The 56809-nt window shown below is 64.2% G+C and carries 48 protein-coding genes and 1 pseudogene (2 of these 49 only partly in view); 23 read left to right on the top strand and 26 right to left on the bottom strand.

The window, feature by feature from the left end:
• Both dnaE and accA read left to right on the top strand, forming a co-directional pair.
• Positions 1-3417: the 3' portion of a DNA polymerase III subunit alpha gene (dnaE, locus tag AB5Y59_RS12395; RefSeq protein ID WP_042015569.1), read on the top strand. 63 nt of this gene lie to the left of the window's left edge; the window shows 3417 of its 3480 coding nt (coding positions 64-3480); the start codon falls outside the window, past its left edge; it ends in the stop codon at positions 3415-3417.
• A gap of 16 nt (positions 3418-3433) precedes the next feature.
• Entirely contained in the window at positions 3434-4384 is a 951-nt protein-coding gene (gene accA, locus AB5Y59_RS12390) for an acetyl-CoA carboxylase carboxyl transferase subunit alpha (RefSeq protein ID WP_010673419.1), read from the top strand.
• An 80-nt stretch (positions 4385-4464) separates the two neighbouring features.
• Here accA and AB5Y59_RS12385 read toward each other — a convergent pair whose 3' ends face one another.
• Positions 4465-5856: an MATE family efflux transporter gene (locus AB5Y59_RS12385; protein ID WP_368212057.1), complete on the bottom strand. Its 1392-nt coding sequence runs from the start codon at positions 5854-5856 to the stop codon at positions 4465-4467.
• Positions 5857-5962: 106 nt separating this feature from the next.
• Positions 5963-6868, bottom strand: a complete 906-nt coding sequence (locus tag AB5Y59_RS12380; RefSeq protein ID WP_039039436.1) for a LysR family transcriptional regulator — start codon at positions 6866-6868, stop codon at positions 5963-5965.
• A 496-nt stretch (positions 6869-7364) separates the two neighbouring features.
• Between AB5Y59_RS12380 and AB5Y59_RS12375 the strand changes: the two genes are divergently transcribed.
• Together AB5Y59_RS12375 and yjeH are read left to right on the top strand one after the other, a co-directional pair.
• A complete protein-coding gene (locus tag AB5Y59_RS12375) occupies positions 7365-8657 on the top strand; it encodes an HAAAP family serine/threonine permease (protein WP_039039437.1) in 1293 nt (430 codons plus the stop codon).
• Between the two features lie 125 nt (positions 8658-8782).
• Complete coding sequence (yjeH, locus tag AB5Y59_RS12370) at positions 8783-10063, top strand: L-methionine/branched-chain amino acid transporter (protein ID WP_368212055.1); 1281 nt, start codon at positions 8783-8785, stop codon at positions 10061-10063.
• Positions 10064-10106: 43 nt separating this feature from the next.
• On the opposite strand, the gene AB5Y59_RS12365 is transcribed toward yjeH, so the two are convergent.
• The 4 genes from AB5Y59_RS12365 to AB5Y59_RS12350 all read right to left on the bottom strand — a co-directional run bounded on the left by AB5Y59_RS12365 (position 10107) and on the right by AB5Y59_RS12350 (position 15375).
• On the bottom strand, positions 10107-10643 hold the full coding sequence (locus AB5Y59_RS12365; protein WP_216944526.1) for a GNAT family N-acetyltransferase: 537 nt from the start codon (positions 10641-10643) through the stop codon (positions 10107-10109).
• Positions 10644-10715: 72 nt separating this feature from the next.
• On the bottom strand, positions 10716-12443 hold the full coding sequence (locus AB5Y59_RS12360) for an ABC-F family ATP-binding cassette domain-containing protein (protein WP_368212053.1): 1728 nt from the start codon (positions 12441-12443) through the stop codon (positions 10716-10718).
• A 351-nt stretch (positions 12444-12794) separates the two neighbouring features.
• A complete protein-coding gene (locus AB5Y59_RS12355; RefSeq protein WP_010673427.1) occupies positions 12795-13232 on the bottom strand; it encodes a PliI family lysozyme inhibitor of I-type lysozyme in 438 nt (145 codons plus the stop codon).
• 112 nt (positions 13233-13344) lie between these two features.
• Entirely contained in the window at positions 13345-15375 is a 2031-nt protein-coding gene (locus tag AB5Y59_RS12350) for a M13 family metallopeptidase (protein ID WP_368212052.1), read from the bottom strand.
• Between the two features lie 129 nt (positions 15376-15504).
• On the opposite strand from AB5Y59_RS12350, the gene tilS reads away from it, so the two are divergent.
• A complete protein-coding gene (gene tilS, locus AB5Y59_RS12345) occupies positions 15505-16839 on the top strand; it encodes a tRNA lysidine(34) synthetase TilS (protein WP_368212050.1) in 1335 nt (444 codons plus the stop codon).
• Positions 16840-16882: 43 nt separating this feature from the next.
• On the opposite strand, the gene AB5Y59_RS12340 is transcribed toward tilS, so the two are convergent.
• Entirely contained in the window at positions 16883-17809 is a 927-nt protein-coding gene (locus AB5Y59_RS12340) for a GGDEF domain-containing protein (RefSeq protein ID WP_160839279.1), read from the bottom strand.
• 193 nt (positions 17810-18002) lie between these two features.
• On the opposite strand from AB5Y59_RS12340, the gene AB5Y59_RS12335 reads away from it, so the two are divergent.
• Positions 18003-19955 (top strand): cation:proton antiporter, encoded by a 1953-nt coding sequence (locus tag AB5Y59_RS12335; protein WP_368212048.1) that lies wholly within the window; start codon positions 18003-18005, stop codon positions 19953-19955.
• Between the two features lie 27 nt (positions 19956-19982).
• Here the strand turns inward: AB5Y59_RS12335 and AB5Y59_RS12330 are convergent, their stop codons facing one another.
• From AB5Y59_RS12330 to AB5Y59_RS12310, 5 genes and pseudogenes are all read right to left on the bottom strand, one after another.
• Positions 19983-21143: a patatin-like phospholipase family protein gene (locus tag AB5Y59_RS12330; protein ID WP_214005280.1), complete on the bottom strand. Its 1161-nt coding sequence runs from the start codon at positions 21141-21143 to the stop codon at positions 19983-19985.
• A 117-nt stretch (positions 21144-21260) separates the two neighbouring features.
• Positions 21261-22118 (bottom strand): alpha/beta hydrolase, encoded by an 858-nt coding sequence (locus AB5Y59_RS12325; RefSeq protein WP_201888667.1) that lies wholly within the window; start codon positions 22116-22118, stop codon positions 21261-21263.
• 72 nt (positions 22119-22190) lie between these two features.
• Positions 22191-22772 carry a TetR/AcrR family transcriptional regulator gene (locus AB5Y59_RS12320; RefSeq protein WP_201888666.1) on the bottom strand — a complete coding sequence of 194 codons (582 nt, stop codon included), beginning with the start codon at positions 22770-22772 and terminating at the stop codon, positions 22191-22193.
• Positions 22773-22931: 159 nt separating this feature from the next.
• A pseudogene (locus AB5Y59_RS12315) lies at positions 22932-23012 on the bottom strand (DNA-binding response regulator); the annotation flags it as partial.
• 30 nt (positions 23013-23042) lie between these two features.
• Positions 23043-23687, bottom strand: coding sequence for a response regulator transcription factor (locus tag AB5Y59_RS12310; RefSeq protein ID WP_010673435.1), 645 nt, complete (start codon positions 23685-23687; stop codon positions 23043-23045).
• Positions 23688-23845: 158 nt separating this feature from the next.
• Here AB5Y59_RS12310 and AB5Y59_RS12305 point away from each other — a divergent pair, with 158 nt between their 5' ends.
• A complete protein-coding gene (locus tag AB5Y59_RS12305) occupies positions 23846-24472 on the top strand; it encodes a glutathione S-transferase (RefSeq protein WP_139700598.1) in 627 nt (208 codons plus the stop codon).
• Positions 24473-24535: 63 nt separating this feature from the next.
• Here the strand turns inward: AB5Y59_RS12305 and AB5Y59_RS12300 are convergent, their stop codons facing one another.
• The 5 genes from AB5Y59_RS12300 to AB5Y59_RS12280 form a co-directional block, all read right to left on the bottom strand.
• Entirely contained in the window at positions 24536-26659 is a 2124-nt protein-coding gene (locus AB5Y59_RS12300; protein WP_319894218.1) for an alpha-amylase, read from the bottom strand.
• 207 nt (positions 26660-26866) lie between these two features.
• Positions 26867-28033 (bottom strand): membrane protein, encoded by a 1167-nt coding sequence (locus tag AB5Y59_RS12295; RefSeq protein WP_029313951.1) that lies wholly within the window; start codon positions 28031-28033, stop codon positions 26867-26869.
• Positions 28033-28404, bottom strand: a complete 372-nt coding sequence (locus AB5Y59_RS12290; protein ID WP_010673439.1) for a GtrA family protein — start codon at positions 28402-28404, stop codon at positions 28033-28035. Before AB5Y59_RS12290 ends, AB5Y59_RS12295 begins: the two co-directional genes overlap by 1 nt.
• Positions 28401-29459 carry a glycosyltransferase family 2 protein gene (locus AB5Y59_RS12285; protein WP_113069832.1) on the bottom strand — a complete coding sequence of 353 codons (1059 nt, stop codon included), beginning with the start codon at positions 29457-29459 and terminating at the stop codon, positions 28401-28403. The genes AB5Y59_RS12290 and AB5Y59_RS12285 overlap by 4 nt, the downstream gene beginning before the upstream one ends.
• Positions 29460-29516: 57 nt before the next feature.
• Complete coding sequence (locus AB5Y59_RS12280) at positions 29517-30062, bottom strand: hypothetical protein (protein ID WP_010673441.1); 546 nt, start codon at positions 30060-30062, stop codon at positions 29517-29519.
• A 309-nt stretch (positions 30063-30371) separates the two neighbouring features.
• Between AB5Y59_RS12280 and AB5Y59_RS12275 the strand changes: the two genes are divergently transcribed.
• The 4 genes from AB5Y59_RS12275 to AB5Y59_RS12260 all read left to right on the top strand — a co-directional run bounded on the left by AB5Y59_RS12275 (position 30372) and on the right by AB5Y59_RS12260 (position 33761).
• The gene (locus AB5Y59_RS12275) at positions 30372-31139 is read left to right on the top strand and encodes an ABC transporter substrate-binding protein (protein WP_113069834.1); all 768 of its coding nucleotides are present in this window, start codon (positions 30372-30374) and stop codon (positions 31137-31139) included.
• Between the two features lie 91 nt (positions 31140-31230).
• A complete protein-coding gene (locus AB5Y59_RS12270; RefSeq protein ID WP_045523555.1) occupies positions 31231-32712 on the top strand; it encodes a murein L,D-transpeptidase in 1482 nt (493 codons plus the stop codon).
• 148 nt (positions 32713-32860) lie between these two features.
• Complete coding sequence (locus AB5Y59_RS12265; protein ID WP_039039271.1) at positions 32861-33406, top strand: DUF882 domain-containing protein; 546 nt, start codon at positions 32861-32863, stop codon at positions 33404-33406.
• A 103-nt stretch (positions 33407-33509) separates the two neighbouring features.
• On the top strand, positions 33510-33761 hold the full coding sequence (locus tag AB5Y59_RS12260) for a hypothetical protein (protein ID WP_010673445.1): 252 nt from the start codon (positions 33510-33512) through the stop codon (positions 33759-33761).
• A 94-nt stretch (positions 33762-33855) separates the two neighbouring features.
• Here AB5Y59_RS12260 and AB5Y59_RS12255 read toward each other — a convergent pair whose 3' ends face one another.
• Positions 33856-34470, bottom strand: coding sequence for a trimeric intracellular cation channel family protein (locus AB5Y59_RS12255; RefSeq protein ID WP_010673446.1), 615 nt, complete (start codon positions 34468-34470; stop codon positions 33856-33858).
• 134 nt (positions 34471-34604) lie between these two features.
• Positions 34605-35369, bottom strand: coding sequence for a sulfate transporter CysZ (gene cysZ, locus AB5Y59_RS12250; RefSeq protein WP_010673447.1), 765 nt, complete (start codon positions 35367-35369; stop codon positions 34605-34607).
• A 110-nt stretch (positions 35370-35479) separates the two neighbouring features.
• Here cysZ and AB5Y59_RS12245 point away from each other — a divergent pair, with 110 nt between their 5' ends.
• The 3 genes from AB5Y59_RS12245 to ligA all read left to right on the top strand — a co-directional run bounded on the left by AB5Y59_RS12245 (position 35480) and on the right by ligA (position 42106).
• Positions 35480-38854 (top strand): AAA family ATPase, encoded by a 3375-nt coding sequence (locus AB5Y59_RS12245; protein ID WP_368212043.1) that lies wholly within the window; start codon positions 35480-35482, stop codon positions 38852-38854.
• 15 nt (positions 38855-38869) lie between these two features.
• Positions 38870-40000, top strand: a complete 1131-nt coding sequence (zipA, locus tag AB5Y59_RS12240) for a cell division protein ZipA (protein WP_039039273.1) — start codon at positions 38870-38872, stop codon at positions 39998-40000.
• Positions 40001-40099: 99 nt separating this feature from the next.
• Entirely contained in the window at positions 40100-42106 is a 2007-nt protein-coding gene (gene ligA, locus AB5Y59_RS12235; protein ID WP_323911855.1) for an NAD-dependent DNA ligase LigA, read from the top strand.
• A gap of 57 nt (positions 42107-42163) precedes the next feature.
• Here the strand turns inward: ligA and AB5Y59_RS12230 are convergent, their stop codons facing one another.
• Positions 42164-43132, bottom strand: coding sequence for an ABC transporter substrate-binding protein (locus tag AB5Y59_RS12230; protein ID WP_201901443.1), 969 nt, complete (start codon positions 43130-43132; stop codon positions 42164-42166).
• A gap of 439 nt (positions 43133-43571) precedes the next feature.
• Between AB5Y59_RS12230 and nrdD the strand changes: the two genes are divergently transcribed.
• The 4 genes from nrdD (at position 43572) to AB5Y59_RS12210 (ending at position 47067) form a co-directional block, all read left to right on the top strand.
• Positions 43572-45689, top strand: a complete 2118-nt coding sequence (gene nrdD, locus AB5Y59_RS12225) for an anaerobic ribonucleoside-triphosphate reductase (protein WP_010673452.1) — start codon at positions 43572-43574, stop codon at positions 45687-45689.
• A 113-nt stretch (positions 45690-45802) separates the two neighbouring features.
• Positions 45803-46312, top strand: a complete 510-nt coding sequence (nrdG, locus tag AB5Y59_RS12220; RefSeq protein WP_223915737.1) for an anaerobic ribonucleoside-triphosphate reductase-activating protein — start codon at positions 45803-45805, stop codon at positions 46310-46312.
• Positions 46313-46369: 57 nt separating this feature from the next.
• Positions 46370-46540, top strand: coding sequence for a YqaE/Pmp3 family membrane protein (locus tag AB5Y59_RS12215; protein ID WP_010673454.1), 171 nt, complete (start codon positions 46370-46372; stop codon positions 46538-46540).
• 146 nt (positions 46541-46686) lie between these two features.
• The gene (locus AB5Y59_RS12210) at positions 46687-47067 is read left to right on the top strand and encodes an energy transducer TonB (protein WP_270821035.1); all 381 of its coding nucleotides are present in this window, start codon (positions 46687-46689) and stop codon (positions 47065-47067) included.
• Positions 47068-47125: 58 nt separating this feature from the next.
• Here the strand turns inward: AB5Y59_RS12210 and AB5Y59_RS12205 are convergent, their stop codons facing one another.
• The 4 genes from AB5Y59_RS12205 to slyA form a co-directional block, all read right to left on the bottom strand.
• The gene (locus AB5Y59_RS12205; protein ID WP_010673456.1) at positions 47126-47485 is read right to left on the bottom strand and encodes an MliC family protein; all 360 of its coding nucleotides are present in this window, start codon (positions 47483-47485) and stop codon (positions 47126-47128) included.
• 183 nt (positions 47486-47668) lie between these two features.
• A complete protein-coding gene (locus AB5Y59_RS12200; RefSeq protein WP_368212040.1) occupies positions 47669-48697 on the bottom strand; it encodes a DUF2955 domain-containing protein in 1029 nt (342 codons plus the stop codon).
• Positions 48698-48707: 10 nt separating this feature from the next.
• Positions 48708-49763, bottom strand: coding sequence for an HlyD family secretion protein (locus AB5Y59_RS12195; protein ID WP_010673458.1), 1056 nt, complete (start codon positions 49761-49763; stop codon positions 48708-48710).
• Between the two features lies 1 nt (position 49764).
• Positions 49765-50238 carry a transcriptional regulator SlyA gene (gene slyA, locus AB5Y59_RS12190; RefSeq protein WP_323902858.1) on the bottom strand — a complete coding sequence of 158 codons (474 nt, stop codon included), beginning with the start codon at positions 50236-50238 and terminating at the stop codon, positions 49765-49767.
• A 258-nt stretch (positions 50239-50496) separates the two neighbouring features.
• Between slyA and AB5Y59_RS12185 the strand changes: the two genes are divergently transcribed.
• Together AB5Y59_RS12185 and AB5Y59_RS12180 are read left to right on the top strand one after the other, a co-directional pair.
• Positions 50497-52062 (top strand): sensor histidine kinase, encoded by a 1566-nt coding sequence (locus tag AB5Y59_RS12185; protein ID WP_104451731.1) that lies wholly within the window; start codon positions 50497-50499, stop codon positions 52060-52062.
• A 3-nt stretch (positions 52063-52065) separates the two neighbouring features.
• Positions 52066-52758, top strand: a complete 693-nt coding sequence (locus AB5Y59_RS12180) for a response regulator (RefSeq protein ID WP_039039279.1) — start codon at positions 52066-52068, stop codon at positions 52756-52758.
• 105 nt (positions 52759-52863) lie between these two features.
• Here the strand turns inward: AB5Y59_RS12180 and AB5Y59_RS12175 are convergent, their stop codons facing one another.
• On the bottom strand, positions 52864-53772 hold the full coding sequence (locus AB5Y59_RS12175) for a LysR family transcriptional regulator (RefSeq protein ID WP_043152344.1): 909 nt from the start codon (positions 53770-53772) through the stop codon (positions 52864-52866).
• 99 nt (positions 53773-53871) lie between these two features.
• Between AB5Y59_RS12175 and AB5Y59_RS12170 the strand changes: the two genes are divergently transcribed.
• Both AB5Y59_RS12170 and AB5Y59_RS12165 read left to right on the top strand, forming a co-directional pair.
• Entirely contained in the window at positions 53872-54855 is a 984-nt protein-coding gene (locus AB5Y59_RS12170) for an aldo/keto reductase (protein ID WP_368212037.1), read from the top strand.
• Positions 54852-55256 (top strand): carboxymuconolactone decarboxylase family protein, encoded by a 405-nt coding sequence (locus tag AB5Y59_RS12165; RefSeq protein ID WP_039039282.1) that lies wholly within the window; start codon positions 54852-54854, stop codon positions 55254-55256. The genes AB5Y59_RS12170 and AB5Y59_RS12165 overlap by 4 nt, the downstream gene beginning before the upstream one ends.
• A 95-nt stretch (positions 55257-55351) precedes the next feature.
• Here AB5Y59_RS12165 and AB5Y59_RS12160 read toward each other — a convergent pair whose 3' ends face one another.
• Positions 55352-56239: a DMT family transporter gene (locus AB5Y59_RS12160; protein ID WP_010673465.1), complete on the bottom strand. Its 888-nt coding sequence runs from the start codon at positions 56237-56239 to the stop codon at positions 55352-55354.
• Positions 56240-56335: 96 nt separating this feature from the next.
• On the opposite strand from AB5Y59_RS12160, the gene AB5Y59_RS12155 reads away from it, so the two are divergent.
• Positions 56336-56809: the 5' portion of a helix-turn-helix transcriptional regulator gene (locus tag AB5Y59_RS12155; protein WP_010673466.1), read on the top strand. 321 nt of this gene lie beyond the right edge of the window; the window shows 474 of its 795 coding nt (coding positions 1-474); the start codon lies at positions 56336-56338; its stop codon lies off the right edge, out of view.

The following is a 56809-nucleotide window of genomic DNA, read 5'->3' as shown; positions in this document are numbered from 1 at the left end:
CAGAAGATCGGTCCCATCGTCTCCGCTGCCGCCGCCAACAACATGCCGGCCCTGGCCCTGACGGACCAGATGAACATGTGTGGCCTGGTGCGCTTCTACGGCTCTGCCCACGGCAAGGGGATCAAGCCCCTGGTCGGGGCGGATTTCTGGGTGCAGAGCGACGAGCTTGGAGACGAGCAGTTTCGCCTCACCCTGCTCGCCATGGACAACGACGGCTACCAGAACATCACCCTGCTCATCTCCCGCGGCTATCAGCGCGGTCATGTGCAGGGGCGCCCCGTCATCGACAAGGCCTGGCTTGGCGAACATGCCAAGGGGGTGATCGTCCTCTCCGGCGGGCGCGAGGGGGATGTGGGCAAGTTCCTGCTCAAGGGCAACCGCCAGATGGTGGAGCATTGCCTCGCCTTCTACCAGACCCACTTCCCGGATGCCTACTACCTGGAGCTGCTGCGTACCGGCCGCCCGGACGAGGAGGTCTACCTGCACATGGCGGTGGCCATTGCCACCGAGTTCGAACTGCCGGTGGTGGCCACCAACGAGGTGGTGTTCCTCACCGCCGATGACTTCGATGCCCATGAGATCCGGGTCGCCATCCACGACGGCTACACCCTGATGGACAAGCGCCGACCGCGCCGCTACAGCCCCCAGCAGTACCTGCGCAGTCAGGAGGAGATGGCGGAGCTGTTTGCCGACATCCCGGAAGCCCTGGAAAACACGGTGGAGATCGCCAAGCGCTGCAACGTGACGGTGCGCCTTGGCGAGTATTTCCTGCCCAACTTCCCCACCGGCGACATGACCACCGAAGACTTCCTGGTCATGAAGTCGAAGGAAGGGCTGGAGGAGCGGCTGGCCTTCCTGTTCCCGGATCCGGCGGTGCGGGCCGAGCGCCGTCCCGAGTATGACGAGCGTCTCGACATCGAGCTCAAAGTGATCAACCAGATGGGCTTCCCGGGTTACTTCCTCATCGTGATGGAGTTTATCCAGTGGTCCAAGGACAACGGTATCCCCGTCGGTCCGGGCCGGGGCTCGGGGGCGGGGTCGCTGGTGGCCTATGCCCTCAAGATCACCGATCTGGATCCGCTGGAATTTGACCTGCTGTTCGAACGTTTCCTGAACCCCGAGCGGGTCTCCATGCCCGACTTCGACGTCGACTTCTGTATGGACCGGCGCGACGAGGTGATCGATCACGTCTCCGAGATGTACGGTCGGGAGGCGGTGTCCCAGATCATCACTTTCGGCAGCATGGCGGCCAAGGCGGTGGTGCGGGACGTCGGCCGGGTGCTGGGCCACGCCTACGGCTTTGTCGATCGCATCTCCAAGCTGATCCCGCCCGACCCCGGCATGACCCTCGCCAAGGCGTTCGAGGCCGAACCCAAGTTGCCGGAGCTCTACGAGCAGGACGAGGAGGTCAAGGACCTCATCGACATGGCGCGCCGCCTCGAAGGGGTGGTGCGCAACGCCGGCAAGCACGCCGGTGGCGTGGTGATCGCGCCCACCAAGATCACCGACTTCGCGCCGCTCTATTGCGACGACGAGGGGCATCACCCGGTCACCCAGTTCGACAAGAACGACGTGGAGTACGCAGGCCTGGTGAAGTTCGACTTCCTGGGGCTGCGCACCCTCACCATCATCGATTGGGCCCTTGGCATGATAAACCCCCGTCTTGCCAAAGAGGGCAAGCCGCCGGTGGACATCGCCGCCATCCCCATCGACGACAAGAAGTCGTTCGCCCTCTTGCAGCGTTTCGAGACCACGGCGGTGTTCCAGCTCGAATCCCGCGGCATGAAGGACCTCATCAAGCGGCTGCAGCCCGACTGCTTCGAAGACATGATCGCGCTGGTGGCCCTGTTCCGCCCGGGCCCGCTCCAGTCGGGCATGGTGGACAACTTCATCGAGCGCAAACACGGCAAGGAGGCCATCTCCTACCCGGACGAGAAGTGGCAGCACGAGAGCCTCAAACCCATACTCGAGCCCACCTACGGCATCATCCTCTACCAGGAGCAGGTGATGCAGATCGCCCAGACCCTGGCGGGGTATACCCTGGGTGGCGCGGACATGCTGCGTCGGGCCATGGGCAAGAAAAAACCCGAAGAGATGGCCAAGCAGCGGGCGGGCTTCGAGGAGGGGGCGGTCAAGAACGGCGTCGACGGCGAACTGGCGATGAAGATCTTCGATCTGGTGGAGAAGTTTGCGGGCTACGGCTTCAACAAGTCCCACTCCGCTGCCTATGCGCTGGTCTCTTACCAGACCCTCTGGCTCAAGACCCACTTCCCGGCGGAGTTCATGGCGGCGGTGATGACCGCGGACATGGACAACACCGACAAGATAGTGACCCTGGTGGACGAGTGTCAGCGCATGGGGCTGACCGTGATCCCGCCGGACGTCAACACCGGTCGCTACCGCTTCAGCGTCAACGAGGACGGCCATATCGTCTACGGTATCGGCGCGGTGAAGGGAGTAGGGGAAGGGCCCATCGAGGCGATCCTGGACGCGCGGGATCGGGACGGTCCGTTCCGCGACCTGTTCGATTTCTGCAACCGGGTCGACATCAAGAAGCTCAACAAGCGGGTGATGGAGAAGCTCATCCTCTCCGGCGCCATGGACAGGCTCGGCCCCCACCGCGCCGCCCTGATGGCGACCCTGGAGGAGGCGATGCGCGCCGCCGAGCAGCACGCCAAGGCCCAGGCGGTGGGGCAGGTCGACATGTTCGGTGTGCTCACCGAAGAGATCGACGACGTCAAGAAGGCGTTCGCCAACGTGCCGCACTGGCCTGACAAGGTGTGGCTGGAAGGGGAACGCGAGACCCTCGGGCTCTACCTCACCGGTCACCCCATCAACCAGTACAGCAGCGAGCTGCGGCGCTACACCTCGGGCCGACTGTGCGATCTGCATCCCACCTCCCGGGATACGGTGACCACGGCGGCGGGGTTGGTGATCGCGGCGCGCAGCATGGTGACCAAGCGCGGCAACAAGATGGGGATCTTCACCCTGGACGACAGATCCGGCCGTCTGGATGTGACCCTTTTCAGTGAAGCGCTGGAAAAATACGAAGAATTGATGCAAAAAGACCGTATTTTAGTGGTTTCTGGACAGGTCAGCTTTGATGACTTCTCCGGTGGCCTTAAAATGTCGGCCCGCGAGTTGCTGGATATCAACGATGCGAGGGAGCGTTTTGCCAGGGCAATCCGCATCTCCCTCGATGAACAACGCATTGACGAGCGCTTTTTCCCGCGTTTGTGCGAGATTTTGGAGCCCGCCCGTGCCGGAGTCTGTCCGGTTCAGGTAAACTATCGTCGCCCCGGTTCCCGGGTGCGATTGACGCTCGGTACCGAGTGGCGGGTGACGCCCACCGATCAACTGATAGATGACTTGCGAGTCCTGCTTGGACGAGAGCGGGTTGAATTGGTTTTTGATTAGAGGATCTATTGTCCCTATGAGTCTTTTTCTGGATTTTGAACAGCCGATCGCCGAGTTGCAGGCACAGATCGATGAACTGCGCCATGTGAGCGAGCACAACAGTGCCGTGGATCTCAGCGAAGACATTCGCCGGCTGGAGAAGAAAAACGAAGAGCTGACCAAGAAGATCTTCGGCGATCTGGGTGCCTGGCAGGTATCCCAGATGGCACGTCATCCCCAGCGCCCCTACACCCTCGACTACATCGAGCAGATCTTCACCGATTTCGACGAGCTGGCCGGGGATCGCGCCTATGCCGATGACAAGGCCATCGTCGGCGGCATCGCCCGTCTCGACGGCGAGCCCGTGATGATCATCGGTCACCAGAAGGGTCGCGAGACCAAGGAGAAGATCAAGCGCAACTTCGGCATGCCGCGCCCGGAAGGGTACCGCAAGGCCCTGCGCCTGATGGAGATGGCCGAGCGCTTCAAGATGCCGATCATCACCTTCATCGACACCCCGGGTGCCTACCCCGGCGTCGGTGCCGAGGAGCGTGGCCAGTCCGAAGCCATCGCCCGCAACCTGAAAGTCATGGCCGGCCTGACCGTGCCGGTGGTCTGCACCGTGATCGGTGAAGGCGGCTCCGGCGGCGCTCTCGCCATCGGCGTGGGCGATCGGGTCAACATGCTGCAGTACTCCACCTACTCCGTCATCTCCCCGGAAGGGTGCGCCTCCATCCTGTGGAAGAGCGCCGAGAAGGCCTCGGTGGCGGCGGATGCCATGGGCATTACCGCCCAGCGCCTGAAGGAGCTGAAGCTCATCGACAACATCGTCGAGGAGCCCCTCGGTGGTGCCCACCGCGATGTGGAGAAGATGGCCAAGCACCTGAAAGCGCGCATCAAACAGGATCTGGATGCCCTGCGCCCCCTCGACAGCGAGCAACTGCTGGAGCAGCGCTACCAGCGTCTGCTGGGTTACGGCTACTGCTGATCTGCCGCTTCCAATAAAAAGTCCCCACATGCGGGGACTTTTTTATGGGCGACGTTTGTGGGGGGACGCCGGGGCGGGCCTCAGGGGGCGGTCAGCGCCCGTTGCATACGGACGGAAGCACGCCCTCCGGCAGGGCTCAGGGCCCGCCACTCCCGCCACAGCAGCCAGCACAGGGGGGGCGTCAGCAGCAGCACGGTGGCGGGCTGTGCCATCAAGACCCCGTCGCGCCCCCACCAGAGGGGCAGCAGGAAGATGAGGGGCAGCAGCAGCACCGTCTTGGCCACGGAGATGGCGAGGGCCTGGCGGGTGCGGGCCATGGCCTGCAACAGCACGATGCCGAACATGACGATCCCCTCCAGGGGCAGGGCAGCGAGGTTGAGGGTCAGGCTGCTGATGGCGGCGGCGAGCAGCTCTGCGTCCTGATCCCCGGTGTAGAGCATGGCGACCGGCTGCGGCAGCAGCTGGACAATCAGCCAGACCCCCAGGCCATAGACCAGGGTGATCTTGAGCCCCATCGCCATCAGGAACTGGAGGTCGCGATGGCGCCCGGCCCCGGCTGCCTGGCTCACCAGGGGCTGGATGCCAAACGCCAGTCCCTGCAGGATGACGATGAAGACCGCCTCCGTGTACCCCGCCACGGTGAAGCCCGCCAGATCCTTGACCGTGCCGTGCACCATCAGCTGGCTGTTGTGCAGCAGCAGCAGCAGCCCCAGATTGAACTGGGCGATGAGGCTCGGCAGCCCGGTGAAGAGCAGGCCGGGCATGGCCGGGAAGCGGGGCACCAGCTGGCGCCAGGTCAGCCGCAACCGGGCGTGGCGGGTGAAGAAGTACCCCAGGCCGAGCAGGCTGACCATGGCCTCCGAGAGGAGGGTGGCCTGGGCCGTGCCGGTGAGGCCGAGCCCGAGCCGGCCCACCATGATGTAGTTGAGCAGGATGTTGAGGAGGGCGCCGCCGCTCACCAGTACCATGGCGAGGCGAGGGCGGCCGTCGTTGCGAAGCAGGTAGGGCACCGCCAGGTTGCTGGCGAGCAGCAGGGTGCCACCGCCAATCCAGGTGAGGTAGTCGCTGGCCTGCTGCCAGGTGTCGGTGCCGGGGGCCATTCCCAGGGCCTGCAGGATATCGGTGTGCCAGTGGTGCAGCAGCAGCGGCGCTACCGTGCCCAGGATCAGCAGCAGCCAGAGGGCGCTGACCAGAGCCTGGCGGGCCAGAGCGAGGTTCCTGGCGCCCTGCTGGAAGGAGATGGCGGTGGCGGCCCCCATGGCGATCATGGCGGCGAGGCCGATGAGCACCATGATGACCGGATAGACCAGGTTGATGCCGGCAAGGCCGGCGGCCCCCACGTAGTGGCCGACGAAGATGCCGTCCACCAGGTAGTAGGCGCCGGAGACCAGCATGGCCATGACGGAGGGGAGGGCATAGCCCCAGAAACGGCGGGCCATGGCCCGTTGACGCAGGCGGAAGTAGGCGGACATATCTGTACTCGGGAAAAGGGCCGGAATCGAGCAGACAGTCTAGTTTCTTATGGATTAATTGATAATCAGGCTTTCATTTGATGGATTGCTGAATGAGGCTCATCAATCAACGGATCCTGTGATACTCCTTCAGCATGTCGATCAGGGCTCGCAGCCCTTGCCCCAGCTGGTGCCGGCCCGGATAGAAGAGGTTGAACCCGGCAAAGCTGGGGCTCCAGTCATCCAGCACGCTCACCAGCCGCCCCGATGCCAGGGCGTCGAACACCTCCCCTTCATGGCAGTAGGCGAGCCCGAGCCCCGCCTCGGCCGCCCCCAGGTAGAGCGCAGGCGTGCTGGTGGTGAGCGGGCCCGTCACTTCGATCTCCAGCAGTTCCCCCTCGGCGGCAAAGGCCCAGCGATAGTGGTGATGGGGCGTGAGCCGATAACCGATGCAGTCGTGCTGGCGCAGATCCGAGGGGTGGCGAGGGGTGCCACGCCGTGCCAGATAGTCGGGGGAGCCCACCACCAGATAGCGCTGCTGCGGGCCCAGGGGAACCGAGATCATCTCCTGGGGCAGCAGGTCGCCGTAGAAGAGGGCGGCGTCGTAGCCATCCTCGATGAGGCGGGGCATCAGCTCCAGCTCCTCCACCTCCACCTGCATGCGCGGGTAGCGCACCAGATAGTCGATGAGCACCGGGGCCAGCACTTCCTGGATGGCGGCTCGGGGGGCACAGAGCCTGAGCCTGCCCACGGGTTCGCCCGCGTGGCGCGTCAGCTCCGCCAGCGCCGCCTCCAGTTGCCCCAGGGTCGGCAGTACCTGGGCCAGCAGCCGTTCGCCCGCTTCGGTCGGCACCACGGCCCGGGTGCTGCGATTGAGCAGCCTGACGGCCAGGCGACTCTCCAGCCCTTTGAGGGCATGACTCAGGGCCGAGGCGGAGACCCCGAGCTCGAGGGCGGCCTTGCTGAAACTGCGGTGACGGGCGACGGCGGCAAACACGGCCAGCTCGGCGAGATCGGTGCGGGAGAGGGTCATGGTCGGTACGCAGAAAAGGGGCGGACACAAAGGGTACGCCATGGGGCGACGGGAGACAATCGGGGGGCAACGAGGGGGTTGTGACAAAATTGTTGCGCGTTTCAAGGGTGAGGTGGATCACATCAAAAAGTTTATATGTTAAAAAAAAATCGCAATATGGCGATTCAAGTGTGATCTGAAGCGACGGAAAGGCGATTCCAATCAAACTTTGGTTGATTAATTCAAAAAAACGCTGTGATTAATAGGGCCTTTTAACTAGAGTCATCTCATCGGATGAGGTGAGCGTTATCCCGTTGTTAACGAGCGAGCACGATCCCCTCTGTATTACGACTCCCCGCCCGTGTTTGTTGCAATCAGGTTGCCACAGGGAGTGGCGGCCGGATGGCCGGGGCGGAGGAACAAACAGGACGAATAGCTGGAGTTCCATGGAAAGGAACCGGGCCCAGGCCCACTGACAAGTTAAGATCCCACTTTCCTTGATGACAGGAACACCCCTATGTCTGACATGAACATTGCAGTTGAAGGCAGCTTGAGCAAAGCCTCCTCCCGTGGCATCAACAAGGCCGACGTGGTCTGGATGCTGGGTCTGTACGGTACCGCCATCGGCGCCGGTGTCCTCTTCCTGCCGATCAATGCCGGTGTCGGTGGCCTGTGGCCGCTGGTCGCCATGCTGATCCTGGCCCTGCCGCTGACCTTCTTCGCCCACCGTGGCCTGACCCGCTTCGTGCTGTCCGGCTCCACCCGTGACGGCGACATCACCGAGGTGGTGGAAGAGCACTTCGGCAAGACCGCAGGCAAGTTCATCACCCTGCTCTACTTCTTCGCCATCTACCCCATCCTGCTGATGTACTCCGTGGCCATCACCAACACCGTCGAGAGCCTGATGGTGCACCAGCTGGGCATGACGGCACCTCCCCGTGCCATCCTCTCCCTGGTGCTGATCCTGGGCCTGATGGCGATCGTTCGCCTGGGCGGCCAGGTCATCGTCAAGGCGATGAGCGTGCTGGTCTTCCCCTTCGTGGTCACCCTGATGGGCCTGGCGGTCTACCTGATCCCGCACTGGAACGGTGCCATCATCACCGAAGCCCCGGCGCTGGGTGAGGCCTTCAATGGTGACTTCATCAAGACCCTGTGGCTGGCCATCCCGGTGATGGTGTTCTCCTTCAACCACTCCCCGATCATCTCCTCCTTCGCGGTGGACAACAAAGGCCGCTACGGCGCCAACGCCGAGAAGAAGTGCAGCAACATCCTGCTGGGCGCCCACGTCATGATGGTGATGACGGTAATGTTCTTCGTGTTCAGCTGCGTGCTGAGCCTCTCCCCGGCTGACCTGGCGGCGGCCAAGGAGCAGAACATCTCCATCCTCTCCTACCTGGCCAACCACTTCGACAACCCGGTGATCGCCACCGTGGCACCGCTCATCGCCATGGTTGCCATCAGCAAGTCCTTCCTGGGTCACTACCTGGGTGCGCAAGAGGGCATGAACGGCCTGATGGCCAAGTCCCTGCGCGAGAAGGGCAAGAACGTCGACGTCAAGCAGCTCAACAAGGTGACCGCGGTCTTCATGATCCTGACCACCTGGGCCGTGGCCACCATCAACCCGAGCATCCTCGGCATGATTGAAGATCTGGGCGGCCCCATCATCGCCATGCTGCTCTTCCTGATGCCGATGTACGCCATCGCCAAGGTGCCGGCCATGCGCAAATATGCCGGCAACCTCAGCAACGGCTTCGTCACCCTCATCGGCCTCATCGCCATGTCCGGCATCATCTACAAGCTGATTGCCTGATGACAGCGTTCATCCCTGTGAGAAAGCCGCCCCCCGGGGCGGTTTTTTTATGGGCACAAATGCTTAACAAAGCGGTGGTGGCGGCCTAACATGGCGGGATGTTTTTCTAGACGGGACAACAGGATATGTCTGGGTTGAAAAAGGCTCTCGGGCTCTGGCAGGGGATGGGGCTGCTCGCCACCTCCCTGCTCGGTACCGGGATCTTCGTGGTACCGGCCACCGCTGCCTCGCTGGCGGGAGGGGCGTCGCTGTGGGCCTGGCTGCTGCTGATTGCTCTGGTGCTGCCCATCGCCTTTACCTTCGCCCGCCTCGGGCGGCGTTATCCCCACGCGGGGGGCGCCCCCCATCTGATTGGCCTCGCCTTTGGCAACGGCGCTGAGCGCTTCTCCGCTTTCCTGTTTCTGGCGGTGCTGCCGGTGGGCCTGCCTGCCGCCCTCACCATCGCCGCCGGTTTTTGGCACGCCCTGTTCGACATGGGGGAGTGGACCCTCTGGGGCATCCAGCTGCTCACCCTGCTCGGGGTCTTTCTGCTGGGGCTGCGGGGAGCGCGCTCCTCCGGCAACCTGCAACTGCTGATCGCTCTGGCCATTCTGGGGCTCACCCTGCTCATCTGGGTCAAGGGGGATCTCAGCTGGCGCGATGCCGCCCAGCCTCTGCCAACGGCGAGCGAGTGGCCCGCCATGGGCTCGGCGCTGGCGGTGATGTTCTGGTGTTTCGTGGGGCTCGAGGCCTTCGCCCACATGGGGGAGGAGTTCAAGCGGCCAGAGCGGGACTACCCCCTTGCCCTGTTGGGGGGCGTGCTGCTGGCGGGGCTCATCTACTGGGTTCACTCGCTGGTGGTGCTCAAATATGACCTCTACGGGGACGAGGCGACCAATGCCACCGCCATTCCGGCCCTGCTCTCCCTGCTGTTCGGCCCCACCGCCAAGTGGCTGGTGGCGGTGCTGGGCTATCTCTCCTGCTTCGCCAGCATCAACATCTACCTGCAAGGTTTTGCGCGCCTTATCTGGAGCATGGCGCGGGAGGGCAAACTGCCGGTCTCCCTCTCTCGCCTCTCGGCCCGGGGCGCTCCCCTGCATGCCCTTGCCTGGGTGCTCGCCATCTGTTTCGTCTCCATCACCCTGATCCTCTGGCTGCGTCTGCCCCTTGATGCGCTGATCCGCTACGCCAATGGCAACTTCGTGCTGGTCTATCTGCTCTGCATGGCGGCCGGCTGGCGCTTGCTGTCGGGGACCAGCAAGGGGCTGGCGGGCCTCAGCGTGCTGCTCTGTGCCCTGGTGCTGCTGGCCCTCGCCACCCAGGTGCTCTATGCCGTCGTGCTGAGCCTGGGGTATGGCGGCTTCTCCCTGTGGCGGCGCAGACGCCGCCGCTCGGCGTCCGATGAGGGTGTCTGCGCCATCAAGTAACTCCCGAAAAAAAGCCCCGCAGCGCGGGGCTTGTTGTTGCGGGTCACAGGCTGGCGGGCAGGTCGCTGCGCAAGATGGCGTAGTGGCGCAGGGAGATGAAGCCATCCCCCTTGCGCTCGCACTCCCGCGCCGTGCCCTCGTAGTGAAAACCGGCCCGCTCCAGCAGGCGGGCGGAGGGGCGGTTGGGCTCCTCCACCACCGCCATAAGCCGGTGCAGGTCGGTGGTGCGGTAAGTGAGCGGGAGCCAGAGTTGCAGCGCCGCGCTCATTACCCCCTTGCCCCAGTGTTCGGGATAGAGCCAGTAGCCCAGCTCAGCACACCGGTGAGTCGGGTCGGCATCGTTGTAGCCGATGGCCCCCAGCGGTTCGCCCGTGTGCCGGTCGCGAATGAGGTGCCAGGCGCCACGGCCGGTGCGGGTCAGCTCGGCATACCAATCCATCTGTGCCCGGCATGCCGCCAGGCTGTCGTAGCTGACGCCGTAGTAGGCGACGACCCGGGGATCGGAGAGGCCGCGATAGATGTGAGGCAGGTCGGTGTCGGTGACGGGATCCAGCCTGATGTGGGGTGGTGCTGATGTCATGATGACTCCTTGCGGCCAGCCGTGGCTGGCCGCGTGTGTTGCGTAACAAGAGATGGATGAGCCGGGCTGGCGTCAGGCAAAGCCGAGGCGCTCGGCAAGGCGCGCCAGCTCGTCACGCCACTGCTGCTGCAGGCGCGGGGTCTGGTGCCTGGGCTTGCGGGCCAGATCGGCGGCGAGCAGGGCATCGAGCTCATACCAGCGCGCCAGCAGCGCCTCTTCGTCATCCCCCGTGGCGGCCGCGGTCTGCGGGTCACCTGATCGAGCCGGGCTGCCCGCCTGCGGCAAGGGGGCATCGCCCAGCAGCTCGGCATAGGCCCGCTCGGCACTGTGAGCCTCCTGGATGCGCCCGTCCTGTATCAGCCAGAAGCGGTTGCAACTGCGCTCGATCAGCTCCCGGTCGTGGGAGACCAGCAGCACGCCCCCCGGGAAGGCGGCAATCGCCTCGGCCAGCTCCTCCTTGCCCGCCAGATCCAGGTGGTTGGTGGGTTCGTCGAGCCAGAGCATGTGGTGGCTGCCGAGGGACAGGGCGAGGAACAGCAACCGTGCCCGCTCGCCCCCGCTCAGGGTGTGCACCTGCTGGCCGTGGCGGGCATAGGGGAAGCCCGCCCGGATCAGCGCCTGTCGCCGCGTCACCTCAGGCAGAGGGGCCAGGGGGTACAGCGCGTCGCTCAGGGTGGCGTCGTCAGCGAGCTGCTGCAGGGACTGATCGTAATAGGCGATGCTGGCGCCGGGGTGGCAGTACCAGCCCGCCTGCGGACTCAGGTCAGTCAGTTCGCGCCAGCACTGGCGCAGCAGGGAGGACTTGCCGGTGCCGTTGGCACCGAGCAGGGCAACCCTGTCCCCCGCTCGCAGCCAGAGCCCCTCGGCACGCAGCAGCGGCGGCAGTGCCGGTGCCGGCGATACGTCGAGGGCTTCCAGTCGCAGCAGGGTGTCGGCAGGCAGGCTCACTCCGCGCAGCTCGAGCCGCCAGGGGGCCAGCGCCGCCACCTGGCTCTGCTCCTCCTGCAGGCGGGCGATGCGCTTTTCCATGGACTTGGCCTGGCGCACCAGCTTCTCGTTGTCATATTCGCGCCCCCAGATGGCGAGGCGCTTGCTGCTGGCGCTCAGGCGGTCTATCTCCTTTTGCTCATCTGCCCGGCGCAGGCGGGCCTGCTCATCCTCGGCAGCCAGTGCCGCCCTGGCCGGGCTGCAGGGCAGGGCGAAGCGGTGCAACTGGCCGTCTCGCAGGATCAGGGTCTGATCCGTGACGCTGTCCAGCAGGCGAGCGTCGTGGGAGACCAGCACGAAGGCGCCGCGCCAGCCCAGCAGAAACTGCTCGAGCCAGAGCAAGGCGGGCAAGTCCAGGTGGTTGCTGGGCTCATCGAGCAGCAGCAGGTTGGGTTGGCGCAGCAGGGCGCGGCCTATCTGCAGCCGGCTGTGCTGGCCACCGCTCAGTGCACTGACCGGCAATGTGGCCTGGGCCTCCAGCTGCAGTTCGGCCAGCAGCTTGTCCACCTGCCATTCGGCGGCGGGGTCGTTGCCCAGGGCATCCAGCAGCACGGCGCGGGTGCTGAGGGTGGAAAGCCCAGCGGGCAGTTGCTGGGCCACGAACTCGCAGCGGCAGGCGGCGGCCTGCACGATCCGGCCGGCCTGGGGCGTGCGCTCGCCCGCCAGCAGCGCGAGCAATGTGCTCTTGCCGCAGCCGTTGGCGCCAATCAGGCCGAGTCGGTCGCCTGCGCGAATGCCGAGTTCGAGGTGATCAAATAAGGGAAGGTGCCCCGCACTCATCTGCAGGGAATGGGTACTCATCAGGGTTGTCATGCTCTTGCTCTCTTAAATCGCGGGATGGGAAATCCCTGTCATCAGGAGCGCTGGCGACAACGGCAGAGTCGAGAAAGGTCTCGGTATGGAAGGGAGTCGGCTTTGCTCGAACCCGCTATCGCAGCGCGATGGTATGCAGGCAAGAGCACTTGAATGTGCCGAACAGGCGAGCCGAGAACATCGGACACGCTTGGATAACCATTTTTTACCTCCTTGTGTTTCGTTATGGCAGGGTGCGGCGATTATAGGCACAGAAAAAAACAGTCGTCCATCCGCCCTGTGGGGGGCCGTGGGCACCGCATCGGGAGGCGCGGGGTAAAAAACGCCCCGTGATACGGGGCGTGGGGGTTGTCAGTCGCGGGGGGTCTTGAGGGCCTCAATCACATCGTCACTGGGGGCCAGTCCCTCCACGTGGTTGAAGCTCTCCAGCCCCTCCTGGGGATTGATGGTGAGGGCGTCGGCGCTCAGGTAGCTGCCGCTGCCGGCGCTCTCCACCACGACGATGACTTCAGGCTGCTTGTCGCCGTTGAGATCCAGCAGCTTGATCTCCTTGATACTGCCATCGCGCGGCAGCACCTTGCCGTCGATGAACTGATCCAGCGGAAACTGGGGGTTGGCACCGGAGTAGAGGCGCACGTCGTAGCTGCCGGTGGAGGCGGGCTCGCCGCGCCCTTCGCTGACGGTCACCACCTGGCCGGAGGGGAGTGTCAGCTGTTTGAAGAAGCCGTCCGCCGCCTGGCTGGCGAGGGGCAGGGTGAGCAGGCCGAGAGTAAGGAATAAGGCTTTCATGGAGAGGACCCTTGTTGCTGCTTGTGTGTCTGTGACGAGCCGGGGACGCTTCCCTGCCACGTCGGAAGCGGGCAGGGGGCCGCTGGTCGGCCGCCCCCTGCCCGGGTTGTCATCACCATATCTTGACCCGTTTGGCCGGGTCCAGATAGAGCTTGTCGCCGGGCTGGATCTTGAATGCCTCGTAGAAGGCGGGGATGTTCGGTACCACGCCGTTGACCCGGTATTCCGGCGGCGAGTGGGGATCCGAGGCGAGCAGCATCTGCATCAGCTCGGGGCGATACATGCCCTTCCACACCTGGGCCCAGCCGAGGAAGAAGCGCTGCTCGCCGGTAAAACCGTCCAGCACCGGGGCCTCCTTGCCATCCAGGGAGAGCAGGTAGGCCTTGTGGGCGATGGTGAGGCCGCCGAGATCGCCGATGTTCTCCCCCAGGGTAAACTGGCCGTTGACGTACTGGCCCTTGATGGGCTCGAAGCGGTTGTACTGGGCCACCAGCCGGCTGGTGCGGAAGCGAAACTCCTTGAGATCCGCCGGCGTCCACCAGTCGCGCATCACGCCGTCACCGTCGGATTTGGCCCCCTGATCATCAAAACCGTGGCCCATCTCGTGGCCGATCACCCCGCCGATGGCGCCGTAGTTGACCGCATCGTCCGCCGTCATGTCGAAGAAGGGGGGCTGCAAAATGGCGGCCGGGAAGACGATCTCGTTGTTGCTCGGGTTGTAGTAGGCGTTCACAGTCTGGGGCGACATGTGCCACTCGTCCCGATCGACCGGCTTGCCGAGGCGCGCCAGGTTGTCGGCGTATTCGAAGGCGCGGGCCCGCTGCAGGTTGCCCACCAGATCGTCGGGGCGAATGGTGATGGCGCTGTAGTCCTTCCACTTGTCCGGGTAGCCGATCTTGGGTCTGAACTTGGCGAGCTTCTCGAGGGCCTGGGTCTTGGTGGCCGGGGACATCCAGTCCAGCTCCTGGATGCTCTGGCCGTAGGCGGTGCGCAGGTTCTCCACCAGCTGCTCCATACGGGCCTTGGCCGCTGGCGGGAAGTAGCGCTCGACATAGAGCTTGCCCACCGCCTCCCCCAGGTTGTTGTCCAGTACCCCGAGGGCCCGCTCCCAGGGGGCGCGCTGCTTGGGCGTGCCGCTAAGAGCGGTGCCGAAGAAGGCAAAATTCTGGGCATCGGTCTGGCTGTCGAGGTAGGGGGCGTAATCGGTGATGAGCTGCCACTTGAGGTAGGCCTGCCAGTCAGCGACCGGGGTCTGCTGCATCACCTCGTTCAGGGCCGAGAGATAGGTGGGCTGGCCGATGACCAGGCTCTGCTGCCCCGCAAGGCCGGCCTGGGCCAGGTAGGCGTCCCAGTCGATGGCGGGGGCGAGGCGCCCCAGCTCGCTCACCGGTCCCTTGTTGTAGTTCTTCTCTCTGTCCCGCAGGGCCACGTTGTCCCACTGGATCTGGGCGAGCCTGGTCTCGAGGGCCAGGATGCGTTTCGCCTTGGCCTGGGCATCCGTCTCACCGAAGCGGGTCAGCATGGCGGCGATGTGTTGCTCGTACTTGTGCAGCAGCGCCTGGCTGTTGGGGTCGCGCTTGAGGTAGTAGTCCCGATCCGGCAGGCCGAGGCCGGCCTGGTAGAAGTAGACGGCATAGCTGTCAGGGGCCTTGGCGTCGGCGTCTATCCAGAAACCGAAGGGGGAGCCGCCACCGGTGCGGGCGCTCTGGGCGAAGGCCCGGGCGAGATCCTGCGGCGTGCTGATCTGCTCTATCTCGCTCAGCATCGGCAGCAGGGGCGTGGTGCCTTTGGCGTTGCGGGCGGCCTGATCCAGATAGCTATGGTAGAGGTCGTGGATCTGCTGGGCCTGGGTGCCGGCGGCGGCTTTGCCATCCAGCCCCTCCACCAGCACCCGCACGTCCGCCAGGGATTTGTCCCGCAGCAGGTAGAAGGCGCCGTCGGCGGGCCTGTCATCGGGGATCTTGGCCGTGGCGAGCCAGTGGCCGTTCACGTAGCGGAAGAAGTCGTCACCAGGCTTGACGCTGGTGTCCATGTTGGCCAGCGCAAGGCCGGAGTGTTTGTCCGGTTGGTTCGGTGCCTGACTGCAACCGGCCAGCAGGGCCAGCCCGACGAGGGTGGCCAGGATGTGTTTCTTGTTGTTCATTATGGTTTTATTCCAATTCGGGTTATATGGCTTCCTTGCCCACGCAGGGAGCGATTCACTCTAGCAGCCGGGTTAGCGCTTGATAAGCCCGACTCTGCTAAGATCGGCCTGGTCGTATTGGGGAAGCCTATGATTTCTCGTATTTATTCTCGTTTTTGTCAGACCCTGCCCGCGCCGGAAGGTTCCCGCGGTCTGCTGGTGGCTTTCAGCGGCGGGCTCGACTCCACCGTCTTGCTGGTGCTGGCGGCCCGTTTTGCACGCGCCCACGGCCTCGCCCTGAACGCCCTGCACGTTCATCACGGCCTGAGCCCACATGCCGATGACTGGGTGGCTCACTGCGAAGGGGTGTGCCGGCAACTGGCGGTGCCCCTCATCGTGGAGCGGGTGCAGCTCTGTCGGGGCAACGGGGAGAGCCTGGAGGCCCAGGCGCGGGCGGCGCGTTATGAGCGACTCGCCGCCCACCTGGGGGAGGGGGAGTGGCTGCTCACCGCTCACCATCAGGACGATCAGCTGGAGACCCTGCTGCTGGCGCTCAAGCGGGGTGCCGGTCTGCGCGGACTGGCGGGCATGGTGGCGAGCCAGCCTTTTGCCGCAGGCTATCTGTTGCGCCCCTTGCTCGACATGAGCCGGGCCGAGCTGGCGGAAGCCGCGCAGTCACTTCCTTATGGCTGGGTTGAGGATGAGAGCAACGAGGACCCGAGCTATGACCGCAACTTCCTGCGCCAGCAGATCATCCCCCTGCTCAAGGACCGCTGGCCCGCCATGGCCCGGACGACGGCGCGCACCATGGCCCTGTGCGCCGAGCAGGAGGCGCTTATCAGCGAGCTGGCCGAGGCGGACTGGCAGGCGGTGGGTGAGGGAGAAGGGCTGCGCATTGACGGACTCCTCTCCCTCTCCCCCGTGCGGCGCAACAACCTGCTGCGCCACTGGATCCGCCGCCAGGGGGGAGAGATGCCCTCCCGCGAGCTGCTGGGCCTGCTGTGGCAGGAGGTGGCGCTGGCGCGCGATGACGCCAACCCCAGGCTGAGCCTGCAAGGGTTGGCGTGCCGCCGCTATCAGGGGCGCCTGTACCTGATAGCGCCAGATCTCGCCCCCCGCGAGGAGGTGCTGCCCATCCGGATGGAAGAGACGCTCACCCTGCCGGACGGGCTCGGGCAGTTCAGGCTCTGGAGAACGGATGGCGAAGGGTTGCGGACACCGAGGGGGGACGAGCCGCTCTCGGTGCGTTTTCAGGTCGCCCCCGGCGTCATGCTGAAACCGGTGGGGCGGGTGGGCAGCCGGCGGCTCAAGAAGCTGCTGCAAGAGTACGGGGTGCCCTCCTGGCAGCGGGGGCGCATTCCCATCCTCTACTACGGTGAACAGGTGGCACTGGTGGCCGGGCTCTTTGTCTGCGACGGATTTCTGGCGCCAGAAGAGGGGGTGGCGTGGGAGTGGCGGCCCCCCGTCCCCCAGGATACGAATTGACATCGCAGAGTGACAGGGGGCCGGGAGGCGAAAGGGTGATGCCCTATTCGGGCAGGCCGGAGCTCCCGGCTTTCTTGCGGGCGTAGAGATGGGTATCGGCCGTCTCGTAGAGGCGCTGCACATCCATGCCCGACTGCCAGCTGGCGGCTCCCAGGCTGCACCCCACCGAGAAGGCGCTGAGCTCCTTGTGGCTGTGGAGCACATGTTGCAACCGCAGCCAGACCGGGCGCCAGGCCTCGGGGTCCGCGGGTTGCAGCAGCAGGGCAAACTCGTCCCCGCCGAGGCGAAACGCCTGATCCGTCCCGCGAATGCACCCCTGCAGCAACTGGGCGAAGCGGCTTAGCACCAGGTCGCCCACCGGGTGGCCCCAGGTGTCATTGACCTGCTTGAATCTGTCGAGATCCAGCAGCACCAGCACCAGGCCGTGGGGTTCCCGGCTGTGTTGCTCCACCGCCCGGCCGATGGCCTCGTCGAAGTAGGCGCGATTGCCAAGCCCGGTCAGGTGGTCGAGCCGCACCTGCTGTTCCAGCCGATCCAGCCGCAGATAGAGGGGCAGGGGGAGACTGAACAGCTGATGATATTGCTCAAGCAACCGCCTCTGGCCGTCGCTCAGAGGGTGCTCCAGCTCGTAGTGCAACTGGCCGAGCAACTGCTCGTGTCGTCCCCGCAGCTCGAAGCGATAGGCATGCAGGGTCAGCCTGGCCTGGGGCGGGTGCGAGATGAGGGGATGGGGCTGGCCACAGTCGAACTGGAGCGAGTGGATCCGGACAATGTTTGCCACCCGCTCGGCAAAGATTGCCAGCAGGGCGTCAAGATCCCGTTGCCCCAGCAACTGCTCTATCTGCTGATAGCGGTCCTGCCCGGTCAAGGGCGCAAGCCGCTCCATCTGCTGTACCCACTGCTCTATGCCATGTCCGAAGCCGTTCAATGACGATGTGTTTTCCACGTTACAGCCCTTACACCTCTCCATTCATTGCACAGGCTCCTGCAAGCCCTGTGCCTAAAATATGTCCGATGAAAAACAAGGGGGCTGGCTAGGCTTAACGGGATGAAACGGGAGGGGAAATCCCTGCCGCTGAGCGAGTGGCGTGCCATATGGGGAGCGGGCGCTGTGCTTGCTGCGTCAGGGAAGAGGGCGCCGGGCAAATGAAGGAGAGGGATGGGTGTACGCCGATGTGTTGATCCTGCTGATCTTCGCCGTTGTGCTGGTGGCCATTTTCCGGCGCCTCGGCCAGCCGGTGATCCTTGCCTATCTGTTTGCCGGCATGCTGCTCGGCCCCCATGGCGTGGCCATCGTCACGGGTCAGGCCATGATGCAGACCATAGGGGAGCTTGGCATCGTGTTCCTGATGTTCTCCCTCGGGCTCGAGTTCTCCCTGCCGCGTCTGCTCGCCATGCGCAAGCTGGTGTTGGGGGTCGGCAGCCTGCAGGTGCTGTTCACCTCACTGCTGTTTTTCGGGCTCGGCTGGTGGTGGGGGCTGAGCCTGGCCCAGGCGCTGGTGGTATCAGGCACCCTGGCGCTCTCCTCCACCGCCGTGGTGATCAAGCAGCTCGGCGAGCTCAAGCAGCTCCATACCCGGCGAGCCCAGCTCGGGGTGAGCGTGCTGCTGTTCCAGGATCTCGCCGTGGTGCCCCTGCTGGTGATGATCCCCATCCTGGCCCAGCCTGAGGTGCAGGGCAGCGCCCTGCTGGCGGAGGTCGCCTGGGCCTCCCTCAAGGGGTTGTTTGCGCTCTCCGTGCTGCTGGCGGTGGGGAAGTGGCTGCTGCCCATGCTGTTTTTCGAGGTGGCGCGCGCACGTTCAGATGAACTCTTCGTACTGAGTGCCCTGCTGGTTGCATTGCTGGCGGCCTCCCTGACCCAGTGGATGGGGCTCTCCATGGCGCTCGGTGCCTTTCTGGCGGGCATGATGCTGGGGGAGTCCCACTATCGTCATCAGCTCGAGGTGGACATCAAGCCGTTTCGCGACGTGTTGATGGGGCTCTTCTTCATTACCATCGGCATGACCATGGACTGGGCGCTGGTGGCGGGCGCCTGGTGGCAGGTGTTGGCCTGTGTGACGGGGCTCATCCTGTGCAAGTCGCTGCTCATATTGCTGGCGGGCCGCCTGATGGGGGAGCGCAAGCGCGACGCCATGGCCGCTGGCATCATGTTGAGCCAGGTCGGGGAGTTCGGTTTTGTGCTGCTGGCGCTGGCGAGTCATCACGGCTTGCTGGATCACCAGCTGGTCTCTCTGCTCATCGGCATCGGTGTCATCTCCATCGCCCTCACCCCCTGGCTGGTGTTGCGGGCGCTGGGACTTGCCCACTCCCTCACCGACAGTGCCCTGCTCTCTCGCGCCGAGGTGGCCCAGTCGGGCCTGAGCAAACACCAGCACGTCATCATCGCCGGGTTCGGACGCACCGGCCAAACCTGTGCCCGCTTTCTCAAGCTCGAAGAGATCCCCTTCCTGGCCCTGGATCTCGATCCCGAGCGTGTGAGCGAGGCCAAGCTGGCGGGGGAGCAGGTGGCGTTCGGCGATGCCAGCCGGCGCGACATCCTGCTGGCGGCCGGTCTGTTGCGGGCGCGGCTGGTGATCATCACCTTCGACGATCAAAAGCGGGTCGATGCCATGCTGACGCTGATCCGGGAGCTGGCGGGGGAGATCAAGGTGCTGGTGCGTACCCGGGATGACAGTTTCCTTGAACACTACAAGCAGGCCGGCGCCTTCGAGGTGATCCCCGAATCCCAGGAGGGAGCCCTGATGCTGGTCTCCCACCTGCTGCTCAACTGCGACATTCCCATCGGCCGGGTGATCCGGCGCATGGAGCACGAGCGCAGCAGCCAGTATCGCTTTCTGCACGGTTTCTACTGGGGCGGCAAGAGTGCGGGCAATCTGGAGACGGATCAACAGCTCGAGCGGCTGCATCCCGTACTGCTGCACGACCAGGCCTGGGCGGTGGGACACAGGGTACGGGATCTCGCCCTGGGAGAGGTGCGCATCAAGGCGATTCATCGCGGGGAGCGCAGCCTGGATCCCAGGCGCGAGCTGGTGCTGGCGGCGGGCGATACCCTGGTGCTCTTCGGCACGGCCGTGGCCATGGAACAGGCCGAGCAGCGCCTGCTGGAGGGACGCTAGGATCTCCTTGCCATGGGATAAGGCCCCTCAGGCCTCTTCGCGAAACTGCTCCTGCCTGCCGCTGCCCGGCAGGTCGAGGAAGGCCTCGATGCGCTGGCGGTGCTCCAGCGCGTCCTGGTATCCCAGCTTGATGAGCCGCTGGCAATAGCCGGGGTCAAACATCAGGAAGCTGGCCAGGCTGCTGCTCTCTTCGCCGTTGACCCCGAGCACTCGCAGCAGACGGCGCAGCTGGGTCGGCAACCGTGGGAGGTATTCGAGGGCGATGAGGTCGAGATCCTGGCTGGGGCGGATCACGCAGGTCTCCACCTGGCGCAGTTTCAGTCGACTGCGCTCCCGTGCCGGAATAAGGGAAAGGGTCTGGTTGATGCGCCCGAGCCGCTCCAGATCCGAATTGAGGGTGTCGGAGAAAACGGTGTTGAGCAGATGGCTCGCGATGTTGGAGCTGGTCAGGTGCCCCTGGCGGGGAGTCGGGTTCTCCCTGTGAGGGGAGTCCAGGGTCACCAGCAGGATCCTCTCCGCCCCCAGGTGGATGGCGGGGCTGAGCGGGCTCAGCTGGTGGATGGAGCCATCCCCGTAGACGCGATCGCCGATGGGGGTGGCGGGAAAGACAAAGGGCAGCGCCGACGAGGCCAGCAGATGATCCGAAGTGAGCAGGGTACGCAGGCCACGTCGTCTGGCGCGCTCCCAGGGCTGATGCTCGGCCCGCCCCTGGAAGAAGGTGGTGGAGAGACCGTCATCGTAGTCGGAGGCCGTGATGGCGATGGCCTCCAGGCTGCCGTAGAGGATGTTGTCATCGATGCGGTGATAGTCGATGAGCTGATCCAGCAGACGGCGCAGGGGGGCGTTGTCAAACAGGTGAAAGGCTCGGTTGCTCTGGGGGGTGATGAGGCCGGCCGAGCCCTGATAGAGGGTGCGCCACAGCAGTTGGCAAGGGTGGAAGTCGAAGATGTGGTGGGTCTCGAATCGTCGCCAGACCCACTCCAGCTTGCGCACCCCCAGATGGAAACAGGAGGCGTAGCACGCCAGCGCCGTGATGTTGAGAGCCCCCGCCGAGGTGCCGCACAAAATGGGGAAGGGGATGCCGATGTTGCGGGGGTAGAGTTCGGCCACCGCCTTGAGTACGCCGACCTGATAGGCGGCGCGGGCACCACCACCAGTCAGCAGAAGAGCAGTATTGGGTCTGGCCATGAGGGTGCGCCTTATCGTGATCGCCAGGGCGGGTTGCCACCGCGCAATTCAACTATAAGACGTTGTATACCGGATAAAAATGGGCCGCACGCTCAATTTTTGCGGCCCGTTTCATTTTCAGTTTGCCAAGGGCGTCTGGCTCAGTTGATCGAAGGCGGCGAAGGCTGGAGGGCTTGCCAGAATACGGCCATGGCCGAGCCCCCGGGTGCTCACCAGCCGGGTGCGGCCATCCTGGGCCGCGCGCAGGGAGTCCCGGTGGGGGGCGAAGCGGTCTTCCTCATCGTGAACGATGAGGGCGGCGCCGCTGCGCCGGGCGAGCCGGCCAAGGGGGTCAACCGTGCTGAGCGGGTGCTGGTATTCGTGTTCTATCTCCTTGACCACCGCATCGAACAGCCGGATGGAGTAGCCGGAGCGCGCCACCATGCCGTAGAGCTGGGGCACGTAGTCGAGCACCGGGGAGATGAGCAGCAGTGGCAGCGCATCGATTGCTGGGTGACGGCTGCTGAGGGTGACGGCGCCCCCCATGCTGTGGGTGATGACGCCCTGGACGGGGCCGACCCGCTCGAGGATCTCGTCGAAAGCGCGCACGAAGCGGGGCAGGTGACCCCTGTTCCCTTCGCTCCGGCCGTGGGCGGGGTGATCGTAGGCGAGCGCCGTATAGCCCTGGGCGGCGATGTGGCTCATCAACGGATAGAACTGGCTGGCACTGCCTGACCAGCCGTGCATCAACAGCCAGACCGGCCCCTGCCCGAGCCGGTAGCTCATCAGGGTCCCTTCACTGGTGTGGATGGCCTGCTCGACCAGGCCAGCCGGGGCTGCGACGCCCCGGGTCGCCCGCTGCGGGGTGAGCAGCAGCTTGCTGGCGGTGCGCTTGGCGTGGGTGGGCGCGAGCACGTGATGCAGGCGGGTGCCGAGGCCCAGCAGCAACTTGCTCGGGCTGAAGCGGCGTGTGTTGAAGTAGATCTTGCTGCTCATGGTCATCCTGTGTCTTTTGTGTGCGAACGATCGTGCTTTTTTGCGAGTTTTTAAAAAGAAGAGCCCGTCGGGTCAGCGCCAGCTGGTCAGCAATTGTTCCACCTCGGGCCAGAAGTGGCGGGCCGGATCCTCGCTGAGCGCCAGGGCATGGAACACCTGATCCCCGAGATAGAGGCCATAGAGGCGATAGACGGCGCGCCAGGGGTCGAGATCGCTGCGCCACTCCCCGCTGGCCTGCCCCTGCACTACCTGGCGTGCCAGGTAGTCGAGCCAGAAACGGACCAGCTCGCGTGCCGCCTGCTGGACCTCACCCTCCTGGGCGGAGGTCCAGGCATCGAGGAACATGCAGCGGCCGGCAAAACTCTGGTTCCAGGCCAGCCAGGCCTGCAACAGGGCGAGCAGTTTCTCCTGCTGGGTGGCGTACCCCTGTTGGCGCACCGGCTGGATCACCCGCTCCCGAAATACCTCGGCGGAATGGGTGAGCACGGCAATTTGGAGGTTGTCGCGGGACTGGAAGTGGGCGAACAGACCGCTTTTTGACATCTCGCAGGCCGTTGCGAGGGAGCCTATGGTGAGGCTCTCAAGCCCCTGCTGGCTCGCCTGCTCGAATGCAGTCTGCAAAATGGTGTCGCGGGTCAGACGTCCCTTGCTCATCCGGCTCTCCTCTCTCTGGGTTGGCAGCATAAAGTACGACCGTGCTAATTGTCGAGCCGCAAATGGTGCAGGGAGGCCGTTTCCGGCTGCCGCGGGGGGCCAGAGAGTCTTCTGGGAGGCGGGTGTGGCTGGCTTGTTACGAGCCAGCCGGGGACGAGCTCAGTCGTCCTTGATGCCCATTTGCTGCAGGGCGATGACCGCCTGGGTGCGGTTCTTGACCCCGAGTTTGCGGAAGGCGGAGTGATATGGGCTCTGATGATGGCAAGGGGCTCAACTGTCCTTGATATCCATCTGCTGGAGGGCGATGACTGCCTGGGTGCGGTTCTTGACCCCTAGTTTGCGGAAAATCGCGGTGATATGGGCCTTGATGGTCGCCTCGGAGACGTTGAGCTCCCAGGCGATCTGTTTGTTGAGGCTGCCATCCCGCAACATGATGAGCACCTTGTATTGCTGGGGGGTGAGGCTGGCCAGCTTGGTGGCGAAATCGGGCCCTTCGCTGGGCTCGGGATGGAGGGAGATGCCTTCCGGCACCCAGTTGTCCCCCCCGATCACCGTATTGAGGGCGCTGACCAGCTCTTTCATGGGGACGGACTTGGGAATGAAGCCGAGCGCGCCCAGGCGCAGCACCTGCTGGATGATGGCGGGATCCTCGGAGGCCGAGACCACGACGATGGGGAGATCCGGGTGATGTCCGCGCAGATAGGCCAGCCCCTCGAAGCCGTTGGCCCCCGGCATCTTGAGATCCAGCAGCAGCAGGTCGACGTCGGGATGTTCATCGAGCAGGTGGCTCAGGCTGTCGATGGAGTCAGCCTCCAGCAATCTGGCGTCGTCGATGGCCATGTGCACCGCTTGATAGAGGGCGCCCCGAAACAGGGGGTGGTCATCTGCGATGACGATGGTAAATTGGCTGTCCATAGCTCACATTGTTGCTAACTGATTGTTTTGAAAAATCAAACTAGCACTGCTACCCAAGTGGGTCAAACCCGCCAGTACGCAAATGTGAGGTGGTCATCGGATGTCGTGCCACGGGGCCGGCGGGATGGCCAGTAAACAACCCATGCAGGAGGCAATCGATGGGATCCCTGGTTTTGACGGTGGGCACGGGCTCCACCTGGGCAATGAGAACGGCGCTGGTGCTGGCCATGAGCGGGCTCAAGTGGCAGGAGCAGGTCTTCGATCTGGAAGATGCCAAGGAGCTGCAACGGCTCAAGCGCACGGCCCCCGCCGGCCTGGTGCCCTGGCTCGACGACGGTGAGCTGCGTATTCACGACTCTCTGGCCATCGCCGAATATCTCCACGAGTGCTGCCCGGAGCGTCACCTTTATCCGGTGGACAAGGCCGAACGGGCCCTGGCCCGCAGCCTGTGCGCCGAGCTGCACGCCGGTTTTCGCCAGATCCGCACCCTGCTGCCTTTCTTCCTGGGGGCGCCCACCCAGAGTGAACCGCCGGTGGAGGTCATCGACGAGCTGGCCCGGTTGCAGACCCTCTGGTCCCAGGCGCGGGGGCGCTTCTATTTCGACGAGGCGAGCATTCTGGATGCCTTCTATGCGGTGATGGCCTATCGGCTGGCAAGCTATGGCATTTCGCTGCCCGGTCAGGCTGGCGCCTATCAGCAGGCCTTGCTGGCCTGGCCCCTGTGGCAGGAAACCCTGCTCAGGGCGAGGTTGCAGTGGCCAAAGGCGGCCCGCCAGTCTGATTGATGCGGGCGTCGGCAAGACAAAAAAGGGGAGCCATCGGCTCCCCTTTTTATTCAGGCCAGGTCGCTATTTCTGCCGACCTGCGAAGACCACGACCACTTTGTCTTCTCCTTTCTCCCGCACGAAGCCGTAGGGGGCATCGGAAATCTTCTTGTGGCTGCCCGCCGCGATGGCAGGGTGGGCGGCACGGAACTGGCCGAGCCGTTGCCAGTGCTTGACCAGCTCCGCCTTCTCGCCACTCGCCAGCTCCTGCCAGTTCATGTCCGAGCGCACGCTCTGATCGAACACGCCGCCATCCTTGGCCAGTCCCCGGCCGGACTCGTCGCCATAGTAGATCTGGATGCCCCCCGGCAGCAGCATGAAGCTGTTGGCCACCCGCCGTTGCAGCGCCACGTCCTGGTAGTCGCCGAAGAAGAGCTTGGTGTCGTGGGAGCTGATGTAGCTCAGCACGTTGAACTCGGGATCCTGGTTGATGCGGCTGGCGTAGCTCGCATAGGTGGGCTCTGCCCCCGCCATGCACTGGGCCTGGGGCAGGGCGAATTCACGCTGGTAGTCGAAGTTGATCAGGGAATCGAAGCCGTGCTGGTACCAGAAGTCCTTGGCGACCCCGTGATCCCACACCTCGCCCACCATGTAGAAGGGAAGGTCATCGAGGGCCTTGCCCGGGTTGGCGGCCTTCCACTCCTTGAGCGCGTCGGTGCCCGCCTGCTTGAGCCTGGCCCAGACCGCGGGCTCCAGGTGCTTGACGGTGTCGGCACGGAAGCCGTCGATGCCGAATCGGCGCACCCAGTCGGTGTGCCAGGCAATGAGGTAATCGCTCACGGTGGCGTTGGGCAGGGCCTTGGCCCTGGTGTCTTTTTTGGCAGCGAGCAGCGGTGGCAGCCCCACCGATCTGGTGGATTCGGTCAGGAAGTCCGGCAGTCCCGCCACCGAGCCGGTGACGTCGTCGGTGCCGGGTTGCGGGTAGCCGGGCAGGCCGGCCCGCACCCAGTCAGGGCCCCACCACTTGTCCCAGTGGGATGACTGGTAGTCGATGAACTGGTTGTAGCCATGCCAGTTGAGGCCGCCGCTCGGGCGCCATTCGTTCCAGCGACTCGGCAGCTTGCCGGTGTTCTGGGTGAGATCGGTGAGCCCCAGATCCTGCAAGTCGGCGAGGGTGGCGTAGCCTGCGTGGTTCATCACCACGTCGAGGATGATCCGCATGCCGCGCTTGTGGGCCTCGTCCACCAGGGTTTTCAGGCTTTCTTCGTCGCCGTAGTTGGGGTCGATTTTGGTGAAGTCGAGCGCCCAGTAGCCGTGGTAGGCGTAGAAGGGGAAGTTCCCCTGTTCGCCACCGCCGATGAAGCCGTGGACCTGTTCCACCATGGGGGTGATCCAGATGGCGTTGATGCCGAGTTGCTTGATGTAGTCGAGCTTCTCGGTCAGCCCCTTGAAGTCACCGCCATGCCAGGTGGCCACTTCGTCCTGACCATCCTTCTGACGACCGAAGCTGTGATCATTGGCGGGATCGCCGTTGTGGAAGCGGTCGGTCAGCAGAAAATAGACGCTCGCCTGATCCCAGCTGAAGGGAGCAGGCTTGGCGGCCTTGACCGGCTCGAGCAGCAGCAGGCCGCCGCTCTCCTTGCTCGGTGTCAGGGTGATCTTGCCGCCCTTGACCACGGCTTCCTGTCCCGAGTAGGCATCCCGCAACCGGGTGCCGTCGGGCCAGACGCCCTTGAGTGATGTCGTGACCGGGCCGCCATCCCAGCTGATGCAGGGCTCTTCCGGAGGCTGGCGTTTGAACTCGCTCTTTTTGGTTGCCCGCAACACCTTGAGGCTGGGGGTATCGGGGTTGAAGGTGAACTCGTAGTCCCCCGCCAGCATCACCCTCAGATTGAAGTCTGTCCCCTTGCTGCACTTGTCCATGGGCTGGGCGGTGCCGAAGGGAAGGGGCCTGGCCTCGGTTGGCCCGAAGCTGGTGCCGCAGCTGTTGCCCGCATCGCTGATGCGGATCTGGTGGCTCCCCTTGTCCAGTCTGTGGGTCAGAGTGACGGTGCCCTTGTCCAGCGTCAGCGCCTCGGCCACCGGTTTGCCATCCACATGGAGATAGACCTCGGGGGCGGCCATCGCCTGACTGATGAACAGCGGTGTGGCGAGCACGGCCAGCCACAGGGGTGATGGGCGAAGAGCGGGGCGCGAAGAGAGACGCATAAGCCATTCCTTGAGCAGAGTGTGAGGAGCAGGATCCGTTGAGGCACTCATTCTAGGGCGCGCTGGGGCAGGCTTGGACCGGTAAAATACCGATTTGTGACGTCAGTTCAAATGGTTACGTTTTCAAGAATGGAAAAGTGTGAACCGGGTGTCGCGGCCATGAAAAAAGCCGGTCAGTTGACCGGCTTGTAGGCATTCGGGGTGGCGTCACACGGTGAAGAACTTGAAGTTGACGAAGGCCACCGCGATGAAGGAGGCAACCATGCCGCTGATGCAGAGCACCGCAGGGCGGATGGCAGGCCAGCGATGGGCCAGCAGCACGATGGCCAGCAGGGTCGGATAGAGGCCGAACATGTAGCGGGGCATGGCGTTGAGTCCGGTCATCAGGGGGATGGTGCAGCAGATGAACATCAGGGTCGCTTCGGCCCAGCGTTTCTGGCTGAACAGGTAGCCATTCAGGCACCAGCCGAAGATCACCATGATGGAGAGATAGGCCTTGCGCCCCCCCAGCTCGAAGCCGCTCAGCCACCAGTCCAGGGGGCTGTCCATATAGCGGCCCCAGGCCACCTGGATGTGCTTGAAGGCAAGGGCATCCCCGGTGAGGTGATAGAGATAGACCATGTAGGAGAAGAGGCCGAGGGGAATGAGCCAGAGGGTGAACACCACCTTGAAGGCCCGCTCGGTGAAGCGGAAGAACTCGCGCCAGCCGTAGGCCTGCAGGGCCAGGATCAGCACCGGGAACACCATCATCACCCCCAGGTTGCGGGTGGCGGAGATGAAAATGCCGAGGAAGGCGACCATGAGCCACTGTTCGCGGTAGGCGAACAGGAACATTCCCAGCATCAAGGCCATGAACATGGGCTCGGTATAGCCAGAGACGAAATAGGCGGAGAAGGGGGAGAAGGCCAGCAGCCAGACCCCGAAGCGGGCGGTGTCGTCCCCCAGCTTGAGCTGGCGCAGCACCAGCAGCATCAGGGGCAGGCTGATGAAGAAGGCGATGTTGGCCACCAGCATCAGGCCGATGAGGCTCTCCATGTCAAACAGGCTGGAGAGACCGCCGGCCAGCATGGGATAGAGGGGCATGAAGGCCCAGTTCGCCGCATTGCCCTTGCTCAACCAGCGTGGATAGAGGTCGTAACCATTCTCGATGATGCGCTGGAACCAGACGCAGTCGAACTGGCAGTAGGCTTGCAGCGGCCCGATGTCGGTGGCGCCATAGAGCTGGACGCCGAAATAGCCCATGCCATAGAGCGCCACCCGGCTCAGTACGAAGGCGGCGACGATCATCAGCCAGTCGCGGCCGCTGATGCGCAGTGACGGGCGATAGGGGAGTGCAGCCCCGGTTGACGGGGCGGTATTGGTCATATCATTCATCAGGCAAAAACCCAGATACGGGAGAGAACGTAGGTGAGCACGGTGACGGTCAGGGTAGCGATCACCACCGGCAACAGGCCGGAGAGACCGGCAAACAGCAAACCGCTCAGGATGAGATTACGCACCGCCAGAGAGAAGAGGGCAACCAGCAGGAACTTGCTGGCGGCACCTTGTTTCTGGAAGGTGATGTAGCGATGGCCGAAGAACGAGAACCAGAACGCCACGGCAAAGGCCAGGGTCGTGACCAGGTGCTCGGAGATGGCCGGCCAGGTATGAAACAGGGCGATGGAGGTGCCCAGATCGACGAGGGTGGCCCCCCCGCCGACAAAACCGAAGCGAACCAGCCGCCAGAATTCCTCGCGGGAGATCATTGAGACGCCTGCTCCTGCTGATCATCAGCGGCCTTCGCGGCGGCCTTCTTGCCAGCGCTCTTCTTGCTGGCGGTGGGCACTTCCTGCTTCTGCTCTTCATCCTGCTTGGCGTACTGGCCGTAGACCCCTTCGATGAGGTAGACGGGGCGCTGTTTCACCTCGACGAACATGCGGCCGATGTACTCGCCGATGATGCCCAGCGACAGCAGCTGGATGCCGCCGAGGAACAGCATGACCGACATCAGGGAGGCGTAACCGGGCACGTCGATGCCGAAGAAGAGCACCTGGGTGATGATCTTGAGGATATAGAGGAAGGCGATGAAGGAGACACCGACCCCGATGTAGCTCCACACCCGCAGCGGCCAGCTGGAGAAGCTCATCAGGCCGTCAAGGGCGAAGTTCCACAGCTTCCAGTAGTTGAACTTGGTTTCGCCGGCGTGGCGGGCCGGGCGCTCGTAGGGAACGCCGACGGCGCGAAAACCGGCCCAGGCGAACAGCCCCTTCATGAAGCGGTTGCGCTCCGGCAACTGCTTGATGGCCTCGACCACCTTGCGATCGATGAGGCGGAAGTCACCGGCGTTCTCCGGCAGCTTGGTGCTGGTGGAGAGGGCGTTGAAGAAGCGGTAGAAGCCACCTGCGGTGAGGCGTTTCATCGGGGTATCGGCGCTGCGATCCACCCGGATGCCGTAGACGGTGTCATAGTCGCCGGTCTGCCACAGCTTGACGAACTCCAGAATGAGAGAGGGGGGATCCTGCAGGTCCACGTCCATGGGGACGATGGCGTCGCCCTTGGCCTGGTGCAGGCCGGCGGTCATGGCCGCTTCCTTGCCGAAGTTGCGGGCCAGGTTGACCAGGGTCACACGGGGATCCCGGGTGATGGCCTGCTCGACCACCTCACGGGTGCGGTCACGGCTGCCATCGTTGACGAACACGATTTCAAGCTGGTCTTTGAGTGGGGCCAGTTCGGTATCTATCGCGCTGATGAAGGCGTCTATGCTCTCTTCCTCGTTGTAAACGGGAACGACCAGAGAGAGTCGAAAATCGGCACGGGACATGGGAACTTCCTTATTGAAAGAATTATTTTAAGGAACAGATACTTGGGGCATTCCGCTTCACTGAGCCACGGTCAGTCGCACGGACTGGACGTTGAGCGGTGTCGGGGCGGAGAGCGCCAGGAAGTTGGGACGCTTGGGATCGGCGGTCAGGGAGTCGCCCGGCAGGCTGAGGCGGATCTCGTTGATGCCCGCCTTGGCCAGCTTGACCGTGGTGGTGAAATCATGACCCAGCGCCACCTTGAGCAGGGCGCCAGCCTGGGGGCTGTTGATCCTGGCCTGGATGGTGAGCTGCTCCGGCTGGGCCTGCTGCTTGGGCAGCACGAAATAGAGACCGCCCTGACCGCTCAGCTCGGTGCCTTGCTCGCTGGGCTTCTTGGCCCAGCCTTCGCTTGAGAGGAAGCGGCTCGGCTTGGTCAGGTTGAGTTCGTTGCCGGGCTGGTAGGTCATGCTGGAGTTGTGCTCCCAGAAACGGGTCTTGCCTTCCAGGTAATAGAGCTTGTAAGCCAGGCTCACGTTGGGGTGAGCGGCCAGATAGAGGGTATAAAGGTAGAAACCGCTCAGTGCCAGGATGGCAGCCAGAAAACCGAACTTTTTGTAGGTCATATTACTCACTCGACGCCCGACAGATTGATAGGCAGATTTCGCGCATATGCTAATCCAATTGCAAAAAAAGCATAGTGGATCACAAAAATATATTTGCTCACATATTAACCCTCAATCACCCTGCTTACCAAGGGGCTTTGGGGTCGTTTGCTTCCTCTTCTTGATTGTGGCTTTTTCGGCGCCAACCTGTCTGCCGCCACCTGGGGCGCATCAGGCAAACGGCTGATATTGTGCTTTGTTGTGGCAGGATCTGTCGCCATTTCACCCAGGCAGAATTAAGATGGCCTGTCCCGTCGTCAAGGATGACCCATGAGACTCTTCTCTCTCTCTGTGCTCTGCTGTCTGCCCCTCCAACCGTTGTGGGCGCAATCGTTCTGCTCCTCCCCCCTTCGCGTCGGTTTCGATGACTGGCCCCCATACCACTATTACCAACAAGAGGGCGCACGTCGGGAACTGCGTGGATTTGCGGTCGACTACCTCAATGCCGTGTCGATTCGGCTGGGTTGTCGTCTGGTCTATGTGGAGCGTCCCTGGAAGCGGGGGTTGCACGATCTTGAGCGGGGTCGGCTGGACATCGTGATGGAGGCGTATTTTGCCGATGAGAGGGCGCGTTATGCCTGGTTCTCCATCCCCTACAACCCGGGCCGGACATCGCTCTGGGTACGCAAATCCGGTACCGGTGAGGAGTCGGATCTGGCAAGCTGGCTGGCCCACGGGCATCGCCTCGGTGTGACCAGGGACTACTATTACGGCCCGGAAATCACCAAGGTTCTGCAGCGATACCGCAACCAGGTGAGCGAGGTCAACGATGTGCAAAACTATCGCAAGCTGCTGCTTGGGCGGATAGACGGTTTTCTCGGGGATAGTCTGGCCACGCCCTGGGGTCTGAAAAGAGAGGGGCTGTCGGATGCGGTCGTCCCCCACACCATGGCGATCCATGAGACGCCCACCTTTTTCATGTTGAGCAAGAAGACCTTGTCCGGGGAATTCGTAGCGCGGTTCAACGAGGCGATAGTGGCCGTCGGTGACAGCGGGGAGCAGGAACTCATCTGGCGTCGTTACACCTCCGTCCGCTAGCAAAGTCGTCGGCATTCACGCATCATGGGGTCCTGACCGTCGCGCCTGACAGGCCGAAATGAACCGATTTGAGGCAAGCGTGGTAAGAAGCATGGGTAAGAAGTATTGGTTGGCATTGGCGAATCTCATCTGGCTGGGCTGCTGGCCGGCCAGCATGGTTCATGCCAGCACGGAACAGGCGGTAGTGGCCAGTCCCAGCATCCAGCATGACTGGTATCAGAACGAGGTGGCCGAGCAGGCTCGTCATGAGCTTGAACAGCAGTTGCAGGAAGCGGTGTTGGCCCAGCTGCATCCGGATTTCTACCGCCTCTGGCAGCAGTTGCAAAAGACCCCGGCGGATCGGCGCGGTGCCCTCTATGATGAGGCCTTTGGCAAGCTGGCCCGGTTCCAGCAGGCCTGGCGAGGGATGGATCTGGTCGCGCGCGAACAGATGCAGACCCTCAAGCTGGATCTGAACCGCCCCCTGGCCCATGCCCCCCAGGGAGACAATCTGCTGGAGCAGGTCAGGCAACTCAGGCCACAGGTGGCGGAATACGACGCCGTGCGCGAAGAAGTGCGCAAGCTGCTGGCCATGCCCATGGCCAAGCACTGGCCCACCCTCTCCATGCCGACCCTGCGGGCCGGGGAGAGCTCGACCGAGCTCGGCCAGATCCGCTCCATCCTGAACGAACTGGGGGACAGTGCCCCGACTCACCAGGACAGCCTCTACGATCCCGAGACCGAACAGGCCATCAAGCAGTTCCAGCGCCGCCACGGCCTGACCGCCGACGGCATCATCGGCCGTCAGACCCGCAGCTGGCTCAATACCGGCCCCGAGGTGCGCGCCAGCCTGCTGGTTCGCAACCTGTGGCGCCGTGATCTGGTGGATCACCTTGCCGGTCGCTATGTGCTGGTCAACATTCCGGACTACCGCCTGAGCGTGGTGGAGTCGGGCAGCGAGGTCTTCACCAGTCGGGTCATCGTCGGCAAGGAGCAGCGGGCCACCCCCATCCTCGCCAGCGAGATCCGCTCCATCGTGCTGAACCCGGCCTGGCACGTGCCGCGCTCCATCCTGAGCAAGGACATTCTGCCCAAGCTCGGGCGCGATCCTGCCTACCTGGATCGCGAACAGTTCGAGGTGATCGACGGCGAGGGCAATCCGGTGCAGTTCAGCGAAGATGGCTGGCACCATGCGCTGGCCTCGGGTTTCCCTTACCGGTTGCGGCAAAAGCCGGGGGATCACAATGCCCTGGGTCGCTACAAGTTCTATCTGCCCAACAACGATGCCATCTATCTCCACTCCACCCCGCGCAAGGCGCTGTTCGAGCAGGGGGCCCGTGCCTTCAGCTCGGGTTGCATCCGGGTGGAACATGCCGACGATCTGGCAGAGCTGCTGCTGGCGGACTCCCGCTATCAGCCGGACAAGGTGGCCAGCATCCTGAAAGAGACCCAGACCAAGTGGCTGCCCCTGAGCAACCCTATCCCGGTGTTTACCGTCTACTGGAGCAGCTGGATTGATGAAGAGGGACGTCAGCAATTGCGCAACGATATCTACGGATTCGACAGAGTCAGCTATCAAAGCCGCTTGCTGTGATCCTTGCCACAGAGTGAAAAGCCCGGCCCGTGCCGGGCTTTTTCATAGGGGCATGGGGTTTGACAGCGCTTTTTCTGGCAGGTAGTTTCGGCCCTTGTATCAAATTCATTCACCTGTGTGACTTCACCATGAGATGGACGGACAACGGATGCTGGGACAAGAGATAAGCCGACGCCGTCTGCTGCTGGGGGCGGGTTGCCTGATGGGGACCAGCCTGCTGTCGTTCCCTGCGCTGGCGAGCCGCAGCACTTCGGGACGGGAACTTAGTTTCTTCAACCTCAATACCGGCGAGCGGGTACGCGCCAGTTATTGGGAAGATGGCCACTATCTGAGCGACGGGCTGGCGGAGCTCAACCATATTTTCCGTGACTACCGTCGCAACGAAGTGTTCAACATCGACAGAAAGCTGTTCGATCAGCTCTTTCTGCTGCAACACAAGCTGGGGCGCCACGGCGAAATCCAGCTCATCTCGGGTTATCGCTCCCCGGCCACCAATCAGCAGAAGCGGCGCAAGAGTCGCGGCGTCGCCAAGCACAGCTACCACACCCTGGGACAGGCGGTTGACGTGCGCATCCCCGGCGTGCAACTGGCACACCTGCGCAAGGCCGCCCTGAACCTCAAGGTGGGCGGTGTGGGTTATTACCCTTCCGACAACTTCGTGCACCTGGACACAGGCCCCGTTCGCAGCTGGTGAGTCGGGATTTCCTCAAGGGTTGAGTGCCGATTGTGTCTTTTTGTCGCTGGCATTGAGGGGGACCAAGCTGCTAGGCTCTGGATTCCAGCCAGAGGAGAGAAAGATGAAGCAGATTGTGATCGGGGGGCTCATCGCCCTGTTGTTGACTGGTTGCGGCAAGCTCAACCGCGAGAGCTACGACAAGCTGAAAGTCGGGATGAGCTATGCCGAAGCGAGTGCCATCCTCGGCAAGGCCGAGCGTTGCGACGATGCTCTCGGCACCACGAGCTGTGTCTGGGGAGGGGAAGGCAAGAACATCAAGGTGCGTTTCATCGCCGACAAGGCGACCTTTTTCAGCTCGGAAGGGATCAACTGACCCTTTCCTCTCTTGCCGATGCCCAACAAAAAAGCGCCGTATGGCGCTTTTTTGTTGCTCGTTATCCGTGCGATATGGCCAGGAACTGGCGTGTTCAATGGGTGGCATACTGATAGTTGAAGGTGGGCAGTCCCCACTTGAAGCGTACCGCCAGGAGCCGCAGCACGAAGCCGATGCCGATGGCACCGAAAGCGGCCCAGTCGTTGGGCAGCCCATGGTGCAGCGCAAAGCAGTAGAGCGCGGCGGTGATCAGCGAGACGGCGGCATAGAGCTCGCGCTTGAACACCAGCGGGATGCGCTGGCACAGCAAGTCCCGCAGCACCCCCCCGAACACGCCGGTCACCACGGCCATGATGCAGGCGATGCCGGCCCCGTGGCCCATCTCGAGCGCCCGGGCAGCCCCGAAGATGGAGAAGACCACGAGCCCCAGGGCATCGAGCGCCAGGAACAGCTTGCCAAGGTAGCGCATCAGCGGGGCCGAGATGACCCCGGCCATGGCGGCGCCCGCCACCAGCAGCACGTATTCGGGGTGCTCGACCCAGAGCAGGGGATAGTGGCCCAGCAGCACATCCCGAATGGTACCGCCACCGATGGCCGTCGCCGAGGCGATGATCACGACGCCAAACAGATCCATCCGTCGCCGACCCGCTGCCAGCGCGCCAGTCATCCCTTCGGCCACCAGGCCGAGCAAGAAGAGTGCATGTAACATGAGATATCCCAGGGTGCGAGAAAGGCCCGCATCCTAACAACCCTGCGCTGGGGCGACAAGCTATCTTGGTTATGCATTAGATTAAGTAATGAAAAGGGGGCTTTCGCCCCCTCTTTTGATCATGATGACGCGGTTCAGCGTCCAAGTTGCTCGCTGCGGTATTGGTCTACCCACATGGCGGTGGCGCCACAGATGGCTACCGGCATCACGAAGAGATTCACCACCGGGATGGCGGAGAAGAGGGTCACCAGGGCGCCGAAGCTCAGGCACTTTCCACGACGTTGCTTGAGGGCGTCGCGCATGGTGATGAAGCCGATCTTGTGGTTGTCGAACGGATAATCGACATACTGGATCGCCATCATCCAGGCGCTGAGCAGGAACCAGAGCACGGGTGCCAGGGTCTGGCCCACTACTGGGATCAGGAAGAGGATCAGGCAGCCGATGGCCTTGGGCAGATAGTATTTCAGCTTGGTCCATTCGCGGCCGAAAGTACGGGGCACATCTTTCACCACATCCAGCATGCCGGTGTCATTCATGGCTTCACCGGTGAGGATCTGTTCCACCTTCTCTGCCAGCAGGCCGTTGAAAGGGGCAGCTATCCAGTTGGCCACCGAGCTGAAGATGAAGGAGAAGACCACCAGTATGGTGATGAGGGCGATGGGCCAGAGCAGGTAATCAAGCCAGGAGAGCCAGCTCGGGATCTGCTGGTGCAGCCAGGCGAACAGGCCGTCCAGTTGTAGCAACAGGGCGTAGAAGGCACCGGCAAAGAGCACGAAGTTGACCAGCAGGGGGATCAGCACGAAGGTGCGGATGCCGGGCTGGCGGATGAGTGAGAACCCGCGCAGGAAGTAGTCTGCACCGCTGACCGAATCTTTGACCATGTGGGGTGATTGGCTCATGTGAGCTCCATCAGTGAATGGGGAAAGTGCCAGCATATTACAAACAAGCCTTTGATTTGGTAAAGTCGCCTGCCCGCCTCCTCTTTATTTCGTTACCCACATAGGCCGCCATGCGTCTGAAATTGATCAAACTCGCCGGTTTCAAGTCGTTTGTCGAGCCGACCCGCATCGAACTCAACGCCGACATGACCGCCGTGGTGGGCCCCAACGGCTGCGGCAAATCCAACGTCATCGACGCCGTGCGCTGGGTGCTGGGGGAGAGCTCCGCCCGCCATCTGCGCGGCGAGAACATGACCGACGTCATCTTCAACGGCTCCATCAACCGCAGCGCCCATGGCCGCGCCTCGGTGGAGCTGGTGTTCGACAATCCCCACAACCGGGTACCCGGCGAGTTCGGCCGCTTTACCGAGATCTCGGTGCGCCGCGAAGTGCTGCGCGACGGCTCCAATCACTACCAGATCAACGGCCAGAAATGCCGCCGCAAGGACGTGACCGACCTCTTCCTCGGCACCGGCCTTGGGCCCCGCAGTTACGCCATCATCGAACAGGGCACCGTCAGCCGGCTGGTGGAGTCCCGCCCCGCCGATCTCAAGCTGTTCATGGAAGAGGCCGCCGGGGTCTCCCGCTACAAGGAGCGGCGCCGCGAGACCGAGCAGCGCATCCGCCATACCCAGGAGAACCTGGAACGCCTTGGCGATATCCGTAGCGAACTGGGCTCGCGCCTCGAACATCTCAAGGCCCAGGCCGAGACCGCCGAGCGCTACAAGCAGCTCAAGAGCCGCAGTCGCGCGGCCCGCAGCGAACTGATCGGCTCGGAACTGTGGGCGCTGGAGACGCGTCTTGGCGAAGCCAAGACCGAACTGGCCCAGACTGAACAGGCGCTGGCGGCCCTCGATGCCAAGCGCACTGCAGACGAAGGGCGCCACGTCACCCTATCGGTGGCCCGCCAGGAGGCGCAGGCCGAGCAGGCGAGCCGCCAGCAACAGATTTTTCTCGGCGGGCAAGCCATCGCCCGCCTCGAGCAGCAGCAATTGCACCAGAACGAACTCGGTCGTGACTGGCAGGCGAGGCGGCAGGCCCTCGGCGAGCGTATCGACGGTCTCAAGGCCCAGCTGGCCGGCCAGCTGGAACAGCTGAGCGACAGCACGTTGCAGGGGGAGGTGGCGTCGGCCCGCCTCGAGCAGTGTGAGCAGTTGCTTACCGACCAGCAGAGCGTGCGTGCGGTAGCGGGCGATCGGCTCGAGCAGGCGCGCCAGCGTCAGCAGCAGTGGCAGCAGCAGCTGGGCCAGTTGCAGGGGCGGCTCAACCAGACCCGCGCCGAGGTGAACGGTCTGCAGGAGCTGCAGGCCAAGACCCGGCTTGCCCGCCTCAAGCTGGAAGACGAACAGGCCGGGCCCCTTGGCGGGGAAGGGGAGAACCTGCAACCGGCGCTCGATGCGCTGGCGGCGGAGCTCGCGCTTTCCCGCGCCCGCCATGAGGAGTCCGAAGCGGCGTGGCAGGCCGCCGTGGCCCGCCACGAAGCACTCAAGGCAGAGCTGGGTCACCAGCAGGGCTTGCTGCGCGAGCTGGAGGCGCGCCTCGCCACCCTGGATCAGATCCTGGGGGAGCAGATGGCGGGTGCGACCCTGGCGGATCGGTTGCAGGTTCCCCCCGAGTGGGCCCGGGGGCTGGACAAGGTGCTCGGCCGCTGGCTCACCGCAATCCCGGCGGACGAGTGCAACCTGGCGCAACCCGGACTCTGGATTGGCCCGGCCCAGCCAGCCAGGGCCGGTACCCTGGCGGCGCAACTGGGGGGCGAGCACATTCCGGCTTTCCTCAATGCCATCTGGCTGGCAGAGAGCAGGGAGGAGGCGCTGTCCCGCCTGCACAGCCTCTCTGCCGGTGAGTCGCTGCTCACTCCCGCCGGCGACTGGTTCGGCCCCAACTGGGCGGATCTGGGGGAGGGCATGGCCCTCGGTACGCTGGCGCTGCTCGGTGAGCGTGAGCGGCTGCACACCGAGCTGGCCGCGGGTCGGGAGGCGCTGCACAGACTCGACGAGCAGCTTGCCGCCGCCGATGCAGCGCGGGCCCAGCTGCACAGTGCCCATGGGCTGGCTCAGCACACCCTGCGCGAGCAGGAGCTGCGGTGGCAGCAACTGCGCGAAGCCTGGAGTCTGCGCGAGGGGCAGCGCCAGGAGCGCTTGCAGCGCCTGGGCCAGCTGGGGGAAGAGCTGGCCCGGCTCGACAAGGAGCAGGCTGAGGAGGCGCAGCGGCTGGCGTCGGCCGGGGAGCGGCTTGAGCAGGATGAAGCGGCCCTTGGCGAGCTGCAGGAGCAGGGGGAGGTACTCGCCGAGGCGCTGCTGCTCGCCCAGGAGCAGGTGAGCGGGGCGGAGCGGGCGCTGGAAGAGGTGCGCCTTCGCCGGGAGCAGCAGCAGGCGGCCTGCCAGCGGTTGCAACTGGAGCAGCAGAACCAGCGCCAGCTCATCACGCTGCGCGAGCAGGATCTGGCCCGTCTCGGCCTGGAGCTGGCGGAACTCAAGGAGCCAGGGGCCGCTCCGAGTCAGGATCTGTCGCCCCTGCTGGTCGAACAGCGCAATCTTGAGGCGCAGCAACTGGCCTGTCACCAGCGGCTCGCGGAGCTGGAGCGTCAGCTGACCGAGCTGGAGCAGGCCAGAAGCGCCGATCACAAGCAGCTGGTGAAAATTCAAGAGAAGCTGGCGACTCTGCGGCTCGAGCGCGAGCGCAACCTGACGCGCAGGCAGGGACTGCACGAGCAGTTCGAAGAGCTGGGCGTGCGCCTGGTGGACCTCGATCAGGCGGTGCTGATTGCCGCTGATCGCGGCAAGCTGCGCCAGGAGATCCAGACGCTGGAGGCGCAGGTGGAGGCGCTTGGCGCCATCAACCTGGCGGCACTGGAAGAGTATGAGGAGGCGAAAACCCGTTCAAGCTACCTGGAAAATCAGTGCCAGGATCTGGAGCAGGCCCTCGATACCTTGAGCCAAGCCATTAAAAGAATTGATAAAGAAACACAAATACGCTTCCGCGACACTTTCGATAAGGTCAATGAAGATTTAAAATCCCTGTTCCCAAAAGTGTTCGGGGGGGGCAGTGCCTGGCTTGAGCTGACCTCGGATGATCTTTTGGAGGCCGGAGTGAGCATCATGGCAAGACCTCCGGGCAAGAAGAATGCTACCATTGCCCTGCTTTCCGGGGGGGAGAAGGCGCTAACCGCCCTTGCGCTGGTTTTTGCCATCTTCAGACTCAATCCAGCACCATTTTGTCTGCTGGATGAGGTGGATGCACCGCTCGATGAAGTGAACGTCGGTCGCTTCTGTTCTCTTGTCAAAGAGATGTCGAGCACAGTACAGTTCGTTTACATCAGTCATAATAAGGTCTCCATGGAGATGGCCGAGCAGCTGGTTGGCGTCACGATGCAAGAGCCCGGGGTTTCGCGCATAGTGTCGGTCGATATCGGTGAAGCCGTCGCTTTGGCTGAGCAAAACTAGAAAGAGAAGCAGCTAATGCAGGAATTGCGTTACATCTTGGTTGCCCTGGGCGGTATTGCCATCGCGGCATTGCTCATTCACGGGTTGTGGAGCAACAGAAAGAATCGTCAGGCACCGATCAAGGAGAAACCCCTGGGTCGGATGGAGTCCAAGTCCCGTGAGCGTGACAACGACGCCTTCGACAGCGATGGCATCGGTCAGGTGCGTGTGGTGAGCGGTGGCCGTCGTGCCGAGCCCAAACTACGCAGCGACGAGGCCCGTCAGCCCGAACCCCGCCGTGTCGCCCCCGTTCCCGCCTTCGATGATGAAGATGACGACGCCGATCTGCCGCCTCCCGTGGTGCGCAAGCCTGCCGCTCGCCCTGTCCCCCCTCAGCCTGTGTATGAGGAAGAAGAGGACTATGACGAGCCGGTTGCCGCCCCTGTTGAAGAGGCCCCAGCCGCGCCGGTGCGCAAACCTGCACAGGTGATCCGCCGTACGCCGGTACACCGTTCCCGTCCGCAGCGCGAGCCCATGATGCAGCCGCTGGACGAAGAGCCGCTGGTGGAGCCGGCCTATGCCCAGGCGCCGACCTTCGGTGCACGCGAGCCGGCACCGGTTGCCCAGCAGGCTCCCCGCTACGCCCAGCCGGCTTATGAAGAGCCCGCTTACGATGACGAGCCAGCCTATGAAGAGCCGGTTCACGCAGCCGAGCCAGAACCCGCTCCGGCCCCGGTCGAGAAGATCTGGCAGGATGTCTATGTCATCAACCTGATGGCCCGTCCCGGCCACGATCTGCAAGGTGCGACTCTGCTCTCTTCCCTGCTGGCGCTGGGCTTCAAGTTTGGCGAGATGGACATCTTCCACCGTCACGAAGATCTGGGCGGCAAGGGGGAAGTGCTCTTCTCCATGATCAACATGGTCAAGCCGGGTACCTTCAACCCCTATCGCATGGAGCAGTTCAGCACCCCGGGTGTGTCCCTCTTCATGCAACTGCCCCTTCGCAGCAATGCCGCCTTCGCCTTCGAGCACATGTTGCAGGCTGCGGATCAGCTGGCGAGCGATCTCGATGCCATGCTGACCGACGCCTCGCGCAGTCCCCTCAGCGACGACGACATCGCCCGTTATCGCCACGAGCTGGCCGCCTACGAGGCCAGCCGCGACTGATGCGCCATGGGGCTTGAACAATGAAAAGTGCGGTACCCCGGTGCCGCATTTTTGTTTCTGCCCCAGACTGAATGTTCCATCACACTTCGAGACTTTTTCATGAGCGATATCCTCTCCCGCCACCGTCAACTGTGTGAGCTGCTGACCGAGTACGGCCATCAGTACTATGTGCTGGACAACCCCACGGTGCCGGACGCCGAATACGATCGCCTGATGCGCGAGCTGATCGCGCTGGAGGCCGAGCATCCCGAGCTCAAAACCCCGGCCTCGCCGAGCGTGCGAGTGGGAGGCCAGCCGCTGACCGCCTTCAAGCAGGTACGCCACGAGATCCCCATGCTGAGTCTGGACAACGTCTTCAGCAGCGAGGAGTTGCAGGCGTTCGAGCAACGCATGAGTGATCGCCTCAAGCGGGAGGTGACTTTCACCTTCTGTTGCGAACCCAAGCTCGACGGTCTGGCGGTGAGCCTGCTCTACGTGGATGGCCAGCTGGTACAGGCCGCCACTCGCGGGGACGGCACCACGGGGGAGGAGATCACGGAGAACGTGCGCACCATCAAGGCCATTCCTCTGACCCTGCGCGGCCAGGGGTGGCCTGCGCGGCTGGAAGTGCGTGGGGAGGTCTTCATGCCCAAGGCGGGGTTCGAGACGATGAACCGCGATGCGCTGGCGGCGGGGGAGAAGGTGTTCGTCAACCCGCGCAACGCCGCTGCCGGCAGCCTGCGCCAGCTCGATTCACGCATCACCGCCAGCCGCCCCCTCAGCTTCTATGCCTACGGCGTGGGAGTCGGTGGCGACGAGCTGGGGGAGTCCCACTTCGCTCGCCTCAATCAGCTCAAGGCCTGGGGTCTGCCGCTCAGCCCGGAAGTGAAGCTCAAAGAGGGTGCCGCCGGCTGCCAGGCGTTTCACGATGATATCCTGGCGCGTCGCGGGGATCTCCCCTACGAGATCGACGGCGTGGTCTACAAGGTGGATGACATCGCCCTGCAAGGGGAGCTCGGTTTCGTGGCCCGCGCGCCGCGCTGGGCCACTGCCCACAAGTTCCCGGCCGAAGAGGAGATGACGGCGCTTGAGAACGTCGAGTTCCAGGTGGGCCGCACCGGTGCCATCACCCCGGTGGCCAAGCTCAAGCCGGTGTTTGTCGGCGGCGTCACCGTGTCCAACGCCACCTTGCATAATGCGGACGAGATCGCGCGCCTTGGCGTGATGATCGGCGACACCGTGATCGTGCGCCGGGCCGGGGATGTGATCCCCCAGGTCGTGGCTGTGGTGGAGGCGCAGCGCCCCGCGGATGCCCGCGCGATCCTCTTCCCGACCGAGTGCCCGGTGTGCGGCTCGGCGGTGGAGCGGCTGGAAGGGGAGGCCGTGGCCCGCTGTTCCGGCGGTCTCTTCTGCGAGGCCCAGCGGGCGGCCGCCATCAAGCACTTCGCCGCCCGCCGTGCCATGGACGTGGACGGCCTCGGCGACAAGATAGTGGAGCAACTGGTGGACAAGGGGCTGGTGAAGACCCCGGCGGACCTGTTCAGTCTCAACGCCATCCAGCTGGCCGGTCTCGAGCGGATGGGGCAAAAATCGGCCCTCAACCTGGTGGCCGCCATCGATGCCGCCCGCAGCACCACCCTGCCCCGCTTCCTGTTTGCCCTGGGGATCCGCGAAGTAGGGGAGGCGACCGCCTTGAACCTCGCCAACCACTTCCTCACTCTTGATGCCCTGCGCGCCGCCTCGGTGGAGCAGTTGCTGGAAGTGGCCGACGTGGGAGACATAGTGGCCAAGCACGTCTACTACTTCCTGCGCCAGCCCCACAACATCGAGGTGCTCGACGCCCTGTTGGCCGCCGGGATCCACTGGCCGGCCATCGAGAAGAAGGAGGCAAGCGATCAACCTTTTGCCGGCAAGACCTTCGTGCTGACTGGTACCCTCACCGCTTTGTCCCGCAACGACGCCAAGGCGGCGCTGCAGGCCCTGGGGGCCAAGGTGGCGGGCTCGGTGTCGGCCAAGACCGACGTGCTGGTGGCGGGGGAGGCGGCAGGCTCCAAGCTCGCCAAGGCCCAGGAGCTGGGGATCACCATCTGGACCGAGGCCGAGTTGCAGGCGGCCATTCAGCCCTGAGGATGCACGTTTGAGCAGACAAACCCGGCCCACTGGCCGGGTTTGTCGTTGGTGGGCTCACTCGACGTAGCTCACCTTGTCCTGCCAGGCATCGGGAGCCGTCAGGTGCCAGCGTGCCAGTTCGCTCTTGCTGAACAGGTATTCCCCGCGGGATGCGGCGCGGGGGGAGAGGGCGCCGGGCGCCGTGCCCGAGAGGATGGCATTGGCCAGTTCGGCGGCTCTCTCTCCCTGACTGTGGCCGTCGAGCACCAGGCCGCCGATGGCGGCTCCCCTGCCCACCGCAAAGGCCCAGAAGCAGAACAGTGGCACCGGGCTGTTGGCGCTGGTCCATGCCAGCACCTGTTGCTCGCTTACATGCTGGCCCTGAGCGTCGGTGAGAGTGTGGTAGAGGCCGAGGAAGAGCGCCTGATAGCCATTTTCCCGGCTGGCGAGCACTGCCTCCTGCCAGCGTCCGTAGTCGGTGAACTGGCGGCTGCTGACCCGGGTCTGGCCGATCGTCAGCTCGCCTCGCCCCTTGAACTCGTGGGCGACGGCGGTGCGGGACACCTCGCTTTCGTCAAACAGCACCAGGGCGCGCTCCAGTCCTCCCATCAACTGACTCATCTCGCTGATGCTGCGCTTGAGCAGGGGGCGTTCCAGTACGCCGGTGATCAGGGGGTGGCCGACCAGCCCCTTGGGGCGCGGATTCTCGTTCATCCCGAGAAACACCACGGGCGTTCCCCGGGCGGCGATGGGTCGGGCGAGGGCGTTGATGGCGTTGTCATCCCCCAGGATCACCAGCGCCGGCTGGTGGGTCCGGTAGGCGGCCATTCCCTTGGCGAGCAGTTCGTCACGGGTCTGGCCGGGCTGGCGCTTGGTGTCCAGATAGAGATACCCGAGGTGATGCGCCTGCTTGAGGTGTTGCTCGAGGCCGGCACTGTAGCTCTGATCCCACTGGTTGCTCTGGTGATAGCTGCTGATCACCAGGATCTCGGCGGCCAGCAGCGGGAGGGAGAGGAGGGAGAGCAGGAGCAAGACCTTGGTCACGTGTGTTTTCCGCAAGGGACAGACTGTTCCCCAGTATGTGCTCTCCCGCTCTCTGGCGCCTCGGTCAATTGTTGTCGGAAGGCGTGCCCCTCTCTTTTTATCCCTTGCCGGGCGGGAGCCCGCATCCCGTCTGGGGTGAGCAAAAAGAGCGCCTTTTGGCACTGGTCGTGAACTGCCCCACTCCTTCCAAAACCTGTTCTGGATCAAGAAACAGGGTACCGCTTTGGTGCCTAATAGACCCCACATATAGGGGTAAGCATAAAAAAAACACCCATATATAGTGTCATAAAGCTGTGCATAAGTGGTCGCCCTCTCAGTGTCAGCCCAGGTGTTTCAAGCCTTGGCTGACCTTGTTTGCGCCGGGGACGGGCGTGGAGAAGGGGACTCAACGAGGGTGAGCCGAGGGTGGCCACCAGGTCTTTCAATACGGGGAAAATCGATGAAACCGGTAGTGATCAAACGCGATGGATGTCGTGCACCATTCAATGGCCAACTGATCCGCGATGCGGTCAGCCGAGCGGCGGCAGCGGTCAATCAGGCCAGTCCGGCGCTGGCAGAGCGCATTGCCGCCGCTGTCAGCCAGGAGCTGGAGGGGCGAGGGGAGGTAGACATCCACGAGATCCAGAACCGGGTCGAGAACCACCTGATGGCCTCCGACGACAAGGCCATCGCCCGTGCCTACATCGAATACCGTCACGACCGGGATCAGGCTCGCGAGGCCCGGGGTCGCCTGGCCCAGGAGATCCGCGGCCTGGTGGAGCAGACCAACGCGGCCCTGCTCAACGAGAACGCCAACAAGGACTCCAAGGTGATCCCGACCCAGCGTGACCTGCTGGCGGGCATCGTCGCCAAGCATTACGCCATCAGTCACATGCTGCCCCGTGACGTGGTGCAGGCCCACGAGAGCGGCGACCTGCACTTCCACGATCTCGACTACTCCCCCTTCTTCCCCATGTTCAACTGCATGCTGATCGATCTGCAGGGGATGCTGACCCACGGCTTCAAGATGGGCAACGCGGAGATAGACACTCCCAAATCCATCAGCACCGCCACCGCGGTGACCGCCCAGATCATCGCCCAGGTGGCGAGCCATATCTATGGCGGCACCACCATCAACCGCATCGACGAAGTGCTGGCACCCTATGTGACCATCAGCTGGCACAAGCACCGGGAGGTGGCCGAGGAGTGGGGGATCCAGGATGTGGACGCCTACGCCATGGCTCGCACCGAGAAGGAGTGCCACGACGCCTTCCAGTCCCTCGAATACGAGGTCAATACCCTGCACACCGCCAACGGTCAGACGCCGTTCGTCACCTTCGGCTTTGGCCTGGGGGACAGTTGGGAATCGCGCCTCATCCAGCGCGCCATCCTTGGCAACCGCATCGCCGGCCTTGGCAAGAACAGGAAGACCGCCGTCTTCCCGAAACTGGTGTTCGCCATCAAGGATGGCCTGAACCACAAGCAGGGGGATCCCAACTACGACATCAAGCAGCTGGCGCTGGAGTGCGCCTCCAAGCGGATGTACCCGGACATCCTCAACCACGACCAGGTGGTCAAGGTCACCGGCTCCTTCAAGACCCCCATGGGGTGCCGTTCCTTCCTCGGTGCCTTTGAAGAGAATGGCGAGCTGGTCCACGAAGGGCGCAACAACTTAGGTGTCGTGAGCCTCAACCTGCCGCGCATTGCCCTGAAATCCCGCGATGAAGCGGACTTCTGGGACAAGCTGGACGCCGCCCTGCGGGTGGCCAAGACAGCGCTCATGTACCGCATCAAGCGCCTCGACGGGGTCAAGGCCCGGGTCGCCCCCATCCTCTACATGGAGGGGGCCTGCGGGGTGCGCCTCAAGGCCGATGACAACATCAGCGAGATCTTCAAACATGGCCGCGCCTCCATTTCGCTGGGTTACATCGGGGTACACGAGACCATCAACGCCCTCTATGGCACAGACGTCCACCTGTTCGACAGCGAGACCCTGCGCCAGAAGGCCATCGCCATCATCGCGCGGCTCAAGGCGGCCACCGACGAGTGGAAGGAGGAGACCGGCTACGGCTTCAGCCTCTACTCCACCCCGAGCGAGAACCTCTGCACCCGTTTCTGCCGCATCGACGCCAAGGAGTTTGGCGTGGTGGCCGGGGTGACCGACAAGGGCTACTACACCAACAGCTTCCACCTGGACGTGGAGAAGCAGGTGAACCCCTACGACAAGCTGGACTTCGAGGCGCCCTATCCGCCCATCGCCAGCGGCGGCTTCATCTGCTACGGCGAGTACCCCAACATCCAGCACAACCTGGAGGCGTTGGAGAACGTCTGGGACTACAGCTATGACAAGGTGCCCTACTACGGCACCAACACCCCCATCGACGAGTGCTACGACTGCGGCTTCACCGGCGAGTTCGAGTGCACCTCCAAGGGCTTCACCTGCCCGCGCTGCGGCAACCACGACCCCGCCAAGGTGTCGGTGACCCGCCGGGTGTGCGGCTATCTCGGCAGCCCGGATGCGCGCCCCTTCAACGCGGGCAAGCAGGAAGAGGTCAAACGCCGGGTCAAGCATATGTAAGCGAGCAGACCCCACCCCAGCCCTCCCCTTGGCAGGGGAGGGGGCAAAGAAGCTCCTCCCCCTTTCGAAGGGGGAGGTTGGGAGGGGGTTGGCCGTTAACCCAGAGAACTCGAATGCACTACCACCAGTACTACCCGGTCGATGTGATCAACGGCCCAGGCACCCGCGCCACCTTGTTCGTGTCGGGTTGCGAGCACCAGTGCCCCGGCTGCTACAACCAGAGCACCTGGCGGCTTGATGGGGGCAAGCCGTTCGATGAGGCGATGAGCGATCGCATCATTCATGATCTCAACGACAGCCGCATCAAGCGGCGCGGACTGTCGCTCTCCGGTGGCGATCCGCTCCACCCCGTCAACGTGCCGCATGTGCTGGCGCTGGTGAAGCGGGTGCGAACCGAGTGCCCCGGCAAGGACATCTGGTGCTGGACCGGCTATCTGTTGGCCGATCTCAGCCCGGCCCAGCGGGAGCTGGTGGCCTTGCTGGACGTGCTGGTGGATGGCAGGTTCGAGAAGGCCCTGGCGGATCCCGGTCTGCTCTGGCGTGGCAGCAGCAACCAGATGGTTCACGACCTCAACGCCTGGCGGAAAGGAGGAGAGCAGATCCCCTGTCTGGTTTGCAGTTGAGGCCTTGGGTGTTTATGGTTAGGCCAACCCCAGGCGCTGTTTACACGAGGAATCCCGATGAACAATCTGCTCAAGATCCTGCTGGCCATCTTTCTCCCCCCGGTCTGCGCCTTTATCCAGGTAGGCTTCAGCCTCCATTTCCTCATCAACATAGTGCTGACCCTGCTGGGCGGTCTGCCCGGCATGGTTCATGCCCTCTGGCTGGTGGTAAGCGACAAGCGCGCCTGAGCCGTGAGAGATCACAAGGCCAACCCTCCGGGGTTGGCTTTTTTTTGCCTGCCAGATGGGGGCTTCCCGGATGAGCCCCTTTGCCTGACACTGGCGCGTCGCTCATGGAGTCGAGCGATACAACGACGAGGGAATGTCGAGTGCGAGTGAAAGGGTTGTTGCTGTGGGTCGCCCTGGCCCTGCTCGGAGGCTGTGCCAGCCCCACCGCCAAGCTGAATCAACCTCCGGTGGATGTCACCTGGGAAACGCTGCCCGAATACTGGGTGCTGGTGGGGGATGCCATCACTTTTAACCCGGTCGGGGGGCTGCCGGCGAAGAGGCCGGTCAAGGGGTATGTGACCCTTCGCTACCTCATCGATTCCAATGGCACGCTGTTCAGCCCAGAGGTACTGGAGTCCCAGCCCCCCGGCGTGCTGGATCTCATCGCCATCTCCGGGCTGGCGCAGCTGCGCTACCGGCCATCGGAGCAGAATCTGCAAGCCATTCCGGCTCGGGTTGTGGCCCGATTTGAAGTGGAAGTGAAATGACAAACACCCCGGCCAGGCCGGGGTGTTTCGTGTGGGCTCTGTGCCATGACGGCGCGGCTCACTGCTCCTTGCAGTCGTTGTAGCGGCTCTGCCACTCCCCGGCGTCATCACGCATCTCGACGAACCCCTCCTTGCCCTTGTTCCACCAGACCACCTCGTGATCGTCGGTATAGCGGGCGCCGGAGGCGGAGACCGCCTGAGGCAGGGTGTAATCCTTGCCATCGGGGAGGGAGAGCTTGACGAAGTTCAGGCTCTCGTCCGAGAGGGAGAAGTAGCGAACCTGCACTTTCTGGTTCTGTTCACACAGATAGGTGACGGGATCGCCGCCGGTCACTCCCAGCTTGCCGCTGCCCAGATCGCAGCCGCCGAGCAGGGTGATGGCGCCCGCCCCCAGTAGAAAGAGCTTGGCGTGTTTCATGTTTGATCCTCACAACGGTGTCATATGGCCTTGAGCCTAACAGGATGAGGCACAACTGCAACCTCATGGCAGGAGCCCTGCGTCGGGATGCGTCCGTCTCCCTCTGGTCCGTGGGGCAGGCAAAAAAACGCCCCGGCAGGCAAGCGGGGCGAAAGGGAGCCATCCAATGGCTGCAGAAAAGGGTCAGTGGCCGAACCGTGTCGCCTCGAAGCGATTGAGCAGCCGGTGGATGAGGTAGCAGGCGAGCAGGGTGACCACGATGGCAAAGAGGATGCTGCTCACCCGATAGAGGGCGCTGAACACCAGGTCGTTGCCCGGGGTCAGGTACTGGCCGAACAGGATGCCGAGGGTGGTGAGGGCACCGAAGCCGACTCCGGAGCCGCTCGCCTCCTTCACATGGGCATAGCTGAACAGCATGGCACCGAGCCAGAGCACCGGGGTCACCAGCAGCAGCAAGCCGGACCAGTCATAGAGCACCAGTTGCCCCAGGATGCCGAAACTCACCCCCAGCAGGGTGCCCATGGCCCGCTTGCGGGCATAGTCCAGGGCGCCGTTCCAGTGCATGGGGAAGAGCAGCAGCAGGGTGGTGGCCTGGGCGGACATGGAGTCGCGCAGATCGAAGATCTGGAACACCAGGAACGAGAGGGTCGCGATGGACGCCCCCAGCAGGGCTTCGTGGCGCATCCGGTGCGGCGCCTTGGGGGAGGGGGCCGGCCTGGGGCGCTCCTCCACATCCGGAATGAGGGCCGTCATCAGATAGGCGATGAGCACCGACAGGACGCTGGCCCAGAGGTTGCTGAAGATGAGGTCGTTCAGATCAATCCCGGGGTAGCTGGCAAAGTGCAGCATGATGCTGAGGCTGAGCACCCCGTTGGCACCGAACAGGAACAGGCTGCCCCGGGACATGGCGGCGAAACGGTAGAGGAAGAGCAAAAAGACCAGGGGGGGCATGAGCCCCGGGTGGCCGCCAAACAGGCCGCCGAGCAGTCCCACTTCCAGACCGCACATGGCGGCGGAGGCGATGAGCTGGCGGGCGGCGTGACCGTTCATCACCGGCACCAGGCCGAGCAGCAGCACCGGGGTGACGGTGAAGAAGACCCCGTTGCTCCAGCCGAAGATCTTGCACAGCACAAACCCCAGGGTGCAGCCAAAGGCGATGCGCAGACACTGGCGCAGTTCGTTGGGGGTGAGGGGTCTGTGCCACAGGTTCATGGTCATCATCTCAATAGATGTAGTGCAGCAGGCTGAGCAGACGGATCTGGCCGCGGGCCAGCAGCCCGGTCAGGGTGTTGTCCGGCAGCAGCTGCACCGTGGCGCGAGCCCCGGCCGGCAGGTGGGCAGGCAGTTGCTCCAGGGTCAGGTGCAGGCGCAGGCGCTGGGCATCCCGCACCCAGCGATCGGACTCGACGGGGTTCGCAAGCTGGCCGTTGGCGTCAAACTGGCCGGCACTGACCCCGGCATCCAGGCTGGCGACGCGGGCCGGATAGAGGCGACCGGGCTCGCCGTCGAAGGCGACGAGGGCCTGACTGCCGGCGCTGACGTGGCGCAGGCTCTTCTCGCGAAAATCGGCGATCACGTCCACCTGCTCGGAGACCAGGGCCAGCAGGGGGGAGCCCGCATTGGCCACGCTGCCAGGCTTGAGCTGCAGGTTGGTGATGATGCCGTCCTGGCTCGCATGAACCCGGCTGTAGGCGAGGTTGAGCTCGGCCTGGGCGAGGCGGTTGCGGGCCTGGCGCAGCAGCAGGTTGTCTTCCCCTGGCAAGCCGCGGTTGACGCGGGCCTGCTCTACCCGGGCCTGGCTGCCGAGCAGGTTGGCACGGGCGGTGCGGGCGGCGCTGTCGGCGTCATCTTTCTGCTGTTCAGAGACCATGTGACGGCGGTAGAGGGCGTCGATGCGCGCCGCTTCCCGCTGTTTTTGGTCGGCCTGGGTGCGCAGCGAGCTGTACTCCGCCTCATAGGCGGTCAGGGTCGCGTCCAGCTGGCGGTTCTGCTGCCTGGCCTGATCCAGGGCGAGCCTGGCCTGATCCACGGCGAGCTGGAAGGGTTCCGGGTCGAGGGCGAACAGCAGATCCCCCTGCTTGACGTGCTGGTTGTTGGCGACGGCGACCTCGACCACCTTGCCGCTGACCTGGGGGGCCATCCGGGTGACGACCCGGGTGGCCATGGCCTGGGGGGTCAGGGGCATCTTGATGTCGGCCAGCAGAAAGTAGCCAAACACCAGGACGAAGCAGACGATGGCCCACTTTATCCAGCGCTTGAATTGTTGATCCGGTGTCATCTTATTCTCTCTCTTCATGCTGTGCGGCTATCTTGCTAAGGGCGTTGGCGGAGATGCGGTGCACAATGTCTTCAAACTGGGCCAGCTCCTGCTGGCTGATGCCGGTGAGCAGCTCCCGGCGCACGGCGATGATGCGGCCCTCGATCTGATCGAGCAGCGCCTTGCCCGCCGGGGTCAGGGTGACGATGCGGGCCCGCTTGTCCTGGCTGCAGCAATGGCGCTCGATCAGCCCCTGCTCCTCGAGCTGACCCAGGGTCCGCATCAGGGAGGGGAGCTCTATCTCCAGGGCCTCGGCCAGGGTCTTCTGGCTGAGGTGGCCGCCGAGGCGGCTGAGTTTCCACAGGGCGGTCCAGCGGGGATGGGTGAGCCCCAGAGGCGCCAGCTCGAGATCGGCCACGGTGCGCCAGAGCCGGTGCAATCGCCCCAGCTGCTCGGCGAGGGAGAGTTCTCGCAACATCTCCAGATCCTTTTTCATGACGGGCACCTCAATTACTTAGCTTGCGAAGCATTATATTTATTTCGCAGGCTAAGTAAATAGCGTGATGCAGCTCACGTTCAGGTTTTTTGCCCGGGCCGTGGTGTTTAAGTTTTTATATGGCTTTGCGGGCCAGCTAACCGACAACGGCCGGAGGAGGCGCTAGAGTGGCCACCTTTGAGGTGCGCCAGGCTGGCCATTGACCCGGCGGGGCGACACCCTCACCCTGGGCTTTCCTGTCCGCTGCAAGGTTGAACGATGAAACTGCGCCACCAGCTAGTCACCCTCTCGCTTGGCTTGTCACTGCTGCTGATCCTGATCCTGGGCTGTCTGCTCGCCCTCTTCATGCGCCACCTGCTGGAGAACAACCTGAAGGAGAAGGGGAGTGATCTGGCCCGGGTGCTGGCGGCGGACAGCCGGGTGGTCCAGGCCCTGGAGAAGGGGAGCGATCCCGGGCTGCGGGATTATGTGCAGGGGATCTGCAGCCGCACCGATGCCGCCTACATGGTGGTGACCGACGAACATGCCAGGCGCCTGAGCCACCCCTCGCCCGAGCTGGTGGGCCAGACCTTCCGGGGGGAGGACATCTGGCCTGCACTCCAGTCGCGCGAGAGCTACTGCTCCCGGGACGTGGGCACCCTGGGCCCCGCCATCCGCTGCTTCGCTCCCGTGGTGGGGCCCGATGGCCAGGCCATTGGCGCGGTGGCGGTGGGTTATCTGATGCGCACCGTGGAGGGCACCTATCAGGAGCGGATCGCCCTGCTGGTCGGCGCCATCGCGGCAGTGCTGGGGTGCGGCCTGCTGCTGGCGCTCTGGGTGCAGCACCTGCTGCGCCGCACCCTGCTGGATCTGGAGCCGGAGACCATCGCCAATCGCTTCGCCCAGCAGGATCTGGTGCTGGAGGGGATCTCGGAGGGGATAGTGTCCCTGGACAACCAGCACAGGATCACCATGCTCAACAGCGCCGCCTTCTATCAGTTGCGACTGCCCGGCACCGGGCGCCACGCCCTGCTGGGTCGATCCCTGGCGGAGCTGGCCCCCGGCCTCGTGCCCACGTTGCAGCAAGGGGGGGCGGTCAGGTTCACCGTGCAGGGGGATGACTTCGTCGGCCACTGGCAGGAGCTCAGCGGTCGCGAGCCGGGGCGCATGCTCATCTTCAGCCGGCCAGACGGCACCGGCAGCCTGGGCATGCAGGTGACCCACCTGCGCCAGTACGGCGAGATGCTGCGCATCCAGACCCATGAATTCGCCAACAAGCTCAGCAGCCTCTCCGGTCTGCTCCAACTCGGCCACGTGGATCAGGCGGTAGACCTCATCCAGCAGGAGAACGAAGCCTGCCAGAACATGTTGCAGGATCTGCTGCGGGTCATCGAGAACAAGCCGGTGGCCGGGCTCATCCTCGGCAAGTTCAGCCGGGCGCGGGAGCTGGGGGTGGAGCTGGTGCTGGATGCGGGGTCGGCCCTCGGGGAGTATCCGGCCGAGGTGTCGGCGGATCTCATCACCTGCATCGGCAACCTGCTGGACAACGGCATTCGCGCCGCCTGGGGGAACCGCGAGCACGCCGCTCCCAGGGTGCTGCTCTCCCTCGATGATCTGGGGCGGCGGCTGGTGATCGAGGTGGAGGACAGTGGCGAGGGGGTGGACGAGGCGCTGGCGGATCACCTGTTCGACTACGGTGTCAGCCGCCAGACCGGGGATCACGGGGTCGGCCTCTTCCTGGTCAAGAAGACGGTGGCCAGGCGGGGGGGCGTGATAGAATGGCGCCGCACCGCCGAGCAGACGACCCTGTTCGGTATCTATTTGAATAAAAACCAATTGGTGTAAGTCATGAAGCCAATCTTCACGCTGATTATCGAGGATGACGAGCGGATAGGCGCCATGTTGGGGGAGCTGGTCTCCTCCACGGCCGGGTTCTCCCTGATGGGGCGGGCCGGCACCCTGGCCGAGGCGGATCGCCTGATGGCGGGGAGCGAGCCCCGCTTGCTGATGGTCGACATCTCCCTGCCCGATGGCTCGGGCCTGGAGTGGGTGAGCCGGCTGCGCAGCCACAACCGGGAGGTGATGGTGATGATGGTGACCGCCTCCTGCGACGTGGAGACCATACAGCAGGCCCTCAACCTGGGCGTGCAGGACTACGTCATCAAGCCGCTGCGGCTGTTTCGCATCCAGCAGAGCCTGGAGGAGATCCTGGTCCTGCATCGCCGCCTGTGCGAGCCGGGGGAGCTGGCCCAGAGCGACCTGGACCGCCTGATGGGCAAGGCGCGCAACCAGGGGCGGGAGGCGCGGGAAACCCCCAAGGGGATCGACGCCATCACCCTGCGCCAGGTGCTGGATCTGCTGGCGGGGGAGCCGGACAACACCTTCTCCACCGACACCGTGGCCCTGCGCCTCTCCCTGAGTCGCACCACGGCCCGCCGCTACCTGGAGTTTCTGGAGTCAGAAGATCGGCTGGACGTGGAGCTCAACTACGGCCAGCGTGGCCGCCCGGAGCGGCGTTACCACTGGCGCCGGGAGTCGTGACCCCGTCGCGGGCACAACGCCGAAGAGGCCGCGCACACCATGCTGCGCAGATAAAAGGGAGCCTTTGAGCTCCCTTTTGTTTTGCCCCGATGCGACCCGGCCCCTTTATCTGGGGTCGCCCGAGAAGGGGTGCAGGGCGGTGCGGGCGCGCTCGAACAGGGCGATGAGGTGATCCGCCACGGCCCGCACCCGCCGGGAGTGGGCGAGATCGCTGTGGAGCACCAGCCAGATGGGCTGATCCACCCCGAGCTCCGGCAGCAGGCAGACCAGATCCGTCTGGCGGGCCAGGTAGTGGGGCAGCACCGCGAGCCCCAGACCGGCCTGGGCGGCGGCGAGCTGGGCCGCCAGGGTGCCGGTCTCCACCCGGCAGGGGCGGCCGCGCAGCATGCGGGTCATCCATCTGGCGGCGGGCAGGTGGCTCTGGGTTTCGTTCCAGCCGATGAAGTCATCCTGATCGAAGCTGGCGGCATCCACCCCGGGGCTGCGGGCATCCAGGTAGGCGCCGGTCCCGTAGAGGCCAAAGCCCAGGGTGCCCAGGCGCCGCAGGGTGAGGTGGCCGGCATCGGGCTTGACCATGCGCACCGCGAGATCGGCATCGCGCCGGTGCAGGTTCACCGTCTGCACCCCGGTGACCAGCTCCACCCTCAGCTCGGGGTGCTGGGCAAAGAGCGTCGGCAGGGAGGGGATGATAAGGGGATTGGCCAGGTTCTCGGCGGTGGCGAGGCGCACGGTGCCGGCCACCTGTCCCTGCAACTGCCCCGCCTCGCCAAAGGCCAGCCCCGCATGTTCCAGCGCTTCGGCTCGCTCAAGCAGGGCCTCCCCGTCGTCGGTCAGGCGATAGCCCTGCTGGTGGCGGCTGAACAGGGGCAGGCCGAGGGCCGCCTCCAGCCTGTCCAGGCGCCGGGAGACGGTGGCCACCCCCATGCGCAGGGCGTGGGCGGCACCGCTCAGGGTGCCGCTGCGGGCGATGGCCAGGAAGACGCGGGCGTCGTCCCAGAGCAGGGGATCGTGCATAGTGTTTCCATAATCGGAAGATAGGTTGCCAGTTACCTCTATATCTCATTCATTTTCGGAAGACCATACTCCCCTGCAATTTGTCAGGGAGAAAATGCGATGCAACGACGAACACTGGGAGCCAACCTGCAGGTCTCTGCCCTGGGGCTGGGCTGCATGGGGATGAGCGAATTCTACGGGCCGCGGGACGATGAGACGTCCTTGCGGGTGCTGGCGGAGGCGGTGGAGCGGGGCATCGACCTGCTCGACACCGCCGACATGTACGGCCCCCACCACAACGAGGCGCTGATCGGGCGTTTTCTCGCGACCCGGCGGGGGCAGGTGAAGGTCGCCACCAAGTTTGGCATCGTGCGCCAGCACGGGGAGTACAGGCGTACCCTCGACAACAGCGCCCGCTATGCACGCCAGAGCTGCGAGGGTTCCCTGCGCCGCCTCGGCATCGAGCAGATCGATCTCTACTATGTGCACCGCCTCGATTCGGCCCATCCCGTCGAGGAGACCATGGCCGGGCTGGCGCAGCTGGTGCAGGAGGGCAAGATAGCCCGCATCGGTCTGTGCGAGGTGAGCGAGGCCACCCTGAGGCGCGCCCATGCCGTGCACCCGGTGGCGGCGGTGCAGACCGAATACTCCCTCTGGACGCGGGAGGTGGAGGCGGCGGTGCTGCCCGCCTGCCGGGAGCTGGGGATTGGTCTGGTGGCCTACTCCCCCTTGGGGCGCGGGTTTCTGACCGGGCGTTACCAGCAGGAGGCGGTGTTCGAGGAGGGGGATTTTCGGGCCAGTCTGCCGCGGTTTCAGGGGGACAACCTCGCCACCAACCGCACCCTGGTGCAGGCGGTCATGGCCCTGGCGCAGCAGAAGGGATGCTCGGCGGCGCAGATAGCCCTGGCCTGGCTGCTGGCGCAGTGGGAGGGGATAGTGCCCATCCCCGGCACCCGGCGCCTGACCCACCTTGAGGATAACCTCGGCGCCCTCTCGGTGCGCCTCTCCCCAGCGGAGCTCGGGGCCCTGGGACAGGCCATCCGGACCCTGCCGGTGGCGGGGGAGCGCTATACCGCCGAGGGGATGAAGGGGGTGAACGCATGAGCGGCTCGCACACGGATCGCCGTGAACGGGCGTTCGCGCTGCTGGCCCGGCTCGATCCCCAAGCGCCCACGCGGGTCGCCGCCAGCCTGGATGCCCTGTCACCGGAGCTTGCCGAGCTGGTGCTGGGGTTTGCCTTTGCCGATGTGCTCGCCCGTCCCGGCATCGATCTCTGTACCCGCGAGATGCTCACGGTGGCGACCCTGATGGGAATGGGCACGGCGCCCGGACAGCTCGAGTTCCATATCCGGGCCGCCCTCAATGTGGGGGTCAGCCGGGAGACCATCATCGAGATCCTGCTCCAGGTCGCCGTCTATGCCGGAGTGCCCGCCTGCATGAATGGCATCAGTGCGGCCCGCAGCGCCTTCGCCGCCCATGACAAGGGGCGGGGGGGCAGGGATTAAGGAGGAGACGCCACCCTGGCGAAAAGGTCAGGCGTGCCCTGACGGGGGCAGCAAGAAGGGAGCCGAGGCTCCCTTCTTTCATGGTGCTGGCCGGCTCAAGCCCCTTCCGGCAGAGGACGGCGTACCCTCGGCTTGAGCTGGGAGAGCATGACCCCGGTCAGGATGAGGCCGCCCCCCAGCAGGTGATAGCCGTGGATGGGCTCCCCCAGGGTGATGACGGCGATGAGGGCCGTGCACAGGGGCATCAGGTTCATGAAGACCGAAGTGCGCTCCGCCCCCAGGGTGGCGAGGCCGCGCATCCAGCAGTAGGCGGCGAAGATGGAGGAGGCGAGGCCGGCGAACAGCACCATACTCCAGCCCTGGGCGGGAATGGCCAGGGAGTCGGCAGAGAGGGCCACCGGGATGAGCAGCAGCACCGCCAGCAGGATCTGCAGGTAGAGGTTGAGCCAGGGGCCGAAGGGCAGTTGCCAGCGGCGGATCAAGAGGCCATAGAGGGCATAGCTGGCCGCCCCCAGCAGCATCATGCCGTCGCCGGGGTTGATGCCGCTGTGCAGCAGTGCCAGGGGATTGCCCTGACCCAGCAGCCAGAGCACCCCGAACAGGGAGAGGCTCATGCCGAGCAGCGCCTGCTTGCCCGGCTTCTGGCCAAAGCAGCAGGCCCCGATGAGCAGGGTGAGCAGGGGCAGCAGGGAGCCGATGACCCCCATGTTGGTGGCCGAGGTGCTGTGGGCGGCGTAGTAGGCGAGGCACTGGTAGAGCACCATGCCGAGCAGGGAGAGCACCAGCAGCTTGCCGAGCCAGGGGCGGATGTCGGCCCGGCGGCGCCAGAGCTGCGGCAGGCAGAAGGGGGAGAGCGCGAGGGCGGCGATCACCCAGCGATAGAAGGAGATGGCAGCGGGATCCAGCACGCCGGCGGCGGCCTTGGAGACCACGGTATTGGCGGCCCAGATCAGGATGGCGAGCAGGGGGAAGAGAAAAGGCATAGGCACTCCTTGGTACGATGGGGAGAGTCTAGCCTTGTCTTGAACGAGGTAAGTAGCGTAAATAAGACATGTCATAACCGCTTTGGGACAATCTGCATGGGCACCCTCACCCTGGCCGAGCAGGATCGCCTGCTGGCCGACCCCAACCCCCTCTACTTTCGCTACAGCCAGATCCAGGGGGGCAACGCCTGCGCCGAGCACGCCCACCCCTGGGGTCAGCTCAGCCTCATCAGCCTGGGGGTCATGGTGGTGGAGGTGGGGGGAGAGCGGCTGGTGGCGCCTCCGGACTACCTCATCTGGGTGCCGGCGGACCTGCCCCACACCGCCTTCAACGAGCAGACCCTGGATTACACCTCCATCTACGTGAGCCACGCCCTGGCACCGCGCCTGCCACGGGAACCCCAGCTGCTGGCCCTCACCCCCTTGCTGCGGGCCCTGCTGGAGGACTTCACCCAGCGCCGGGTCGGGCACATGGAGGATGAGTGGGATGCCCGCCAGGGTGAACTCTTCATCGAGAAGCTGGCCCGCACCCGTTGCCAGCCGAGCTACCTGCCCCAGAGCCGGGATCGC

It is taken from the genome of Aeromonas sp. s10 (assembly GCF_040907975.1).
GTDB classification, from domain to species: Bacteria; Pseudomonadota; Gammaproteobacteria; order Enterobacterales; family Aeromonadaceae; genus Aeromonas; species Aeromonas caviae.
Note: the sequence above shows the minus strand (reverse complement) of the source record. Positions and strands in the feature narration are given on the sequence as shown.

Coding starts and splice junctions, on each gene's coding strand:
- accA (WP_010673419.1), top strand. CDS start 3,434: ATGAGTCTTTTTCTGGATTTTGAACAGCCGATCGCCGAGTTGCAGGCA.
- AB5Y59_RS12385 (WP_368212057.1), bottom strand. CDS start 5,856: ATGTCCGCCTACTTCCGCCTGCGTCAACGGGCCATGGCCCGCCGTTTC.
- AB5Y59_RS12380 (WP_039039436.1), bottom strand. CDS start 6,868: ATGACCCTCTCCCGCACCGATCTCGCCGAGCTGGCCGTGTTTGCCGCC.
- AB5Y59_RS12375 (WP_039039437.1), top strand. CDS start 7,365: ATGTCTGACATGAACATTGCAGTTGAAGGCAGCTTGAGCAAAGCCTCC.
- yjeH (WP_368212055.1), top strand. CDS start 8,783: ATGTCTGGGTTGAAAAAGGCTCTCGGGCTCTGGCAGGGGATGGGGCTG.
- AB5Y59_RS12365 (WP_216944526.1), bottom strand. CDS start 10,643: ATGACATCAGCACCACCCCACATCAGGCTGGATCCCGTCACCGACACC.
- AB5Y59_RS12360 (WP_368212053.1), bottom strand. CDS start 12,443: ATGACAACCCTGATGAGTACCCATTCCCTGCAGATGAGTGCGGGGCAC.
- AB5Y59_RS12355 (WP_010673427.1), bottom strand. CDS start 13,232: ATGAAAGCCTTATTCCTTACTCTCGGCCTGCTCACCCTGCCCCTCGCC.
- AB5Y59_RS12350 (WP_368212052.1), bottom strand. CDS start 15,375: ATGAACAACAAGAAACACATCCTGGCCACCCTCGTCGGGCTGGCCCTG.
- tilS (WP_368212050.1), top strand. CDS start 15,505: ATGATTTCTCGTATTTATTCTCGTTTTTGTCAGACCCTGCCCGCGCCG.
- AB5Y59_RS12340 (WP_160839279.1), bottom strand. CDS start 17,809: ATGGAGAGGTGTAAGGGCTGTAACGTGGAAAACACATCGTCATTGAAC.
- AB5Y59_RS12330 (WP_214005280.1), bottom strand. CDS start 21,143: ATGGCCAGACCCAATACTGCTCTTCTGCTGACTGGTGGTGGTGCCCGC.
- AB5Y59_RS12325 (WP_201888667.1), bottom strand. CDS start 22,118: ATGAGCAGCAAGATCTACTTCAACACACGCCGCTTCAGCCCGAGCAAG.
- AB5Y59_RS12320 (WP_201888666.1), bottom strand. CDS start 22,772: ATGAGCAAGGGACGTCTGACCCGCGACACCATTTTGCAGACTGCATTC.
- AB5Y59_RS12310 (WP_010673435.1), bottom strand. CDS start 23,687: ATGGACAGCCAATTTACCATCGTCATCGCAGATGACCACCCCCTGTTT.
- AB5Y59_RS12305 (WP_139700598.1), top strand. CDS start 23,846: ATGGGATCCCTGGTTTTGACGGTGGGCACGGGCTCCACCTGGGCAATG.
- AB5Y59_RS12300 (WP_319894218.1), bottom strand. CDS start 26,659: ATGCGTCTCTCTTCGCGCCCCGCTCTTCGCCCATCACCCCTGTGGCTG.
- AB5Y59_RS12295 (WP_029313951.1), bottom strand. CDS start 28,033: ATGAATGATATGACCAATACCGCCCCGTCAACCGGGGCTGCACTCCCC.
- AB5Y59_RS12290 (WP_010673439.1), bottom strand. CDS start 28,404: ATGATCTCCCGCGAGGAATTCTGGCGGCTGGTTCGCTTCGGTTTTGTC.
- AB5Y59_RS12285 (WP_113069832.1), bottom strand. CDS start 29,459: ATGTCCCGTGCCGATTTTCGACTCTCTCTGGTCGTTCCCGTTTACAAC.
- AB5Y59_RS12280 (WP_010673441.1), bottom strand. CDS start 30,062: ATGACCTACAAAAAGTTCGGTTTTCTGGCTGCCATCCTGGCACTGAGC.
- AB5Y59_RS12275 (WP_113069834.1), top strand. CDS start 30,372: ATGAGACTCTTCTCTCTCTCTGTGCTCTGCTGTCTGCCCCTCCAACCG.
- AB5Y59_RS12270 (WP_045523555.1), top strand. CDS start 31,231: ATGGGTAAGAAGTATTGGTTGGCATTGGCGAATCTCATCTGGCTGGGC.
- AB5Y59_RS12265 (WP_039039271.1), top strand. CDS start 32,861: ATGCTGGGACAAGAGATAAGCCGACGCCGTCTGCTGCTGGGGGCGGGT.
- AB5Y59_RS12260 (WP_010673445.1), top strand. CDS start 33,510: ATGAAGCAGATTGTGATCGGGGGGCTCATCGCCCTGTTGTTGACTGGT.
- AB5Y59_RS12255 (WP_010673446.1), bottom strand. CDS start 34,470: ATGTTACATGCACTCTTCTTGCTCGGCCTGGTGGCCGAAGGGATGACT.
- cysZ (WP_010673447.1), bottom strand. CDS start 35,369: ATGAGCCAATCACCCCACATGGTCAAAGATTCGGTCAGCGGTGCAGAC.
- AB5Y59_RS12245 (WP_368212043.1), top strand. CDS start 35,480: ATGCGTCTGAAATTGATCAAACTCGCCGGTTTCAAGTCGTTTGTCGAG.
- zipA (WP_039039273.1), top strand. CDS start 38,870: ATGCAGGAATTGCGTTACATCTTGGTTGCCCTGGGCGGTATTGCCATC.
- ligA (WP_323911855.1), top strand. CDS start 40,100: ATGAGCGATATCCTCTCCCGCCACCGTCAACTGTGTGAGCTGCTGACC.
- nrdD (WP_010673452.1), top strand. CDS start 43,572: ATGAAACCGGTAGTGATCAAACGCGATGGATGTCGTGCACCATTCAAT.
- nrdG (WP_223915737.1), top strand. CDS start 45,803: ATGCACTACCACCAGTACTACCCGGTCGATGTGATCAACGGCCCAGGC.
- AB5Y59_RS12215 (WP_010673454.1), top strand. CDS start 46,370: ATGAACAATCTGCTCAAGATCCTGCTGGCCATCTTTCTCCCCCCGGTC.
- AB5Y59_RS12205 (WP_010673456.1), bottom strand. CDS start 47,485: ATGAAACACGCCAAGCTCTTTCTACTGGGGGCGGGCGCCATCACCCTG.
- AB5Y59_RS12200 (WP_368212040.1), bottom strand. CDS start 48,697: ATGAACCTGTGGCACAGACCCCTCACCCCCAACGAACTGCGCCAGTGT.
- AB5Y59_RS12195 (WP_010673458.1), bottom strand. CDS start 49,763: ATGACACCGGATCAACAATTCAAGCGCTGGATAAAGTGGGCCATCGTC.
- slyA (WP_323902858.1), bottom strand. CDS start 50,238: ATGAAAAAGGATCTGGAGATGTTGCGAGAACTCTCCCTCGCCGAGCAG.
- AB5Y59_RS12185 (WP_104451731.1), top strand. CDS start 50,497: ATGAAACTGCGCCACCAGCTAGTCACCCTCTCGCTTGGCTTGTCACTG.
- AB5Y59_RS12180 (WP_039039279.1), top strand. CDS start 52,066: ATGAAGCCAATCTTCACGCTGATTATCGAGGATGACGAGCGGATAGGC.
- AB5Y59_RS12175 (WP_043152344.1), bottom strand. CDS start 53,772: ATGCACGATCCCCTGCTCTGGGACGACGCCCGCGTCTTCCTGGCCATC.
- AB5Y59_RS12170 (WP_368212037.1), top strand. CDS start 53,872: ATGCAACGACGAACACTGGGAGCCAACCTGCAGGTCTCTGCCCTGGGG.
- AB5Y59_RS12165 (WP_039039282.1), top strand. CDS start 54,852: ATGAGCGGCTCGCACACGGATCGCCGTGAACGGGCGTTCGCGCTGCTG.
- AB5Y59_RS12160 (WP_010673465.1), bottom strand. CDS start 56,239: ATGCCTTTTCTCTTCCCCCTGCTCGCCATCCTGATCTGGGCCGCCAAT.